Annotated in this window: 46 protein-coding genes (2 of these 46 running past the window's edge); 18 read left to right on the forward strand and 28 right to left on the reverse strand. The window is 38.2% G+C overall.

Annotated elements, in window-relative coordinates:
• Positions 1-479, reverse strand: partial view of an efflux RND transporter periplasmic adaptor subunit gene (locus ACSBL2_RS17230; protein WP_442587790.1) — the start only. It extends 508 nt beyond the left edge of the window; the window shows 479 of its 987 coding nt (coding positions 1-479); its start codon is at positions 477-479; its stop codon lies beyond the left edge, outside the window.
• Between the two features lie 445 nt (positions 480-924).
• Here ACSBL2_RS17230 and ACSBL2_RS17235 point away from each other — a divergent pair, with 445 nt between their 5' ends.
• Positions 925-1,419 (forward strand): helix-turn-helix domain-containing protein, encoded by a 495-nt coding sequence (locus ACSBL2_RS17235; RefSeq protein WP_442587791.1) that lies wholly within the window; start codon positions 925-927, stop codon positions 1,417-1,419.
• 208 nt (positions 1,420-1,627) lie between these two features.
• On the opposite strand, the gene ACSBL2_RS17240 is transcribed toward ACSBL2_RS17235, so the two are convergent.
• Positions 1,628-2,107 carry a tetratricopeptide repeat protein gene (locus tag ACSBL2_RS17240; RefSeq protein ID WP_442587792.1) on the reverse strand — a complete coding sequence of 160 codons (480 nt, stop codon included), beginning with the start codon at positions 2,105-2,107 and terminating at the stop codon, positions 1,628-1,630.
• Positions 2,108-2,147: 40 nt separating this feature from the next.
• Between ACSBL2_RS17240 and ACSBL2_RS17245 the strand changes: the two genes are divergently transcribed.
• Positions 2,148-2,705, forward strand: coding sequence for a hypothetical protein (locus ACSBL2_RS17245; RefSeq protein ID WP_442587793.1), 558 nt, complete (start codon positions 2,148-2,150; stop codon positions 2,703-2,705).
• A gap of 204 nt (positions 2,706-2,909) precedes the next feature.
• On the opposite strand, the gene ACSBL2_RS17250 is transcribed toward ACSBL2_RS17245, so the two are convergent.
• From ACSBL2_RS17250 to ACSBL2_RS17265, 4 genes are all read right to left on the reverse strand, one after another.
• Positions 2,910-5,636 (reverse strand): TonB-dependent siderophore receptor, encoded by a 2,727-nt coding sequence (locus ACSBL2_RS17250; RefSeq protein ID WP_442587794.1) that lies wholly within the window; start codon positions 5,634-5,636, stop codon positions 2,910-2,912.
• Positions 5,637-5,848: 212 nt separating this feature from the next.
• Positions 5,849-6,757 (reverse strand): FecR family protein, encoded by a 909-nt coding sequence (locus ACSBL2_RS17255; protein ID WP_442587795.1) that lies wholly within the window; start codon positions 6,755-6,757, stop codon positions 5,849-5,851.
• A 94-nt stretch (positions 6,758-6,851) separates the two neighbouring features.
• Positions 6,852-7,388, reverse strand: coding sequence for a sigma-70 family RNA polymerase sigma factor (locus tag ACSBL2_RS17260; protein ID WP_442587796.1), 537 nt, complete (start codon positions 7,386-7,388; stop codon positions 6,852-6,854).
• A 116-nt stretch (positions 7,389-7,504) separates the two neighbouring features.
• Entirely contained in the window at positions 7,505-7,738 is a 234-nt protein-coding gene (locus ACSBL2_RS17265) for a helix-turn-helix domain-containing protein (protein ID WP_442587797.1), read from the reverse strand.
• 200 nt (positions 7,739-7,938) lie between these two features.
• Here ACSBL2_RS17265 and ACSBL2_RS17270 point away from each other — a divergent pair, with 200 nt between their 5' ends.
• Positions 7,939-10,083, forward strand: coding sequence for a hypothetical protein (locus ACSBL2_RS17270; protein ID WP_442587798.1), 2,145 nt, complete (start codon positions 7,939-7,941; stop codon positions 10,081-10,083).
• Positions 10,084-10,303: 220 nt separating this feature from the next.
• Here the strand turns inward: ACSBL2_RS17270 and ACSBL2_RS17275 are convergent, their stop codons facing one another.
• The 3 genes from ACSBL2_RS17275 to ACSBL2_RS17285 form a co-directional block, all read right to left on the reverse strand.
• Complete coding sequence (locus ACSBL2_RS17275; protein WP_442587799.1) at positions 10,304-10,984, reverse strand: ABC transporter ATP-binding protein; 681 nt, start codon at positions 10,982-10,984, stop codon at positions 10,304-10,306.
• Complete coding sequence (locus ACSBL2_RS17280) at positions 10,981-11,898, reverse strand: hypothetical protein (RefSeq protein WP_442587800.1); 918 nt, start codon at positions 11,896-11,898, stop codon at positions 10,981-10,983. Before ACSBL2_RS17280 ends, ACSBL2_RS17275 begins: the two co-directional genes overlap by 4 nt.
• 366 nt (positions 11,899-12,264) lie before the next feature.
• Positions 12,265-14,706 carry a M1 family metallopeptidase gene (locus ACSBL2_RS17285; RefSeq protein ID WP_442587801.1) on the reverse strand — a complete coding sequence of 814 codons (2,442 nt, stop codon included), beginning with the start codon at positions 14,704-14,706 and terminating at the stop codon, positions 12,265-12,267.
• Positions 14,707-15,125: 419 nt separating this feature from the next.
• Here ACSBL2_RS17285 and ACSBL2_RS17290 point away from each other — a divergent pair, with 419 nt between their 5' ends.
• Positions 15,126-17,543: an alpha-L-rhamnosidase-related protein gene (locus ACSBL2_RS17290; RefSeq protein WP_442587802.1), complete on the forward strand. Its 2,418-nt coding sequence runs from the start codon at positions 15,126-15,128 to the stop codon at positions 17,541-17,543.
• 20 nt (positions 17,544-17,563) lie between these two features.
• On the opposite strand, the gene ACSBL2_RS17295 is transcribed toward ACSBL2_RS17290, so the two are convergent.
• Positions 17,564-18,322, reverse strand: coding sequence for a hypothetical protein (locus tag ACSBL2_RS17295; RefSeq protein WP_442587803.1), 759 nt, complete (start codon positions 18,320-18,322; stop codon positions 17,564-17,566).
• A gap of 2,063 nt (positions 18,323-20,385) precedes the next feature.
• Complete coding sequence (locus tag ACSBL2_RS17300) at positions 20,386-20,859, reverse strand: hypothetical protein (RefSeq protein ID WP_442587804.1); 474 nt, start codon at positions 20,857-20,859, stop codon at positions 20,386-20,388.
• Between the two features lie 1,245 nt (positions 20,860-22,104).
• Here ACSBL2_RS17300 and ACSBL2_RS17305 point away from each other — a divergent pair.
• Positions 22,105-22,773, forward strand: a complete 669-nt coding sequence (locus tag ACSBL2_RS17305) for a glycosyltransferase family A protein (protein WP_442587805.1) — start codon at positions 22,105-22,107, stop codon at positions 22,771-22,773.
• Between the two features lie 14 nt (positions 22,774-22,787).
• On the opposite strand, the gene ACSBL2_RS17310 is transcribed toward ACSBL2_RS17305, so the two are convergent.
• Positions 22,788-23,498 (reverse strand): hypothetical protein, encoded by a 711-nt coding sequence (locus ACSBL2_RS17310; RefSeq protein ID WP_442587806.1) that lies wholly within the window; start codon positions 23,496-23,498, stop codon positions 22,788-22,790.
• Between the two features lie 302 nt (positions 23,499-23,800).
• Between ACSBL2_RS17310 and ACSBL2_RS17315 the strand changes: the two genes are divergently transcribed.
• A complete protein-coding gene (locus tag ACSBL2_RS17315) occupies positions 23,801-24,457 on the forward strand; it encodes a glycosyltransferase family 2 protein (RefSeq protein WP_442587807.1) in 657 nt (218 codons plus the stop codon).
• A 308-nt stretch (positions 24,458-24,765) separates the two neighbouring features.
• Here ACSBL2_RS17315 and ACSBL2_RS17320 read toward each other — a convergent pair whose 3' ends face one another.
• The 4 genes from ACSBL2_RS17320 to ACSBL2_RS17335 form a co-directional block, all read right to left on the reverse strand.
• Entirely contained in the window at positions 24,766-25,809 is a 1,044-nt protein-coding gene (locus ACSBL2_RS17320) for a family 43 glycosylhydrolase (protein ID WP_442587808.1), read from the reverse strand.
• 75 nt (positions 25,810-25,884) lie between these two features.
• On the reverse strand, positions 25,885-26,691 hold the full coding sequence (locus ACSBL2_RS17325; protein WP_442587809.1) for an alpha-1,2-fucosyltransferase: 807 nt from the start codon (positions 26,689-26,691) through the stop codon (positions 25,885-25,887).
• Positions 26,692-26,694: 3 nt separating this feature from the next.
• Complete coding sequence (locus ACSBL2_RS17330) at positions 26,695-27,780, reverse strand: DegT/DnrJ/EryC1/StrS family aminotransferase (protein ID WP_442587810.1); 1,086 nt, start codon at positions 27,778-27,780, stop codon at positions 26,695-26,697.
• An 86-nt stretch (positions 27,781-27,866) separates the two neighbouring features.
• The gene (locus ACSBL2_RS17335; RefSeq protein WP_442587811.1) at positions 27,867-28,808 is read right to left on the reverse strand and encodes a GDP-L-fucose synthase family protein; all 942 of its coding nucleotides are present in this window, start codon (positions 28,806-28,808) and stop codon (positions 27,867-27,869) included.
• Positions 28,809-29,070: 262 nt separating this feature from the next.
• On the opposite strand from ACSBL2_RS17335, the gene ACSBL2_RS17340 reads away from it, so the two are divergent.
• The 4 genes from ACSBL2_RS17340 to ACSBL2_RS17355 all read left to right on the forward strand — a co-directional run bounded on the left by ACSBL2_RS17340 (position 29,071) and on the right by ACSBL2_RS17355 (position 34,638).
• On the forward strand, positions 29,071-31,296 hold the full coding sequence (locus ACSBL2_RS17340; RefSeq protein ID WP_442587812.1) for a glycosyl hydrolase family 95 catalytic domain-containing protein: 2,226 nt from the start codon (positions 29,071-29,073) through the stop codon (positions 31,294-31,296).
• Positions 31,297-31,438: 142 nt separating this feature from the next.
• The gene (locus tag ACSBL2_RS17345) at positions 31,439-32,119 is read left to right on the forward strand and encodes a glycosyltransferase domain-containing protein (protein ID WP_442587813.1); all 681 of its coding nucleotides are present in this window, start codon (positions 31,439-31,441) and stop codon (positions 32,117-32,119) included.
• A gap of 105 nt (positions 32,120-32,224) precedes the next feature.
• Positions 32,225-32,947, forward strand: a complete 723-nt coding sequence (locus ACSBL2_RS17350) for a glycosyltransferase family 2 protein (RefSeq protein ID WP_442587814.1) — start codon at positions 32,225-32,227, stop codon at positions 32,945-32,947.
• 131 nt (positions 32,948-33,078) lie between these two features.
• Positions 33,079-34,638 (forward strand): MGH1-like glycoside hydrolase domain-containing protein, encoded by a 1,560-nt coding sequence (locus ACSBL2_RS17355; RefSeq protein WP_442587815.1) that lies wholly within the window; start codon positions 33,079-33,081, stop codon positions 34,636-34,638.
• A 3-nt stretch (positions 34,639-34,641) separates the two neighbouring features.
• On the opposite strand, the gene ACSBL2_RS17360 is transcribed toward ACSBL2_RS17355, so the two are convergent.
• Both ACSBL2_RS17360 and ACSBL2_RS17365 read right to left on the reverse strand, forming a co-directional pair.
• Complete coding sequence (locus ACSBL2_RS17360) at positions 34,642-35,865, reverse strand: glycosyltransferase family 4 protein (protein WP_442587816.1); 1,224 nt, start codon at positions 35,863-35,865, stop codon at positions 34,642-34,644.
• A gap of 139 nt (positions 35,866-36,004) precedes the next feature.
• Entirely contained in the window at positions 36,005-39,154 is a 3,150-nt protein-coding gene (locus ACSBL2_RS17365) for a glycoside hydrolase family 2 TIM barrel-domain containing protein (RefSeq protein ID WP_442587817.1), read from the reverse strand.
• A gap of 103 nt (positions 39,155-39,257) precedes the next feature.
• Here ACSBL2_RS17365 and ACSBL2_RS17370 point away from each other — a divergent pair, with 103 nt between their 5' ends.
• Entirely contained in the window at positions 39,258-39,989 is a 732-nt protein-coding gene (locus ACSBL2_RS17370) for a family 6 glucosyltransferase (protein WP_442587818.1), read from the forward strand.
• On the opposite strand, the gene ACSBL2_RS17375 is transcribed toward ACSBL2_RS17370, so the two are convergent.
• The 3 genes from ACSBL2_RS17375 to ACSBL2_RS17385 form a co-directional block, all read right to left on the reverse strand.
• Positions 39,984-41,855 (reverse strand): right-handed parallel beta-helix repeat-containing protein, encoded by a 1,872-nt coding sequence (locus ACSBL2_RS17375; protein ID WP_442587819.1) that lies wholly within the window; start codon positions 41,853-41,855, stop codon positions 39,984-39,986. The genes ACSBL2_RS17370 and ACSBL2_RS17375 overlap by 6 nt on opposite strands.
• 84 nt (positions 41,856-41,939) lie before the next feature.
• Positions 41,940-42,812 carry an alpha-1,2-fucosyltransferase gene (locus tag ACSBL2_RS17380; protein WP_442587820.1) on the reverse strand — a complete coding sequence of 291 codons (873 nt, stop codon included), beginning with the start codon at positions 42,810-42,812 and terminating at the stop codon, positions 41,940-41,942.
• 6 nt (positions 42,813-42,818) lie between these two features.
• Positions 42,819-43,496 (reverse strand): glycosyltransferase family 2 protein, encoded by a 678-nt coding sequence (locus ACSBL2_RS17385; protein WP_442587821.1) that lies wholly within the window; start codon positions 43,494-43,496, stop codon positions 42,819-42,821.
• 185 nt (positions 43,497-43,681) lie between these two features.
• Between ACSBL2_RS17385 and ACSBL2_RS17390 the strand changes: the two genes are divergently transcribed.
• From ACSBL2_RS17390 to ACSBL2_RS17400, 3 genes are all read left to right on the forward strand, one after another.
• Positions 43,682-44,305 (forward strand): glycosyltransferase family 2 protein, encoded by a 624-nt coding sequence (locus ACSBL2_RS17390; protein ID WP_442587822.1) that lies wholly within the window; start codon positions 43,682-43,684, stop codon positions 44,303-44,305.
• 101 nt (positions 44,306-44,406) lie between these two features.
• Positions 44,407-45,126, forward strand: coding sequence for a glycosyltransferase family 2 protein (locus tag ACSBL2_RS17395; protein WP_442587823.1), 720 nt, complete (start codon positions 44,407-44,409; stop codon positions 45,124-45,126).
• Positions 45,127-45,138: 12 nt separating this feature from the next.
• Positions 45,139-46,068, forward strand: coding sequence for an SDR family oxidoreductase (locus tag ACSBL2_RS17400; RefSeq protein ID WP_442587824.1), 930 nt, complete (start codon positions 45,139-45,141; stop codon positions 46,066-46,068).
• Positions 46,069-46,073: 5 nt separating this feature from the next.
• Here the strand turns inward: ACSBL2_RS17400 and ACSBL2_RS17405 are convergent, their stop codons facing one another.
• Both ACSBL2_RS17405 and ACSBL2_RS17410 read right to left on the reverse strand, forming a co-directional pair.
• Complete coding sequence (locus ACSBL2_RS17405; protein ID WP_442587825.1) at positions 46,074-48,266, reverse strand: alpha-galactosidase; 2,193 nt, start codon at positions 48,264-48,266, stop codon at positions 46,074-46,076.
• Between the two features lie 93 nt (positions 48,267-48,359).
• Positions 48,360-49,100, reverse strand: coding sequence for a glycosyltransferase family 2 protein (locus ACSBL2_RS17410; RefSeq protein ID WP_442587826.1), 741 nt, complete (start codon positions 49,098-49,100; stop codon positions 48,360-48,362).
• Between the two features lie 195 nt (positions 49,101-49,295).
• Here ACSBL2_RS17410 and ACSBL2_RS17415 point away from each other — a divergent pair, with 195 nt between their 5' ends.
• Positions 49,296-49,943 carry a glycosyltransferase family 2 protein gene (locus tag ACSBL2_RS17415; protein ID WP_442587827.1) on the forward strand — a complete coding sequence of 216 codons (648 nt, stop codon included), beginning with the start codon at positions 49,296-49,298 and terminating at the stop codon, positions 49,941-49,943.
• A gap of 7 nt (positions 49,944-49,950) precedes the next feature.
• Here the strand turns inward: ACSBL2_RS17415 and ACSBL2_RS17420 are convergent, their stop codons facing one another.
• Positions 49,951-50,817, reverse strand: a complete 867-nt coding sequence (locus ACSBL2_RS17420; RefSeq protein WP_442587828.1) for a glycosyltransferase family 10 domain-containing protein — start codon at positions 50,815-50,817, stop codon at positions 49,951-49,953.
• 125 nt (positions 50,818-50,942) lie between these two features.
• On the opposite strand from ACSBL2_RS17420, the gene ACSBL2_RS17425 reads away from it, so the two are divergent.
• On the forward strand, positions 50,943-51,662 hold the full coding sequence (locus ACSBL2_RS17425; protein WP_442587829.1) for a glycosyltransferase family 2 protein: 720 nt from the start codon (positions 50,943-50,945) through the stop codon (positions 51,660-51,662).
• Here the strand turns inward: ACSBL2_RS17425 and ACSBL2_RS17430 are convergent.
• On the reverse strand, positions 51,651-52,364 hold the full coding sequence (locus ACSBL2_RS17430; protein ID WP_442587830.1) for a hypothetical protein: 714 nt from the start codon (positions 52,362-52,364) through the stop codon (positions 51,651-51,653). The genes ACSBL2_RS17425 and ACSBL2_RS17430 overlap by 12 nt on opposite strands.
• 134 nt (positions 52,365-52,498) lie before the next feature.
• Between ACSBL2_RS17430 and ACSBL2_RS17435 the strand changes: the two genes are divergently transcribed.
• A complete protein-coding gene (locus ACSBL2_RS17435) occupies positions 52,499-53,134 on the forward strand; it encodes a glycosyltransferase family 2 protein (RefSeq protein WP_442587831.1) in 636 nt (211 codons plus the stop codon).
• Positions 53,135-53,136: 2 nt separating this feature from the next.
• On the forward strand, positions 53,137-53,784 hold the full coding sequence (locus ACSBL2_RS17440) for a glycosyltransferase family 2 protein (RefSeq protein WP_442587832.1): 648 nt from the start codon (positions 53,137-53,139) through the stop codon (positions 53,782-53,784).
• Between the two features lie 8 nt (positions 53,785-53,792).
• On the opposite strand, the gene ACSBL2_RS17445 is transcribed toward ACSBL2_RS17440, so the two are convergent.
• From ACSBL2_RS17445 to ACSBL2_RS17455, 3 genes are all read right to left on the reverse strand, one after another.
• Positions 53,793-56,186 (reverse strand): glycoside hydrolase family 95 protein, encoded by a 2,394-nt coding sequence (locus tag ACSBL2_RS17445; protein ID WP_442587833.1) that lies wholly within the window; start codon positions 56,184-56,186, stop codon positions 53,793-53,795.
• A gap of 232 nt (positions 56,187-56,418) precedes the next feature.
• A complete protein-coding gene (locus tag ACSBL2_RS17450; protein ID WP_442587834.1) occupies positions 56,419-57,114 on the reverse strand; it encodes a glycosyltransferase family 2 protein in 696 nt (231 codons plus the stop codon).
• On the reverse strand, positions 57,111-57,671 hold the 3' end of the coding sequence (locus ACSBL2_RS17455; protein WP_442587835.1) for a serine/threonine protein kinase. 771 nt of this gene lie beyond the right edge of the window; only the last 561 of its 1,332 coding nucleotides appear in the window; its start codon lies off the right edge, out of view; the stop codon is at positions 57,111-57,113. The genes ACSBL2_RS17450 and ACSBL2_RS17455 overlap by 4 nt, the downstream gene beginning before the upstream one ends.

Consider the following 57,671-nt stretch of genomic DNA (forward strand, 5'->3'; position numbering starts at 1 on the left):
GATAAGTATAATTTGCCTTTTAAACTTGCAATTTTACCCGAAAATGGAGCTTTTAAAACTGTACTATTATAGTCAATATCTGCCTGTTCAAGTTCAATCTGCGTAGTGTTTAAGTTGCTGCGAAGTTTTGCTATATCTTTTATTTCCTTTTTAAGATTAGAAGTATCAGAGAGCTGATATCCCGCTCTCAATAATAAATCTTCATAATCAAGCGTTGCTTGTTGGAGCTTTAATTTTAGCTTCTTAAGCGACCTTAAATGCGAAGAATTCTCAAGAGCGGCTATACTTTGCCCAGCATGTACATAATCTCCCTCATTAAAATATATAGCTGAAATTAAACCATCTCCAGAAAACTTCAGGTTTACTTTTTTAATAGCTTCCAATTTTCCATTAGCTATTAATTCGTTACTAAAGGTGCTTTTTACAAGAGTTACAGCTTTAACATGATTCACATCGGTATCCCTCTTAATATCTAACATTGAATCTTTTAGGTCTGAATCTGTACTAGATTTTTTTGATGTACAGGATGACAGCATAACATTACAACAAAGAGGAAAAAACACGTAGTATAATAAAACATTACTTATTGGAATCATAGATAGTGATTTCATATATAACTACTAAGGGTCGTTAACGAAAAAATAATAATCAATTTATTACAAAATGGATTTAAAAAAAAGCCTTATGAACAATCTACTCCCTTTCATATCATAATTAAACTTTCTTTACTCAAACAGAGATATAAGCACAAAATATATCTTAAAATTTAAAATTAAAAGTATAAAAATACCCTATTATAGCATTATATTATCAAATAAAGAATTTTAATTAAAAACTACCTTCAAAGCAAATAATCGGTCCAAAACGTATTTGATCTTTGCATATAAAATTTAAGCGTATTTTTCCTTTAATGCAGTTTTTTATTTGCTAATCATCACCACTCCCGTACTTGTCTCGCTCAGCAATGGTTCATTTTGTCACAGCTATAACTGCACAGCCAACACTTTCAAATATTCCATATTTACTTATTCATGTATTATTAGCTTCCAAGTTTCGTTTGAAAATAAAGATTCCGTTCTAAACAGCATAATTGAAAAGATTACTCCGGCTGAACTAAAAAAGACAAGAGATCGCCTGCGTCTTGCCGGAACGATTGCCGAACTGCTGGCGGAACGTAATATGTCAAAATCACAGTTCGCAAAATTCATGGGTAAAGAACCTTCTGTTGTTAGCAAGTGGTTGAGCGGAACACATCACTTTACGATGGATACACTTTCGGAAATCAGTAATTACCTGGGATTTCCTCTGGTTAGGTTTTTCGAAGAGAAAGAACCGGAAATTATTTTCAAAAGTCATTTTGCCATTACAGGCTCCAAAACTGAACTTTATAATAGATTACCCGAGCCATTCACTATTTAAGAAGTTTTTCCGGATAATTTTTTCTCACACCACACTACAGATTTTCAAAGTCAAATAGTCATAGTACAGTGCGATGACGACAAAAATGGAAATGAAGCATCCTTTTTCGATTTTAAAGGTGACAAGCTGTACCGGCAGAGCACTCCCAACCAATGCTCCTCGCAAAGGAGGTTACATCATTTAGGATAATTATGCTTAAATGATCGTTCTAACCTGTATGCTTTATTTCCCTGGTTAAAGAACGACGCATTGATTTGTAATTATTTTTCCCATGATCTGAGCCCAGGTCTGCTGATTTCTTATACAGCTTCAATGCCAGATCGACATCTTTCTTCCCATAGCCCTCTGAATCATAAATATACGCCAGGTTATTACAGGCTTCTGCATGACCTTTATCGCAGGCCTTAGCATACCAATATATACACTTTTTAGGATTGTACATTGGATTATTCATCCCTAAAAAACTAATATCTTCAAACTGTTGTGCATAATCATATTGTGCATCCGTATGCTCCAAATAAGCAGCTCTTTTAATCAAAAACAGGTATCTATAATACAATTGCATCTTTTCCTCATGATTAAGATCACTAGGATACTTGTATATTTCTTCATCTATTGAACAGGCTAATTTGTATATTTTTTGTCCAACTACAAAACTCGATTTAAAAATTAATAGTCCAAAACTCATATAAACGAACTGAATTAAAAAAAATTAAATAAATTAGAAAATGAAACAATCGTTATTTCTTGTCTTAATGATTATTGCCTTTCATTTGGACTGCTTTTCGCAAAAAAACAATCAGATTGAACTCATAAAAAAGTCAGTCACGAGCTTTTTGCACTGGTACAAGGTTGACCAAGCAAATCCTGTTGACAGAGATTACAAGATTACAAAAGGGGGCTATCCTGATACAACAACCAAACGAAGGATTGATAAAGACGGAGTAGAGAGGTATCTAAATAACCTCAGGAACAGCAAACTGGTATCTGAAACTTTTATAAATAATTTAAGACAGCATTTTTATCAGGTTGATGTTCATCTGGAGGAAAACCCGATAATCAAGGACCTCATTCCAATTATCGGATTGGATTATGATATTGTCCTTTCCAATCAGGAACCAGAGCTTGTACTGGACTACATTGATCAGGGTATCTTCAAAAAGATCAGCATTATCCATCACAAATCGATTGTCGAATTTTATGTCCCACCCTATCGTATTACGGTTGTTTTTGCACTGACCAAGGTTGGAAATAAATGGAAGTTAGATGACATCAGTTATGATTAAAGCGATCTAAACAATATCAAATTGGCATATCAATCAAGTTTCTATTTTATGTTTACAGATCTTGTTATTATTGGAATTGTACTCAATAACCAGGACAGGCCAACCCAGAAAGCTAATGTCTCTACTTTATTTCCACCGGCAGGGTAACTCAGGGTTATTCTTAAATAAACAGCCGTCCCTCCGCCTTAAATTGATTATAACAACCTAAAATAGGTACCCCAAACTCACCAGGAAATTACTTGGTGTTCCGGGGAACAATCTCGTGAAATTTTCTCCTGCTACCCAATACACCTCATTTAGCATATTGTTAAACGTACAGGTCAGCTTAAATTTATCCACCTGGTAATACACCGCTGAGTTCAGCACCACATAAGAAGGTAGCTTAATCACGCCCATATTGGTCATATTCCGTTGAGTAGCATAATTTGCGCCCAATCCAAATCCTACCCCCTGCAAAACACCCCTGTTCATTGTATATTTCGCCCAGATATTTCCCTGGCCTTTAGGGGCATTTGGCATGTATGCACCAACTTCTGCAGCAATATCACTTTCCACAATCTTTGCGATATTGTAAGAAAACGCGGCTGTCAGGGTCAGGTTCGGCAGGATATTTCCATAAATATCCATTTCGAAACCACGTGCCCGTTGCTGACCGATCTGTCTGCGTCTGTCCACATTCACCTCATCAAAAGCACTGACCAAAATATTATTCTGCGTGATCTCATACAAGGCAGTACCAATAGATAGTTTCCTGTAGAAAAGATCAAACTTCGCTCCCACCTCATAAATCCTGCTGGTCAGCGGATCAAAAGGTCCCCCATACAATTCCTCATCACCGACTATCGCGGCGCTTTGTGGCTGATACCCTTCCGCAAAGTTCCCATAGAAACTTACCGTCTCATTTGGCGTATACGTAATCCCGACCCTTGGAATAAAAGCACTTTGGGTAAGCTTCTCCGGAGCATCCGTCCCATAATCTACGATATCCGTGTAATACTCTTTCCTGATGGCCAGGAGCACCTGAAATTTGCCCCATTTGATCTGATCCTGCACATAAAAACCATTCAGGTAATACTTCCGCGGATCAGGCGCCACCGCCTCAACGATATAATTGTTCATAGAGGTGATCCCATAATCCGGATTCTTCAAATCAAAATGCGGGACATTCGGGACAGGCATATGGTTAATGATCAGGTACCGGTCGCTTTTGGAAGGATCGTAGCTATTGTAAACCCGGCTCCTGTCTTTACTCAAATATCCTCTTGCCCTGGTGGCAGAATTGTACACAGGAAAAATCTCCTGGATATAATCGTAGCCCAATAAAACCGTATGCTGCAGCGGCCCGGAAGTCAACTTGATATTAAAATATGCACTCAGGTTATCCATATTGTTCTTCGCCTGGCGCTGGTAGGCCTGCATGGCGATCATATCGGGCAGTTCATTCCCTGCGGAATCTACCCCATACCCATTCGCCGTGCGGTGTTCTATTAAATCTTCATCATACATAGACCGCGTAAACGCAGTATTGAACGTCACCTGCTCACTGAATTTATGCTGCAGGGAGATATTCGCATTCATGAACAGCTCCTTCGCAAAGTCATTTCTTTTACCGATGGCAAATGAAGTTGGTGTGGTATACAGGTCTTCCTGCGTATTGGCCCCAAAAATCGGCTGGCCACGGTCAAATTTGGTATTGTTCATCTGGTAAAGGAACTCCACATTCACCCTTGTTCTTTCACTTGGCAGAAAAGAAAAAGAAGGAGCGATCACCGTATACTTTCCACCCTGCAGGGCGCGAAAAGATTCTGAATCCTGGTAAGCCAGGTTCAGCCGGTACAATAAAGTTTTATCGGCATTCATTGGCCCGGTGAAATCTGCCGATAGCCGATTGGTATTGTAACTGCCGGTCGCAAACTGTACCGACTTGCGTGCTTCTGCCAAAGGTTTTTTGGTCACCAGGTTAATGGTTCCTCCCGGATCAGCATTCGCATATAAGGCTGAAGTGGGTCCCTTGAGGACTTCCACCCGTTCAATATTGGGCAGCATGGTCTGGGAGCGGATCTCCGTCACCACCCGCTGTCCGTTGATCAGTTTACTGGTCGCTTCGAAACCGCGGATAACATAACTCCGGTTATTGCTGGTCGACTGGCTCACGCCACTGACATTTTTGATGGCTTCATTGACCTTAAACACCAGCTGGTCATCAATGGTTTCTTTGGTCACATAACTGATCGCCTGGGGTACTTCCTTCCAGGACATATCTGTTTTCGTTCCGCTGAAGGTATTCGAATTCCGGTAACTGGTCTCCTTGCGGCCGACCACTTCAATCGTCTGCAAATGATTGTTATCTGTCAGCATGTTGAAAGTAAAGACCTTACTTCCCCCCTCCTGCAAATGGACTTCCCTGGTCTGCTGCTGAAAACCGAGGGACGACACGGTCACCTTATGTTTGCCAATGGACATTTTATGCCGCAGCAAACCTCCTTTATCCGATTGGGCGACAGACACACCGTCAACTGCAATCGTCGCGAAAGGAAGCGGTTCTCCGGTATCCTGCAACACCCTGAACTGTGTATATTCCTGTGGAGCTTTTGTGCGGAGGGTAACCTGGGTTCCTTTCACTTGTACTTTCTCCAGCTGACCAGGAAAAAGCAGGTTCAGCGTTTCTTCGATCGTTTTCTGCTGGATGGAAAGGGTAACTATTCTGCGGCTATCGATCTGGTCGTTGCCATAGGAAAAATGAACCCCAGCGGCATCGGCAATCTGCAGGAGTGCATCGCCAATGGCCACCTGTTTGAATTCGAGGGTAATCCGGCGTTTAAGGATATTTTCCTGGGCATAAAGTCCTGTATGGGAAAGAAGCAGCGCGCAAATCAGGAGTAATAGGGCTTTCTTATTTCGAAGGTGATCGAAATGCAAAAATTGATTCATACTTTTGTAGAAGTTACTTAATTTGATTGATTGAGATTATTTAACATCTCGGTATTTATCCCGCCAAGGAATACCGAGTTTTTTTTATTTAGGGTAATACGGTTATTGTGATATTTGAAGCTTACTACTGAGGTAATTGATTTTTATTTTTAGTGCATTTGATATTTATTTTCAGGGTATTTGATATTGATCGTTACACCATTGGATACTGATCATTCAGGGGAAATGACAATACTGCCTTCCTGTTGCTTATAGTTGAACTTCAATGCAAATCCGATGGCTCGTAACACCTCTCCCAGCTGAGGTTTATCGAACTGACCAGTAAAAGATCTGCCAGCCAGTTTTTTATCTGTGATCATGATCTTCACTCCATACCAGTTCTCCAGTGTAGCCGTGATTGCCTGTAAGGAATGGTTATCGAACAGCAGTTTACCTTCCTGCCAGGCCGTATATTTTTTCGCATAAACCTTTCTTTTTTCAAAGTGCCCTTCTGCTGTGATTTCCACCTGTTCATTGGGGATAACGGTCATCATTTGCTTCGTCCGGGTATCCTGATAAGCCACCTTTCCGGTCAGCACCGTCAGATTTCTGTGAGCCTCCCGCTCTACAAGATTAAAAGATGTTCCGAGCACCCGGGTCTCCGTAGTTTTGCCAGCAATAATGAAAGGCTTCTCCGGATTTTTCACTACGTCGAAAAATGCTTCCCCGGCTAATTCCACCCTCCTTGTATCGCCGAATTTATCCGGATACCTTAAAGATGAATTTGCATTTAAATGTACAATGGTTCCATCCGGCAAAGTGACTTTGGCACGCTCTGCTTTTTTGGTTTCAATTGTCGCAAAATGCAATGCTGCTGAGGGTTCCTGCTGGAAGCGGAGTACTGAAAACACCGTGCAGACCAGCGCGATACACGCGGCAGCCGACCAATAATATAAACGGTAGGACTTGGGGCTGATCCTACGGCTGATTTTATTCCAGAGTTCAGGTTCCAGCTGCGCTGCCGGTTCCAGCTGGTACTGATCGTAATCTTCCAGCTGCAACCATTCTTCTACAGCTTTACGCTCTTCCGCTGTACAATGCCCCTGGTAATAGGCATCCAATAACTTTTCGTCTATTTTCATTGATATCTTGTTCTTCCAATTCACCGGACTTTATCCATCCAGTTAAAAGTATACGGTTTGGGAATCCTTTTTTCCTAAACGGAACTGAAAAAAACTAAAATATTTTTGATTTGATAAAACGGATCGCTTTGTAGAGGTGGTATTCGACATTTTTACGGCCCATATCCAATTCATTGGCAATGGCCTCATTGTCCAGGCCATCATATAAACTCATTTTGAATACCGCCTGGGATTTTAGGGGTAATTTCGACAGTTGTTGCTGTAAATGGCGACCGGCCTCCCGTTGTAAGACATCCTGTTCGGTGGTATTGCTGCCAGAGGATGGATCTGAAAGCGCATGAAACTGAACCATTTGATGCGCCCTTGTTTGCTGCTGCCTGCTGAAGTTCAGTGCTTCTAACTTGGCTGCACGCAGGAGATAATGTTTCATCATCCCCTCATCTTTCAGAAAATTTCGTTTTTGCCAAACCATGATGAACACATTCTGTGTCAGGTCAGCCGCGGCATCATCATCACGGGTATAGTAATGACAAATCTTAAAAACATCTTTCCAGTAAGCTGCAAAAATATGCTCATATTCTTGAACAGTTAATCCGCTTTGTGTAAATGGAACAGTTGTTTCGGACGACATAGTGACCGCAAACTTAAATATTATCTAGACTAATTCAAAGCAGCAGGCCTAAATTGGAGGTTACTTGTCTTCTGACAATTTTTGCGAAAAACGTGAATATGCAATGAATTAAAAAATTATTTCAATTTTACTGCATTGTTTGTTTCTTTCCTTCTCCTACCTGAAAAAAGAGAAGAAGTATTCCTGCTATCCACACCTATAACTGTTTTCTTAATGAAGAACTTCGCATTCAATGCCTCCATAAAATCTAAAATTCTATCAAACGATACTCCAGCAAAATCATTGGCCTCATGCCATTGAATCTGTTGTTCTTTTAACCCAACCTTATCTGCGAATTCTTTTTGTGACAAGCCCAATGCTATTCGGGTTTGAATAATAGCTCTTGGGAGGTCCTCCAATTCTTTTGGGTTTTAATTATTCAATCAGTTATTCATGCCGAAATGGGATGCAAAATTTTTGATGATAATTTTTTGGGAGCCGGGGCACTTTATCTCCACCTTGTATAATAACATGAGTTCATCTCCTCAACGCTCAAATTAACGCTCCCACGATGAAAAACCTCCCCCACTTTAAAGCAGTGGTCATATTCCTGCTTCTGGTACCCACCTGCTCCTACTCCCAACAAAATGTTGAAACACATTTTTTCAGTTCATTCGTGATCAACAATGAAACCTTTAACTACGAATACAAGCTTACGGCCAATCAGATCAGTTCCCTAAAAATTGATAAAATAACAAGCGCCAGCAGCATTGACACCACTAAGATTAAAGACAATTTACTGACCATCAATAAAAAAATAGAGGACAACCATACTGACTGGCTCATTGACAAAGACACGCTACTCCGCATACAGTCCGGAATAAGTGGGATCATCAGGGACATACCGATGGGAATAAACCATCTAAAAATGTCCAACTCCCAGATTGATCAGATCTGTACGCAACTCAATGCCAGTATAAGTGCCTTGAAACCGGACAGCCTAAATCAGCCCAGGATAGCGGAAATTGAAAGTCTGACCGCAAATCTTCAGCAGCTTAAAAACGTTAATCTAGAGGCCATTGGGCAGGATAAAGAGGCAAAATTTGCAACCTTCAGCCCTGAAACCATAAAAAGTATTGTAGATGCGAAACTCAGGAATAAATTCTCCATCAAGCTACAGGAAATTCAGCTGAACGACCTTTCACAACAAATATTCTATGAAATCTCAGCAAGAAGAAATTTCGCGAACGACCAGCCTTCCACTGCCTTCATGCGACTTCATTCAGATCAGCTCAATGGGTATTTCGATGGGGTAAAAATCATCAGGAAACCAGAGTCTGAGAGTTACAATTTATTCAAGAAAAAGATCCTGCCTGTATTTAATAGCCATGGAGAGCCCAAAGATGGTCCATTGGACGGTGTAAAGATGGATAAGCTCATGGGGCAGTTACAAGATGCGATCAGGGATACAGATTCCAGAGGGAAGAAAAAGAAAGGGCCTACAGCGGACATTGCTTTGCCAATGAAATTCAAAGAGGCAGACTTTGAATTTGAGGCAGGAACCATTAAAAATATCGAAGCCATTTTTGTGGTCATGATCAACGGTCGGGAGCAGCCCCTGAAATTCAGGAACAACATGCCGATAAGTATCACCAATAAATTTACGCCTGAAAAGTTATGGAACCAGAAAATATATGCTGCCAATCCTGAAATGCTTCCCCAGAATGTGCTGATCAAACATCGCCTGCCAGCAGGAGTTGAAGTGGATACTTCAAAAGCCAAAAATTATGACCTGTATTTCAGGCTGGGGGATTTAATCCGGTACGACATCATCCTGGCCAACTACAGGGAAGATTATAGCCCGAAAGATGTGGTAGTCAAGCTATCTGAACAGCAAAGCGTGGTTGAACTTAAAAAACAGGACCGTTCTAAAATTCTCACCGTTAAAACTTATACCGATTTCAGCGGCATCAATAGTGAGCAACCGAATGGCTTGATTCAGCTTGAAGCAAGTATTGGCGTCAACTTAAGAACACAAAGACACCAGTCCATCCTCCTGTTCAAAACAAAAAAAGTATATGAAGGCATTTTCACCAAAGCAGATTTGACTGGTCATCTCTCTAAAATTGAAGAGAACAATAAATATCTTCCCCTCTCTGAAAAAGATACGGTTGCGCTGTCGACGAGCAATGGAAAAAAACAGTTTGCCCTCAATGCCCTGGAATTGTACCGGTATAAAAATACGGGTATTGATTTTAACCTTAATTTGTACAAGGTAAACCTGGCCAGTATCATGTCAAATGTACAGATCAACGGGACAGTAGGGATCTGGAGAACCGGGATAGTTGATTCCCTTTCCATCGTCAATAATGCGTATACAAAGATGAGTACCAGAAACGAGAGAATGATCACCAGCACTGCCCTAAACTTTAATGCTTCCTATGAATTCATGCCAGAGGACCGTTATAGTTTTAAGGTATGCCTGAGTCAGACCTGGTTAAATGCCCAAAGTCCGGAGATTGTTCTGAACCGGAATTTCAGGCGACAGATCAGGACATTATCCTTTGAAGGGTTTCTAAATTTAAATAGTGAAAATACCTCCCGGTTATTTTTCCGGTGGAAGTTAAACACCCTGGCTTCTGATACGAAGATCAATTTTAATCAGGTTCAACTGGGATATCTGGTGGATGTTTTTAAAACGAATGCAAACCATTAAGCCATGTGCGCATAAGTGTCCTAAAATCAGGTGAAAATAGCAAATTTATTTTCACCAATTTTAGATAATTCGTTTTCAACAGTTTCTAGCAATTGAATTTCAGGAAAGAAATGGAGACACATAAGAGGATAATCGTCAGTAGGATGGGTTCATTACGGTTTTTCAATTACATCTAATTTTTAGTACCGCAGCGGCTGTGTATTTCAATATGGCAAGTGCATTAGCCCAGTTTAAGTTTCTCTATTCTATCTCCAATCGTTATCAGCTTCATTTCTGCTTCCAGTTCCATAAAATCATCCTTTTCAATGGTTTTGCTCAACTCCCCATCGGTTATTAAATGGATCCTGTCGCATACTTCATTTAGCGTTGAAAAGATATGGGAAGAGATGATCACCACCTTATCCAATGACCGGAGTTTTCTGATAATCTCAGTTACAATGATATTGCTTTGGATATCCAGTCCGTTAAAAGGCTCATCCAGGATAAAGAAATCATTCTCCTGCAGGAGAACTGCCGTAATGGCCAGTTTTTTCTTCATTCCTGTTGAGTAATTCACCGCATATTCCTGTAAAGGGAGATCAAAGATATTCTTTGTCGTTAAATCCTCCAGTTTTACTTTGCGGCTATTGCACAACAGGCGGATATATTCCTCTCCGGTAATCCAGGGAAAGAAAAACGGTTCTGTCTGAAGAAAACCCAGGTGGTCTTTAAGGGGTTCCAGGTCACTGCTTATCTTTCCTTCATAGCTGCACATCTTAGCCAGGCACCTGAAAAAAGTCGTCTTTCCGGCACCATTATTCCCTACAATCCCATAGACCTTCCCCCTTTCAAAACTTAAGCTGATATTTTTCAATACCTGCTTTCGCCCATATGATTTTGATAGTTTTTCAATAGTGATCATGCTAAAATCTCTTTAAGTTTTCTTTGGGACCTGACATAGAAATAGGGTATGGTAATGAGCAGCAAGGGAGGTAAAATCATAGAAATCATCAAACCGAGCATTTCCGGAAATATAATTTCCTTCGGATAATTGGCATACTTGCTCAACAGCGCCAAGATCACATACACATATCCCAGCAACTGCAGTCCCGCGATAAACATCATCTGATCAGGGAATCCAGCAGCAAGCAGGGCTGCCAGGGGCAGGCAAAGGACAGTGGTATAAGTTATAGCAACTTTGGCTTTGCCCCATATAAAAGACCGGTGCATCAAGCAGGAGACCCATACATAAAACTCCCTTTCCGGGGTCGTGTAGTAAAAGAAACAATTCAGGATGACCAACAGCAACGAAAATAGTCCCAGGTAGACATTGCCGACCAGCATGGCTATGATTCCCAGGATATAGGCCATTAAGAGAACCCAGAATGTCCTTCTGAACCCCACAAGAAATTCAAAAGGAAATTTACTAAAGGGAGTTGGGATAACAAAAGAACTTCTGCTGCTGAAGTTCAGCAGCGATAATCCCACCGACAACAGTAAAAGTATTCCGGCTACCAGAAATTTACCGGCATACAGCAGGTATAGGATAAATGGCAATGCTAAAATGACGTTCTCCACCACACGTATACCCAAATATTCAGCTGGAGAAAAACATAAACGGAGGAATTCATTTTTACTTCTTTCAGCGGTGCCTGTGATTAGGAAAACTGGAATCAGCATATACATATATTCAACGTAACCTGATTTCAAAAACAAATATTTTGAAATCAGGATAAAGGAAGACAGCATTAATGGATAGGCAAGAAACACATGGAGTCCCCAGTTCTTCAACAGGCGGTTCAACATTCTCCACTGCAGGATAAAATAATATACCATTAATCTCTATTTAGCTGTTGCATTATTTCTATCCTGAGTTCAATTGTTCTTTTGATGAAAGATTTAAAATTCAAGTCTTCCATAAAAGCTACAATTCGATCAAATTTAACGAAATCAATCTTATTTAAGAAGAAAGTATTTTTTATCTTTAAATAGTGTAATTCTGAAACGTTAAAGCATCATTTGCCAGCACCATTGTGATAACGGCTGTCATTAATGGATACTATTATTAACTTTTTAAGTTATGTTAAATGTTATAAAGAATAAACCTATTATCAATGCGGTAGTCATTGGTATATTCATTCTTGGAGGTGTCATTGAAATTGCTCAACTTGGTTATGCTGCCGGTATTTGGCTCAGGAGTTTTTAATTGTTGATTTGTTCAATAGCCTCATCAACCAGTACCTTAGAAACCTGGTCATTCCTTTGCTCACGTAACTGCTTAATCTGCTGAAGTGCTTCAATCAGTGGTGGTGCCATGCCGCGTGTCTTAAATTCCAATGCGAAATCCTTCAGCATGGTAATCCCTTCCCGGACATACACTGCCGTCTGCATTTTCGATATCATCAGCACCACATCATTCAGCATTGGAAACTTCACATGCGGATCTGCCGCCACAAATTTCTTAAACACAAAAGGCCACTCTGCATCTCCCCCACTCTTCGCATACACTGCAATGACCGCAGCCGTTAAATCACCTCCGGCATCCTTCTCCATCGACTTTGCCATAGCAAATGCTTCTGCGGGCTTCCACACCGAAAATGCTTTCAAAGAAGCTGCAGCGATGGCATAGGAATCACTCTTCAGCCCTTGCTGATATAGGGATAAATAATGTTTTGACACCGGAGCATCACTCAGTACGCGAATTGCCGTTGCCCTTACCAAATTATTGCTATCCGTCTTGGCCAACTTGACCACAAGGGGAAGCACTGCCGGATTTGAGGCCATCAGTCCCGTATCCAGTCCTTCCAAAGTCTTTATTCTCAAACCATAGTACTTATCCTGTAAGGCATCAATCATGATCCGCTGTGCCAGCACCTCCTTTCGCTTTTTTATGGCAGCTTCAATAGCCTCAAACCTGTCCATATATAAGGGTGCCCTCCTGAACTGCTGGTAAAACTCCTGTAAACTTTTACGGTCTGACTTTTCTGCGAGTAAAACCTTATCGGCATCCACGTTCACCAAAAATGGTCTCTTGTCCATTTTAATCCTGAGCGTATCCAGTTTGTTTCTCATCACTAACTGGCGACGTTCCTTTTTATTTTCTCCATACACCTCTATGGCTATCGGTAAGATAAAAGCTTTGCCCGCCTGCTTCTGTTGCAGGAATACGCGCTGTGTCTTTGACTTCTCCTCCCATTGGTAGCTGATATCCAGCAAAGGGTGACCAGCACCGTAATACCACTGGTCGAAAAACCAATCCAGTTTTTTTCCACTTGCCTGTTCCATCGCCGACTGTAAAGCATGCACATCTGCATTTTTAAAGGCATTGGTTTTCAGGTAGCTGTTCAAGCCCTTAAAAAATACCTGTGCCCCCAGGTCATTCCGTAACATATTCAGGACCCGTCCGCCTTTCTGATAAGAAACCACATCGAAAACTTCCTGTGCATCCTCATAGTTCACGCGCACCAGATCTTTCTTTGCACTTTCAGGGTCAGTCAGGTATTCCTGCATTCCCTCACGGTTATGCGCATCGCCCTCATCCTTTCCATATTTGTATTCCGCCCATAGGGTCTCTCCAAAATCGGCAAAACTCTCATTCAGCGTAATGTTACTCCAGTCCTTCGCTGTTACATAATCGCCAAACCACTGATGGAACAGTTCATGCGCGATTAAACTTCTGCCTGCATCATAATAATGGTCTTTCAGTTCTCTCGCTGTCGCCTGGACATGGTTGATCAGCAAGGTTGCCGTCGTATTTTCCATTCCGCCACTGACAAAATCACGTACCACCACCTGCGCATATTTGTTCCAGGGATAGTCAACTCCCAGCGTCCTTGAAAAAAAATCCATCATCTCTGGTGTATCCCCGAAAATAGCTTTGGCATATGGGGCATAGGCAGGTTCCAGGTAATAGTTCACTTCTTTGCCACGCCAATGGTCGCGGTAGACTTTAAAATCACCCACAGCCATCATAAACAGATAAGGAGCATGCGGTAATTCCATCTTCCAGGTATCGGTTCTGGTACCATCCGGATTGTTTAGCTGTGCGGCTAAGCGACCATTGGATAAAGTCACATATTTGGCAGGGACAGTCATGCTGATCTCCTGTGTAGTCTTCTGGTTCGGATGGTCTATCGTTGGGAACCATACCGATGCATTTTCCAAGGCACTCTGCGTCCAGATTTGTACCGGCTTGCTTATCAATGTACTATCAGGATTGATGAAGAAGAGCCCTTTATCATCGGTGATGATTGTGCCTGGTTTTAGTTTCAATTGATCCGGTTTTGAGGTATAGTCGATGTAAATCGTGTAGTTTTCCGCTGGTTGATATACTTTATCCAGTTTGACAGTCAGTGTACGTTGGTCGTAGCGGTACTTCAATGGAATGTCTTTCCCATTTTTAAACAGGCTGACCGAATGGATGTCCATGCCTTTTGCATCCAGTTTTACACTGTCGGAAGGGTGTAAATAAGGTTTGATGGTGACCCATTCCTTTCCATACAGGTATCTGTTTTTATAATCGAAACGGACGTCCAGTTTTGTATGGATCAGTTCGTTTGTTTTTTCGGTTTTTGATTGCGCTTTAGCGGAAAAGCTGAAGCTTATACTGATGAGAAAAATTATTCTGATTGCACTTATTTTCATGAACTTAGCCAAATTAAGCGCTAAATATATAAGGCAAGGATTACAAGTACAAGGGGTGTTTTTGCAGAATCGTTTTAGTGGTGTCCAGAACTAGAAAATATTTTTAAGGTGTTTTTTTGCGCGGGGTATAGAGTGTATGATCTTCGCTAAAGAAGTTCTCCGGAAGTCCAGTTCCTCCAGCCAAAAACTGGATGCGGTAAAACGATCCGGGTTTACAGAAAACAGATCACCTGCTTTTGCTTATTTTTTGCTAAAAGCTTTTAACCGCCTATCCAGACAAGATTGATAAAAAAAAACAAATCTTGTCTTCATTCAAAAGACATAAATAGCTAATTTACAATCGATTTCAGATAAGGCTAACTGCATTTTTTAAAAAAAATCAGTATACAGGTCTGCTATCCACCAAATATAAATCGCGAATGAATTCAACCTTATTGAATTGTAAGTATAAACAGAAATTATCCCTGGTCATTCTCAGCCTTCTCCTGACCTTTAATTCCGGCAAGGTGATGGGACAAAGTCTGCAAATCGAGGCAAGGCTATCAAAACAATTCTGGTCAGCCTACTGGATAACCGCACCGGATGTATCCCAAAGAGACTATGGGGTCTACCATTTCAGGAAAGCGGTCAGTTTATCTTCCATACCTAAATCCTTTATCATCCATATTTCTGCGGACAACCGCTACCGGTTGTTTGTCAATGGAACACCTGTTTGCTCCGGCCCGGCCTATGGCGATTTGTTCAATTGGTATTACGAAACCATAGATATCGCTCCCTATTTAAAAGAAGGAAGTAATACTTTAGCTGCAATGGTATGGAATATGGGCACATACTCTGCTGTGGGACAAATTTCAAACCAGACCGCCTTTGTCGTGCAAGGGAATACGGAAACGGAAGACGTAGTGAATACGAACAGCAGCTGGAAGGTGATACAAAATACGGCATATACCCCCTTTTCAACTGACAATCAGGAAAAATTGCAGGCTTACCTGGCCATCGGTCCGGGCGACCGTGTAGAGGGCAGCAAATATCCCTGGGGATGGCAAACACAGGGGTATCGGGATGACAACTGGAAAAATGCCAGCGAGATTGTTCATCCCGAACCTACAGGATATGGTACGGATAACCGCTGGACTTTAGTGCCAAGACCAATTCCTCTATTTAAAGAACAAGACAAAGTACGGTTCAGCACCTTACGCCGGGCCAGGGGCATCACAGTAAATGAAGACTTTGTAAGCGGCCAAATGAAATTGCGCGTTCCTTCGCATCAGAAAGTCAGCTTGCTGTTTGATCAGGGAGAAAATATTGCAGCTTATCCGGAGCTTATCGTCTCAGCTGGGAAGGGGTCAACGATCAAACAGACTTATGCGGAATCTTTATTTGACAGTAAGGGCATGAAGGGAAATCGTAACGAGATTGATGGCAAAGAGATCAAAGGAAATGAAGACCTTTTCCTGCCTGACGGCGGAAATCAGCGTACTTTCCGACCGATGTGGTTTCGCGCTTACCGGTATCTTCAGCTCGATATAGAAACTGGTGATGAAGACCTCGTGTTAAACGACCTGTACAGTACGCGGACGGGTTATCCTTTCTCATTAAAAGCTACCTTTAGCAGTAATGATGCATCATTGAAAGATATCTGGGAGGTGAGCTGGAGAACGGCAAGACTGTGTGCAGGTGAAGCTTATTATGACACGCCTTACTATGAACAATTACAATATACGGGCGACTCAAGAATCCAGGCATTGATTTCTTTGTATTGTGCGGGAGACGACAGACTGGTCAAAAAATCAATACTGGACTTTTATCGTTCCAGAACACCTGAAGGTTTGACACAAGGCCGATATCCCAGTAACCGCCTGCAAATTATTCCAACGTTTTCCTTGTTCTGGGTCAGCATGGTTCATGACTACTGGATGCACCGGCAGGATGATCAGTTTGTGAAACAGTTCCTCCCGGCAATCCATGAAATCATGGAATGGTTCCATAACCGTGTAGATAAGGAAAAACATATGCTTGGTCCGCTCAGCTGGTGGAATTTTGTAGACTGGACCAGTTTCAATGGCTGGGGTACGGCACCTGGTGCTGAGACAGGGGGCTCATCTATACTGACCTTACAATATGCATATACATTAAAACAGGCGGCTGAACTGTTTAGTTCTTTTGGTCAACCTGCCATTGCTCAGGAACAGATGGATCTTGCTCATGAGCTGATCGGTAATACTTATTCCCGTTGTTACAATCAAGAAAAAGGTTTACTGGCAGACACGCCGGAACAACTCAGCTATAGTCAGCATGCCGGAATCTGGGGAGTGTTAACTGATGCTATTCCTACTCCCCTTGTCAAACCAACAATGCAATCTTTATTGCGGGACACATCAATCGCACAGGTGACCTATTACTATCGTTTTTACCTTGTTCAGGCCTTGAAAAAAGTCGGAATGGGTGATTTATATGGTACAGAATTAAAGCCCTGGAGAGAGATGCTGAAACTTGGCCTGACCACTTTTTCGGAGAAGCCGGAACCTACCCGCTCTGATTGCCATGCCTGGAGTGCCAGTCCCAATTATGATTTCCTGGCAACGATATGCGGCATCATGCCGGAAACACCTGGTTTCAAAAAGATATTAATTAAGCCTTGTTTGGGAGAATTGAAAGAGGTAGCAGGTAAGATGCCACATCCCAATGGAACGATCAGCGTGAAATTCAAGCGTATGGGTATTAGCGGAGTTCTTGCGGAATTCCTGCTTCCGGCAAATGCCTCAGGAACTTTTGTGTGGAATGGAAAATCATATCCGCTGAATAGTGGTAAGCAGAAATTGGTAATTAAATCGTAATTGACTTTAGGAAAATCTTATCAGCGATGGGTAAGCTCCATTACAATCATGTACGGAAAGTTTTTTTGCCAGCGCTCTTCTTCCGTTAATACCCTGCCTTTTAATCCTACCAATCCGGCTAAAAAAAGAATGAGCTCTGTACTGTGGATGTGGTCGATAGAATAAAAGTCAATGGATTGCTCATCACTCATGATCCTGACAGGTACCTGGGCCGTAAAACTGTAGGAACTCCATGTAATGGTATCTGATGGCCAGGCATATTTCAATGAGGTTCCGTTCTTATCAGTTACTTCCGTATAATTTATTCTGGGGTCTTCCAGATATTTCATGATGTAAAAAATGTCATGATATTCCAGAAAAACTTTCCCATAATTATTCAGCAGAATTTTCAGGAGGGCAAGCAAGTCATACAGTGCTTTTGTATCTAAGTTACAGACTCCGTTGAAGAGAGCCAAGATGCAATCAAAATTGATTTTATGTTTCAGACTGAGGAGCGATTCCGGAAGATTACCAACGATATACTGATCAGGATTTTTAAAGCCATTTTGTATGGCCAAATTTTTCATTTCTGCACTGGAATCCACTGCCCAGGTGTTTATTTCTTTGAATTGGTAAGAGGAAATACTGTGTAAGGACTGACCGGCAAATAATTCGAGCATATTGCGGCAAGGATGGGTAAGATTATATTCAGCAAGTATCTGGCCCATTTGTTCTTTAAAATCCCGGTCAACTACTGCAGCGTAATAGCTTGCAAATTCTTTGTAAAGTTTATTTCCCATCCCGCTTAATTTAATATGAAATTATATGAATCCAGGCGATTATAAAATTGGAAAATCACCTGAATCCATAAGGTTTTAACCTACAAAACAAAATATATACTTGAAAGGTCATGTGATACATTTATCTTGCACACATACTGGATGAAAATTATGACTTGCTCTGATATCCTTCTTAAGGAAAAGGAGCGCTTTTCATATAAACATACCTCTTTGCACCCATTCCACTTGGCTGTGCAATACCTGTAGCCTTTGCTTGAACCAAATAAGTTCTGATGTTGGTAGAGAGTGGACTATATGGTGTTGGAAGTCCAGTTGTAGGACTAAGTGGACTACTGCATCCTTCTGGTCCTTCTTTTGCATTTATCAAACATACATATAGACCAGAATTACAAAGACCTGCAATATACGATGGTACAAGAGCAGTAGGAATCAACCCGTAATAATTCGCATTTTGAATTGTTGTCAACGTCTCCCCACTAATAGGGGGGGGCAAAAAAATACCATTGTTTAGCCATCATTTCTCACACTTTTATAAATCAAAAAGCATTAAAACTTTAGAATTATACTTACTCTTTTCAGGATTTTCAGTTTCTTCCTTCTAATAAATTTACAATTATTTAAATCAGAAACTTGACCGTCTAGACCCAAAATGCTTCAACGATTGCCTAATATTTAACACCTGCCTTTTAATCCTACCAATCCGGTTAAAAAAAGGATTAACTCTGTATTGTGAATGTGGTCGATAGAATAAAAGTCAATGGATTGCTCATCACTGATGATCTTGACAGGTACCTGGGCTGTAAAACTGCAGGAACTCCAGGTAATGGTATCTGATGGCTATGTGTATTGATAATGCAAAAAAAATATCCTGAGAACCAAGAAATACGTTATCATAATTTCACCAAAATTTTCAGGAAGATTACTAAATTATGCGATATTTGTACATCCGATTAACACAACTCATTGGACTCGATACATATGTATTGAATCGTATGTTTCAAGAATAACAATACCTGTAGCAGATATCAGACCAAGATCTTTTCCCATCAGAGTATACTGACCAGAGTAAAAGCCAATAAACTATAAATAAGCCAATCATTAAAGAGTAGAATTCGCAATCAAAGTAATATTATTATTGTCTAGTGTACACATATTTCTTAACTGTTAAACCGGTAGGTTGAGGATTATAAGGGGAGATACCGGCCGCAATCAAATACGATTGAAGTCTAGCAGTAAGGATTGGTTGAGTCGCAGATATAGTTGCATAAACTGCACAAATATTGTTTGGATTACAGCTTTGTCCAGGAATAGGATTTGCCGTACAACAATAATTTGGTTTTCCTGGAGTAGCAACATAATTTGAAGCGACCAAACGGTCAATTGGGGTAGTTTTAATATACATAAACCATGATCTAGCCATAACATTTATATCTTTATCAACTAAAAGATATTAGAAAAATTTAATGTGTGCCTACTCTAATCAAGGTTTTCAGCCTCCCCTTTCAATAATTACCTTTAGGTTTTTATCTAACTAATATACAGACAAATCACTTCTCCTAAACTGTACCTTAGTCACAATTCAAAAGAAATCTAGAGTATAATTCTCCACCCAAATAGGAATAATCAGTGTATAATCAAAATGCATAGACCATGGTTGTTTTTTGCCAAATTGATTATTGTGCCATATCTGAGGAACTCTCTATTGAAAAACTTTATACGTTGTATATTAATAAACAGAAATCGCTGATTAAATCGTAATTGACATAGTGAATGATGTTATCATAGATGAGTAAATTCCATCACAATCATGTACGGAAAGTTTTTTTGCCAGCGCTCTTCTTCAGTTAATACCCTGCCTTTTAATCCCACTATCCGGCTAAAAAAAGGATTAGCTCTGTACTGTGGATGTGGTCAATAGAGTAAAAGTCAATGGATTGCTCATCACTCATGATCCTGACAGGTACCTGGGCCGTAAAACTGTAGGAACTCCATGTAATGGTATCTGATGGGCAGGCATATTTCAATGAGGTTCCGTTTTTATCAGTTACTTCCGTATAATTTATTCAGGGGTCTTCCAGATATTTCATGATGTAAAAAATGTCATGATATTCCAGAAAAACTTTCCCATAATTATTCAGCAGAATTTTCAGGAGGGCAAGCAAGTCATACAGTGCTTTTGTATCTAAGTTACAGACTCCGTTGAAGAGAGCCAGGATGCAATCAAAATTGATTTTATGTTTCAGACTGAGGAGCGCTTCCGGAAGATTACCAACGATATACTGATCAGGATTTTTAAAGCCATTTTGTATGGCCAAAGTTTTCATTTCTGCACTGGAATCCACTGCCCAGGTGTCTATTTTTTTGAATTGGTAAGAGGAAATACTGTGTAAGGACTGACCGGCAAATAATTCGAGCATATTGCGGCAAGGATGGGTAAGATTATATTCAACAAGTATCTGGCCCATTTGTTCTTTAAAATCCCGGTCAACTACCGCAGCGTAATAGCTTGCAAATTCTTTGTAAAGTTTATTCTGCATTCCGCTCCATTTATTAGAAAATTATATGGATTCAAGCAATTTTACAGTGAGATAATCACCTGAATCCATAAAGAACAATTTACGGAACAAAGCTTAGTATGGAAAGGTCACGTGCTATATATGAAGATCAATCTTTAAACCAAGCGTTGTAGAAGTATTGTGCAGATAAAGTTTAGTACAAACAGATCTTTATACAAGTTCATAACCCACTGTAGTTATCAGATAAAGGTGTAAACAACTATTTCAATTTTGATAACACCCCTTTATTTAAAATATAGTAACAATTTCTCCTAAATGATGGAGCAAAACAAGATAATTTAATCATCGTTGTAAACAAGTTACACAAACTGAATCTTAAATTATTAGGCTCTTGTAAGTACAACCTTTGGAAAGCCTGGATTCGGCTGAGGTAAGAAAGGAGGTAATCCTGCTGCATTAATAAGTGCGGCAAGAGGAGCTGTTATTACTGGCTGGTTATTATCTATATCCGCACAGATAGCGCAAATATTTGTTGGAATACCCGGACAATCCGGATTTCCAACGATTGGCACATAATTAGCAGGATTTAACCTGCCAACAGGGGTAGCCTGAGTATAAATGAACCAGGTACATGGCATAATTTTAAATGTCTTTATATATCAAAAGACATCAGAAAACTTTAATCAATGCCTACTCTTACAGGGTTTCGGCATCCCCTTTGGTCATAAAACTATTTTGGACCTTTGCTGACTACTGCTATATATTTTTATCTAACTGTTAGTGTGAAAAATAGGAAAGAATTATTCCTTTCGATATGTAAACAATAATCTCGACTCCAACCTTACTTGAATTTTCGCCTCCTAAACCGGTTTAAAAAAGGGAAGGTTACAGTTACATTCAAACATCTAAAAATAAAACCATTAGACAATGATAAATAGAAAACCGTTGTAACTAAAGGCCTTATTTCTCAAAGTAGCAAAATGTAATAATGAGAGAAATACTTTCAACTAATCTTAGTAAGAAAAGCTCGACACATAATAATATATTATTGCAGAATTATTCGAGGCCAAAATGACCGGCCAAAAAATGTTTTTTATATTATTAATTAGATGAGTATAACTTTTATTAAAATATGTCAAAAGCCCCTTTTTTCAGAAAGACATCTTAAGTAAATTACTCATAATCAATAGATATTTACGAATGATACTTAAACACCATTATCCACTGATATCCTGTATCTGTATAACCGATAACAGACCAACATTTTTGCTTAAAGCAATCATACATTTTGATGAGCAAAATTATCCAAACAAAGAACTCATTATTTCTGTCCCAAAGAGGGATATCATCAGTAAAAATCTAATCGAAACAGTCACACGTCTTTCCGATTTGAATATTATTCAAATAGAAAGAGAAAACGATATTTCGCTGGGCAATGCAAGAAATGAAGCTATTTATAAATGTAGTGGTGAATATATTTGTACATGGGATGACGATGATTGGTTTAGAGAGGTTCGTCTAATGTATCAATATACTAGCCTTGGTACGGTAAAACAAAAACGTGAAGCTTGTATCATTACTCGCATCGTATTGTATGATGGCATCAAAAATCAGGCATATTACTCAGGAAAATACAATTTTTCACCTTACAATTGGGCAGGTACTCTTCTATGTAAAAAAGAAATTATTAAAAATCATCCGTATAGCAATAAAAATATTGCAGAAGATACAAACCTGATCCAATACCTCACTTCTAGTAAATACCTGTATCGGCTTGAAAATTATAATCTCTACACTTTCGTCTATCATGGAGCAAATTCACTTAATAAATATCAATTCAATTATTTTATCAGAAATATGAGAAGGTTAAGTGGGGAATTAGAAGGATGGATGAATAATCAAATCAATAAGACTATTGAATTAATCCCATACTAACATGTTTTATATCCCTACCTTAGGTGAGTTGACCAAAAAGGATAAGCCTGTCCCTGCCTAATAAAGTCGAGGAAGTATGTTTCATCTGAAATAACTTCAGATCCGTAAGTTTTACGGATAACACTGAACAAACTTTGGTCATGACGATGCTCTTTGTAGCGAATGTGCTGGTTCTCTTCTATTTGATCATCAGTAAATAAAGCTGGTCTGTGGAATAGAATGTTATACCATTCATCTATTAATTTTATAGCGTGTTTGCATTTTTTCAATAAAAACACAGTTGCTATCAGTTGATTTGAATTGATTATAGCTGGTGAGGATCTAAAATAATCAAAAACTTCTTGTTTAGTAAATTCAATCTCCTGATGTGGAAGTTCGAAAGCAAGACTACCAGTCTTGGATCCCATTAATAACTGGATATACTCACCAAACCGTTCTTTACCTTCCAGATTAATCATACATCCGACATCACAATACACAAGTATATCATTATCATTAAGAGTATTCATTATCATTTTTAACAGGTAAGGTTTCCAAATCCAATAACCGCCGCCCTTTTTCTGATTTAAGATAAATTCGAACTTTGCGTAAAAATCATTATCAAGATTTTCAGGGCCGCAAATTATAATTTTGTCAAAAAAAGACGATGACAATGCTGTTTCTTCGAAAAACTTCTTTTGAGAAGCATAATTTTCATCACCATAACTAATTAAGTAGATATTCATTCTGCAAGTTCATTTATACTTACCAAGTTAACTAGAAATAAAACCTAAATATTCTTTAATTATTTTATGAGCCATTTGTACCCTGGCAATACGACAAAGAACTTCATTCATCTCAGATTGATTCACAAGATCAAGGATGGGCTTTACGCAATTTATTATCTATTTATATTCCTGTAATCGCAAGAAAGTTTTGAGCCATCCGACCCTGCGAACTACTCACTGAAAAAATTAATTTTAGCTTCTCTTAAAGCGAAAGATAATTAAAAAATCAAGTTAGATAATAAAGGATAAATAACATTCAAATGGAACAACCTCTTATATCATGTATAATGCCTACGGCTAACAGATCAAAATTTATTCCTCAAGCCATTGAATATTTTTTGAATCAGGATTACAAAAATGCTGAATTAATTATTATAGATGACGGACGTGTATCCGTGAAGAATCTGGTACCTGATCATCCCAGAATTCACTATTTTTATTCTGCCCCACTTGGCACTATCGGAATAAAACGGAATGTGGCCTGCGAGAAAGCAAACGGGGAACTTATAATGCATTGGGATGATGATGACTATTATGCCCCAAATTGGATCAGCAGTATGACTACAGCATTTTTAACCTCCGGCGCAGATATAGCTGGCCTGAATAGAGTATTATTTTTTTCTCCTATAACTAATCAAACGTTTATGTATGAAGATACCGACGAAGACAAACCCTGGTTATGCGGAGCAACGATGACCTTCCGAAGATCCTTTTGGGAAAAACATCCTTTTGCAGATCTTCAGGTGGGAGAAGATTACGACTTTGTGTGGAATACTGGAGCTAAGGTCTTTGCACTTGATTATTTAGAAGGATTTGTTGCAATTCTCCATCCTCATAACACAAGTATTAAACCTGTTGAAAATACCAGGCATAAAAAGAATCCGACAGTTTGGCAAGCGCCAATAGATGAAAAATAAAGTATCATATTACAAATTTTAAAAGCGTGTGCCCTCATAAAAAGATAATTAATATTTCAGTCTTTATCAGAAATAAACAAATCTTCCCAAATCTCAACTAAGTTTGTAAAAGAATCTGAAGTAACTCACGAAAATGCAAATTTAATGAGCTCATGACATCTTACCTGAATAGAAACTATACCAGGAAAGTTTTTAGATTAAAAAATCACAGAGATTTAATTACTTTTACATCATCAATTCAAAGTTGGCCGCAAAGTTTTTACAGTCAACTTTGAGTTGATAAACAGATGTATTGAAGTGATACATTATCATTTCTTTACTATATCCTTCTTAAGAAATTTAACATCTCCGGTCCTTACATTTATTGACCATGGTCGAGGCTCAGGAAGCCATAACCTCCCATCGCCTATATGAACAGGCATCCACAAATAACGTGAATCCCCTACAGCTTCCTTTTTCCATTGATCAGCGAGAAAAACCACAGTTGTTTGTTTATCACCAATAACTTTTAATAAAAGCGTAGACTGTGAATTATAAGTATTTGTTTCAGGAGGAGCAATATCTTTAAATTCCGTCCAGGGTCCTTTAAGTGATGTAGCAGTTGCATATTTATTTGGATTAGGTACCCAGCCGGTTAAAGCAGATCCAATTGCATAATAAAGCCCTTGATAATTTACTATAGCTCCTCCTTCTAAAGGCGATTTAATCAAACACACATCTTCCTCGACATTCATATAATCTCCTGATAACCTTGCAATATGAAATCCCTTAGAAGGACGATCTTCAAAAATAAGATATGCAGTTCCATCATCATCAATGAACTGTCCGATATCCCGGCTTATATGACCAAAAGGACGGAAACACTTTATGAAAGTAAAAGGACCGGTGGCATGATCACTTACAGCTATGCCTACCTGGGCATATAAATAATCTCCTCCCTGTCCGACTATTTCACCATCCACGTGCATGTACATGACAAACTTATTAGTTTTCTTATTGTAAAAGACTTTTGGCCTTTCCAGCACCCAATTTCTTAAAATAGTATCCGGCTCTTTCATGCTCAGGACAGTCCCTTGCGAAGTCCAGTTCATTAAATCTTTTGATGTGTAACAACTCACATAACGATAATGCGGGTCTTTTAACTTTCTATGTTCCTCACCATACCAATAATAAGTATCCTTTAGTTTTATGATCCCTCCTCCATGAGCATTAATATGGTTCCCATTATTATCTGGCCATAACTCTCCCGGTTTAATAGATGTTTTTTTTTGTGCGTAACCAGAAAGTCCTATCAAACTCAGTAAAATTAACACCTTGGCAATATGACTAATAGAAAAAGTAAATTTTATCATGTTCATCATTTACCTATATAGTGGCCTTTATTCACGAAGTATCCCAAATAATAACGGATCAGGAAGATATATTCATTAAAACATCAACCACTTACTGGGAATCAGATCCTTTGTATTAAGATCAGCCTCTTTGAACCAGTTTTTTGGTGCTAAAACTATTTTCCTTTCATTGGTATTCAACCATGCACCCCACCAGCTAAAAGTACTATTGGCAATAATATTATGCTTACACAAACTCATTAACCTTAGATCTTCAAAGTTATTATCCGCGTTATTATGATTGATAAACGTAGTGAAATAACCGGTTTTCAAGTTATCGATTGCCCATTCAGGATCGTCAGAAAAGACAAAAAAATGAGGATCACCAACTTGTTTAACAATCTCTTCTATACATTTTTCATAATAATCAAGGCCACAAATCCCGTGGTAACTGAAGGTATTCGGATCATTTACATAATCACATCTTCTGATATGCAGGCTTATTGAATTACAAGATTTTATTGCCTGAGCAAGCTTTCTATTCGGCAATGAGGGAGCTGACGTGATACGTAAATCATGTCTTATAATATCTTCAATATCTTTAAAATATTTTTCTGATTGCCAATGCCCTCTGATTATTACATTATCCGGAATACTTTTAAAAAATGGATCATAATGAAATGACGGTTCCACATATAAAAAACTGGTCCTACCCATGTCGTTACCTGTGGCAATTGTAGCCTTGATGTTAAAGTGCTGCAGGGAATATTTATGCAACTTATAAGTTTCAAAAATTGCGATATTCATTTTAAGCTCAGTGTGATGCAAGTGAGATAAGTATCTTGCTGCAGAATACTGAAACAACTGGTTTCCAAGCCCCTCTCCTAAACTCGTAATAATCATAAATCAATATTTATATAAGCAACCACTAATAATCTCCAGGTCAGCATTTGATAGTTCCGGATAATTGCCACAATAGAATCCGCATTGATGAAGAAAATCTGTACCTGGCATATCATATATTTTTTTTACGTATTTCCTGTAAAAAGGCTGATTCTGCATATTTCCAGCTATCATAGGACGTATTTCAATACCTGCTCCTGAAAAACGCGATAGGTAAATATCTCGCAATTTAGATGTCCTGCAGAGCAGAGGAAAGGCAAAAGTTGATAAAACGTCTATATGATCATGTTTCAATAGAATCAGGTTATCATTTGTCCTGATAATTTCCTCCAATTTTTTATAATTAGATTCACGCTGTAAAATATTAGAGGCCAGAAATTGTAACTGGTAGAGGCCCAGGAAGCCAGTAATTTCAGTCGGCCTGAAATTAAATCCCAGATCGTAAAAAGTATATTTGGCCTGAAATTCAGAATGTATGTTGAATTTCTTCCTCCAGTTAAACTGCTGTTCAGAATTTAAATTCCTATCCCACCCATTTGCCCTCACAATTCTCAGCATTTCTGCTAGTTCATCATCATCTGTACACACCATACCACCTTCAATTGTCGACATATGGTGGGCTACAAAAAAGGAGAAAGTAGAAGCTAGTCCAAAATTACCCGACCTGGTTCCCGAGACAATAGTACCCAGTGATTCACAGTTATCCTCTAACAAAATGATATTCCTTATCTCACATATTTTCTTGATCTCTTCCAGATCACCAGTAAATCCTAAAACATTTGTCAGAAATAAAGCTTTTAATTCAACTTGTTTAAGACGCTCTATCAAATTATCTGACATTACATTTAATCTTTCAGGATCGCAATCCAAAGGCACAGGGATCATGCCCAACTGTATTATCGGCATGGTGTTGGTAGACCAGGTAAGTGCGGAGAATCCAATGTGGTCTCCCTCTTTCAACTTCCCTATATTTTTCAGTGCCTGTAAAAGCGCAAGATTGGCACTACCACCGCTATTGCATAAAATCGAATACTTTCGTTCCTGAAATGACGAAAATTCATTTTCAAATTCTGCGCATTTAGTATCCATACTCAGACGAGTTGTGCGGAGAATAAATTCCGATAAAGCTACCTTCGTTTTATATTCATTTAAAAAAGTATTTTTCATCAATGGTATCATAGCATTCTGGTTAAGTTTTCATACTCCGAAATGGTTCTTCTGATTCCATCCTTCAATACGATTTCAGGCTTGAATCCTGCGTTACGCATTTTGGAAACATCCATACATTTTCTCAGCATTCCATCCGGTTTGGAACTGTTCCAAATGATCTCACCTTCAAAACTCACCTCAGTCTGTATTAGATTTACAAGTTGCTTAATTGACACCTCCTCCCCCCAACCAATGTTAATTAAAGGGGAATGATTGTAGTTCTCCATAAAATATAAAGCAGCAGCAGCCAAATCATCCACATGCATAAATTCCCTCTTGGCAACACCAGTTCCCCAAATTTCGACTTGTCCTAACTTGTCACATTTTGCATCAACGAACTTTTTAACCAATGAAGATAAGACATGTGCATGTTCAGGATTAAAACTATCATTTGTTCCGTACAGATTACAGGGAATTAAACTGATACTATTGAATCCATATTGTTTATGGTAATATTCCAGAAGTTTTAATCCGGAAATTTTGGCTAAAGCATATCCTTCGTTTGTAGGCTCAAGTTCTCCATGAAGCAAGTGCTCTTCTTTCATCGGCTGAGAGCAATTTTTAGGATAAATACAGGAACTTCCAAAGAAGAGTAACTCGCGAACACCATGCAGATAAGAATGGCTGATTACATTATTTTGAATAGTGAGATTATTCAATAAGAATTCCACTGGTGACGAAATATTAGCCTGAATACCACCAACCTTTGCTGCTGCAAGAATGACTATATCTGGCCTGCAGGCGAAGAAAAATTGTTTTACTGCATTACTATCCAATAAATCCAATTCTTCCCTATCAGTTAGGATTAAGTTTCGAAAACCCTTCATTTGAAGCATCCTCACAATTGCTGAGCCCACCATTCCCGTATGTCCTGAAACATAAATTCTATCTTTCTTGTGTAAACTCATTCCTTTGATCAATTATAAATATTAGCACTTCATTCCTGACTGATTTAACCTATCTCTTTGTAAGAACCTTTGATGAATTTACCTATTCTTTATATCAATTAAATGGATACATGTCCCAAAATCCTATTTGATACTAAAATATATTTTCATCAGGAAATGGGCATTTACAAACCTTAACTACACTACTATACAAACGGCTTTTCATCGGCTGAAACCTGATGCCTGTGATCTGCAAAATATTGCCTCACCCACATAAAATAATATGAAACCTTTTTTTATTTGCTTACTATTTATTTGTCAAGTTTCCTATGCACAATCATCACGTTATGGACTAAAATTCAACACAATACCTCAACGATGGGATGAAGCCATCCCTTTAGGAAATGGTTGGCTCGGAGTTCTGGTATGGCAGAAAAACGATAAATTAAGAATGGCCCTTGACCGGGTTGATCTCTGGGACGACAGGGACATGCCAGAGATTGATCAACTTAAATTCAACTGGGTGATGAGCCAGGTGGATAAAAAAGATTACGCTCCAGTACAAAAGTTAGGAGATGATCCCTATGGAAAGTATCACGCACCAACAAAACTTCCGGGAGCAGCAATTGAATTTGATATTCAGCAACTTGGAAGTGTAGTAACAGATACCTTGGATATTCAGAAAGCTACCAACACAATCATTTTTGATTCAGGTGTAAAATTCAGCACTTACGTCGATGCGACAAAACCGATGGGATATTTCTCCTTTGACGGGCTTAAGCACCAGGATATAACCCCTCAACTCGTAGAACCAGAATACCATAAGGTTAAATTAGAAAAGGATCAGGATGTTCTTGAAATTTCCCTCAGCCGGCTTGGTTATGTAAAGGGAATTATTAGACGCAGTCCCGGAGAGATTGTTTTTCACCAGCCCACATATGACCAAAACTATTACGAAGTACTTGTGCGATGGAGCAGAAAAGGAGATAAAGTTGAAGGTTCGTGGACCATAACTAATGGTCAGTCCGCAAAAAATTCAGCAATCAAGAATACCGGCAACGTAGCCCATATAAATTGGTGGAAAAATTATTGGAGAAAATCGTCTCTTAATATACCAGACAAGCTACTTGAGCGCCAATATGTAATGGACATGTACAAATTTGGCTCCGTCACGAGGGCAGATACACCACCGATTAGTCTACAGGCCATTTGGACAGCCGATAATGGAAGTTTACCTCCATGGAAAGGTGACTTTCATTACGATCTTAATGTGCTGATGAGCTATTGGCCAGGATATACAGCTAATCATCTCGATTTGACGGCTTCGTTGCCAAACTGGCTATGGAAAGTAAAAGAAGAAAATAGAAAATGGACCAGAAACTACTTTGGTGTGGAAGGCATAAATGTCCCCGGTGTAACTACACTAAGCGGCAAGCCTATGGGTGGTTGGATACAGTACTCTCTCGGACCATCAACCTCAGCCTGGATTGCGCATCATTTTTATCTTCAGTGGAAGTATAGTATGGATGAAACCTTTCTAAAGGAAAAATGCTATCCTTATCTGGCTGAAGTTGAGAAATACTTCCGGCAAATGCTGATCAAAGATCAGCAGACAGGAAAATATCAGCTTCCTTTAAGTTCCTCACCTGAGTATCATGACAATTCACTGCGTGCATGGTTCAAAATGAATACAAACTTTGATCTTACGCTTATCCATAATCTATATTTAAGATTTGCGGAAGTCGCTAAAGCTTCAGGTAAAGCTTCCGAAGAGATATTGCACATGGAAAAACAAATTGCCGGATTAGATGTCAATGAAACTGGTTTAACGATAGCACCGGGAACGGATCTTTCTTTTTCACACCGGCATTTATCACATTTAATGGCTATCTATCCACTAAGCTTAATGAAAAAGGAAGATTCCCCATCAGCCGTCATTATGAAAAACTCAATGAACAGATTGGAAAAATTAGGTACGAGGAATTGGTATGGCTTCTCTTTTCCATGGACGGCAGCCCTTTATGCACAGATGGGAGAAAGTGATAGTGCCGTCGTAAATCTTAGAAAATTTGCAACCAACTTCGTTTCCAAAAATTCTTTTAATCTCAACGGAGATCAGAAAGGTGGACAATATTGCAATTATACAGATCGTCCATTTACATTAGAAACGAATTTCGGATTTGCCGAAGGTATACATCAACTGCTGCTTCAAAGTGAACATGGCTATGTCGAAATATTTCCTGCGGTTCCAAAGTCTTGGAGAAATATCTCCTTTCAAAATCTCCGTAGTCAGGGTGCTTTTCTAATTTCTGCTAAGAAAGAAAATGGTATAACAAGGATGGTGTCCATAAATGCTGAAAAAGGAGGTTTATGCAGAATTAAACTACCATTTAAAGCAATTATATGGTCTGGTATCAACAAAAATCATGTAACACAAAAAGAAAACAATGTATTTGAATTTGAGATGCATAAAGGGCAAATCGTTACCCTGAAGAATTTGGATCGCTGATTTTTATTAACTTTTACAGTGGCCTTTTAAATGTCTTGTAACAGATTGTTATGAGACATTTGTTCTGGATAGCCAAAATTCGATTTTCTATTTTTATGTCGGTTTGAGCAGTCACTGCTCTACATTTAGCTTTACTTAAGATATGAAAAGAATCAGACTGATATCTGCAGCTTTCGGGAGTACGAAGAAAGAGCTATCTATAAAATTTCCATTAATCCATAAAGACTATATTATTGATCAGGCTTTTTATAATGATCAAAACTACCAGTCAAGAAAACACAGCTTAAATCCAAGATTAAAAGGAAAAATTCCAAAAATGATGGAATGGCTGTCGCACCCAAATTATGACTATTATATATGGGTTGATTCTAAATTTACATTATTGGAGGGTTTTATAGAAAAGATGATAGGACAAATAGAAGACCAGGATGCTAACCTGTTATTATTTAGTCATATCGAGCGCTCGTCTATCAAAGAAGAAATGGATTTTATGATGGAAAAAATGAGAAGCGGTAGCGAGTATATATTAAGTAGGTACGATGGCGAAATTTTAGAAGATCAGGTCAATAGATACATTGGAAATGAAAATTTCAAAGACTGCAGGCTTTTTAATTGCGGACTTTTTTTGTATAAAAAAAAACTGGTTATAAATAGAGATTATAATTTAATGACCGACTGGTTAATGCACTGTGTTTTATACAATATTCAGGATCAACTATGGCTACCTTATTTGTTGTATAAACATCAGGTAAATTATAAGATACACAATGATCATATGATTGTTAATGACTTTGTGAGGCATGCGGACTATAAATTATTGTAGTCAACATCTTCGTTCAGCAGTCATGTAACATTTACTCAAAGCCCTATTATTCAATGGCATTTTTATGGTCTATAAATATCTCATCATCAACAAACCACACTTCACATGAATGAACCGGAAAAATATCCATTAATTTCCTGCATATGCGTCACCAACAACCGTGTGAATCTTCTGAAGAGATCGATAGCGTGTTTTGTAACGCAGGAATATATCAATAAAGAAATTGTGGTCTCATATCCTGAAACTGACAATGATACAAGATCTTTTATTGACATTTTATTGGAATTTTACCCAACAATATCTCTAATCAGAATAGAACGCCCTGGAAATCTTTCAGTAGGCAATGCCCATAATATGGCTATAAGGATATGTAAGGGAGAATACATATGTCATTGGGATGATGATGACTGGTACCATCCGGGAAGATTAATTGTACAATATACAGATATGGTAAACAAAGGCTTCAAAGCGTGTGTACTCAGACACATATTACTTTATGACTCGACCACAGAAAATGCTTATGCTTCTTTTACATATTCCTGGGATAATACTATTTTATGTAAAAAGGAGATCTTATTAGCAAATCCCTATGCGGACAGAAATAAAGGAGAAGATACACACATCATGAGATTCCTTGATACAAAACAATATCTATTCCGGTTAGAGAATTCTCATCACCTATATATCTATATTTATCATGGTGGCAATATCTGGAATTATGAACACTATAAATATTTTATCGATAAGAGTGAACTCTTAAATAAAGAAACTACATCAACTATCATTAAATTACTCAATGATGGCTTGGATAGTTTTCCAGGTATCTAATATAATACACCCTGGATTTTTATAAATATAATCAATGGATCTATAAAAATAGTTGACATCTCCATGGTATATAGCCTTGTTTTTCTCTACTCATTGATAACAATCATGAGATTTAATAATTATTTAAAAGAATGCAATTCATCAATTATACTATACTTACCTGTGTTTTGTTACCTATTAGCAACACTACCTATGCCCAACATTATTTTGATACCAGCATCCCCAACATATTGGTGAAAGAAAATGCTTTTATCAAAAAACATCCAAATGCCGCTCGTCCACCTATTTTCGAAGAAATAAAATCAAGACTTCCTGAACCTGTATGGCCGAAGAGGAATGATGTAGTGAAATGTTATTGGAAAGCATGGCAGATTGCATTCTCAAACGTACACGGAGTGACAAAAGAAAACCAATTTATTCAACCTTATATAGATGCAGCATTTAATAACCATATATTCATTTGGGATTCTACATTTATGTTGCTATTTGGCCGTTATGGCAGAAAAGCATTTAATTTTCAGGCTTCTTTGGATAATTTCTACCACAAACAACATAACGATGGCTACATATGCCGCGAAATAGCAGAAACGAATGGGAATGAAATTTTTGAGAAATTTGATCCATCCAGTACAGGTCCTAATATAATCCCCTGGGCTGAATGGGAATATTATCTCAGTTCTGATGATCATGAAAGATTGAAACAGGTATTTTCTCCGCTTATGGCCTACTACCAATGGTTCAGGATTTACCGTTCCTGGCCAGACGGCTCTTATTATTCCAGTGGATGGGGATGTGGGATGGATAATCAACCCCGGGTTCCGCCGGAGTATGATCAACGTTTCAGTCATGCTTTCATGTCATGGATTGATACCACACTACAACAAATATTCGCTGGTAAAATCCTGATCTGTATGGCAGAAAAAATAAACAGGTTAAATGATGTGAAAGAAGTTCAGGAAGATGTCAGTCAACTTACCACGTATGTAAATCAGCATATGTGGGATATGAAGACAGCTTTCTACTACGATCGTTTCCATGATGGTAGGCTATCTAATGTCAAAAGTATCGCTGCCTTTTGGGCATTACTTGCGGAAACAGTTCCGCAAAAAGACATGAGTAGCTTTATAGCCCATCTTCAGAATCCAGAAGAATTTGACCGGTTACATCGAGTACCGACACTTTCTGCGGATACTAAAGGATATAATCAGGATGGAGGATACTGGTGTGGTGGAGTCTGGGCACCAACCTCGTATATGGTTCTTTCCGGACTTACAAAATACAGGCAGGATTCCCTTGCACATGCAATCGCAGTTAACCATTTGAACAATGTTGTAGAAGTATTCAATGAAACTGGGACACTATGGGAGAATTATGCACCGGACAAGGTTAAGGGCAATGACAAAAAAGATATGGTGGGTTGGACTGGCTTAGTACCTATATCTGTTTTATTTGAATATATTTTCGGCATCCGGCCTACTATTGACAATACGATTATCTGGGATATTCGCATGACAGATGAGTTTGGTGTTAAAAAATACCCTTATAAACAGCAGGGGTTGATTAATTTTTGGTGTGCTAGGAGAGCGAAAGATACTGATGAGCCACAAGTTAAAATCCGCTCCAATATTGCATTTACTTTAAAGTTGGCCTGGAATAAAGGCAGTAAAATTATCCATGTTAAAGCAAATTAATCCCTATTCATTTGTCCACAAATTTTGACATCTGTGAATATAATCTGTTATCATATTTATGGAATAATCCTCAATTAAGTAATCTGTAGGATTTAATGATAAAGCATTATTATATCCTGCAGGTAATGGAAAACCAAAATGATTCAATATCAATACTTCAAGGGAGCGAACAATCCTGTCTGCCTTATATTCTAAAACGACTTTTTCCCGGGAACGAACAGCCATTCTTTTTCTCATATCAGGATCGTTATACAAATCTGAAATTGCTCCTGCAATTTTTTTAATACTTCTTTCTACAACACAACCAGTAATATTATTGTCCACCAGTTCAACCTGCGCATTATCTCTGTCATCTGTGCAGATGGTAATTACCGGCACACCAATTGTCATCGCTTCAGCAATAACCAACCCAAAACTCTCCCCTATTTTACTAGCAGCTAAAAAAATATCCATGACGCTATAGTACATCACGATTTCCTTAAGATCAGTCGTCATCTCCAAAACAACTATCTTGTCAGTTATACCTAAAGAAGACGCATAAGCCAGGATCTCATCTGTAGCACCTACCAGCAGAAAAATGGCTTTATCATTCTCATGTGCAAATTCTGCGAATGCATCGAGCGTGATTAAGTCGAACTTTCGGTTGTCCGCCCTCCCGATTCGTCCAACAATAAACTGATCTTCAAGATGGTTAATCTTCCTGAAAATACATACTTCTTCATCAGTAGGCAATAGTTCAAGGATATGATCTACATCAACAGGATTTGATAACACTTTTCTTTTTGAAAGAAATAGGTGCTCTGGTATCAGGTGATCTAAGTACACTCTACGTATTAAGATCATTTTTGATACATATAAATCATAATCAATCAGGTTATATAGCGGTGAATAATCATATAATCCAAATATATTTGTCTGGATAACTAGTTTTGGCCTGTAAGCTTTTACTACATTAAATACGGCTTTGTCTATCAATCCACTCCCATGCCAATGGAATACGTCAGTCTTAATCAGGATCTGTGCCAGACTATTCATATCACCATTTAAAATAAATACAGGAATTCCTAAATCTCTAATCAATTTCTCCCTTTGTCCACCACTATACACACCAACAACGATTACCTCGAAATAATCTTTATTAAAAAATTTGCTGAATAACTGGATGACATATTCTGTTCCTCCTAAATCCAACTCATTCCCTGCTTCAACTACTCTGATCTTGTCCATAAAGCTTACGTACTATGAATTCAACTCAATATCGAAATCTTTAACGGGAGCTCAATTGCCAAAAGTCGCTAAAACTCTGTTAACGTACTTTCTTTGCTGAAAAACAATAACTATCATTCTTAATATCCAGCATGCGCGACTATCTTAGCGGAATAATCCAATATGCATATTCGTGGTTAGTAAAGGGTACACGGTATTTTTTCAGTGGCCAATTCCCCCAGCTATCAATCCCTTGCAATCCTGTTTGTTTTAGATCTAAGTGCATAAAAATTTCATCTCTTTTTATCAATTCCCCAGAATGATACTGTTTTTTTTCCTTTTCAGGATCAAGGTCGTCAAGGGCATAAGGCAATGCTGAAAAACTTAATAAACTATCTGCTATTTCAAAGCGCAACCCCTTTCCCTTCCGATCAGTTATATTCAGCCATCTTACTTCTGTTTTATTACCGCTTTCCTGAGGACGTGCATAAGGAAAATATTGTTCATCGACTTGCTGCTGATAAAGACCGATAAATGATGCGGATTTTCTATCCCAATAATTCTCGCCAGGTCCACGTCCATAATAAAAAAGCTGATTTAAATTCTTATCTATTTGTAGGTCGGTTCCCAGGCGTAAAAGCAAGGGATACTCTTTTTTAGAAGCAATGAAGCAAGTGTTAATTTTTACTGCGCCATCTGACATCACCTGATAAGTTTGTTCAATAGAAGCATCCCCATTCAATATTTCTGTTCTGAACTTAACAATACATCTATCATTTTGCTTCATCACTTCAGCTTCTTTCACCGTTGCATCCTTATAAACGTTACGCCACATGCGTAATGATTCATTAAATCCTGCTCCAATATCATTATCTGTCGGTGCGCGCCAAAAGGCAGGGACAGGTCCCTGTGTAATCAGTTTTTTTCCTTTGAGCACATAACTGCTCATTAATCCATGCAGCATATCAAAGCTTATTGAAAAGTCTTTTCCATTGATGGTGCTTCGTTGTGCTTTCTTATCAATTGATAGCACATCTGGTAATTCCTTATGTTGATAAACCCGATGATGACCATGCCAAATAAATTGCTCTTTAGCAATTACAAAACCCGCTTCGATTAAAGGTTCTTGCTTTACCAGCTTATAGTATACATTTATAAAATATTCGGTATTACTTTTGACTTTCGTTTGAATTGGCAATTTGAATTCTCTGGAATGGCGGGGTTCGATATTAAGATTGGCAATGTTTCCCTTTTCGACCACTCTACCTTCCTCTAGCAATTCCCATTGAAGAGATATATTATCCAGATTTTTAAAGAAATAGGTATTGCTTACGGTAAGGGTATTATTCCTAAAAGTTGTTTTGATATATTGATAAACCTTTTGTATTTCAATTGCCATAGGTGTCATCTCTCTATATGCAGTTACAACCCCTTTGACACAAAAATTATTATCGCTGAAATTCTCATCGACCGGTCCACTTAAAGGAAAATCACCGCCGTAGGCCATAATTCGTTTTCCATTTTTTATCGTATCCAATGATTGGTCTATCCATTCCCATATAAATCCACCCTGCAGATTTGGTTTACTTTCAATAATATCCCAATAGTCTTTAAAATTACCAAGACTATTTCCCATGATATGCGCATATTCACTCATGATTAACGGTTTTAAAGGATGGCTTGCAGAGTATTTCTCCAGACTCTCTGGATCAGTATATTGTGGAACAAACATATCTGTATTAAAATCTTCTTCCGCACGTTCATACTGAACAGGCCTGATATCTGTATTTTTTAACCACTCATATCCTTCATAAAAGTTCGCTCCATTTCCTGCTTCATTACCTAAAGACCAGATGATCACAGCAGCATGATTTTTATCACGCTCATACATGCGTTGAATTCTTTCCAAATGAGGTATACGCCATTGCTTGTCATTTCCTAAAGTATAAGCCAGATTATAATACCGGCCATGTGATTCAATATTTGCTTCATCAATAACATACAATCCGTATTGATCACATAACTCCATCCAGTAAGGATCTGGTGGATAATGAGAATGCCTTACCGCGTTTATATTTAACTTTTTCATCATTTCTATATCTTTACGCATATCTTCGTGGGTAAGTGTATGTCCCCGAACAGGATTATGCTCATGGCGGTTAACTCCTTTCAGAAATACCCGTTTCCCATTAATTAATAAGTTATGGTCACGCAATTCCACCGTCCGAAATCCTACGCGTTGCGGAATGACTTCTATAACCCTTCCTTTACTATCAAAGAGCCTGATCAATAACGTATATAGATTGGGGGTTTCAGCAGTCCAGGATGCTATATTAGGAATTTCCGTGTTGAAGGTAAGTTGTGTTCTAAAATTTCCAAGTACAGTTTGTACTCTTACACTTTCATCCTGGTAAACAGTTTTTCCCTTCGGATCTTTTAATTCCAGTGAAACAACAAATGTATCAGGTATACTATGTTTGGTCTGGTCTATTTTATAGTTATCAATTTCAGCGGTCACACCTAAAACACCATTTTTGTATGATTTGTCAAGCGTCGCCACAATTTTAAAATCCCTGACATCAAGCCTTGGTGTTGCATACAGATAAACGTCACGCTCTATTCCGGAAATCCGCCACATGTCCTGACATTCCAGATAGCTTCCATCACTCCAACGATACACCTGAAGGGCAATTAGATTTTCTCCGGGTTTCAAATATCTGGTAATATCAAATTCTGCCGCAAGCTTGCTATCTTCACTATACCCTACTTTTATGCCGTTTACCCAAATGAAAAAAGCGGATTTAACAGCACCAAGGTGGATAAAAACCTGACGATCCTTCCAGTTTTGCGGCAAAATAAATTTCTTTCGGTAAGAACCCACAGGATTATTATGCTCGGGAATATCAAAGGGAGGATTGAGATCGGAACCACGCCGTTCTCTTCCTGTAAATTCATAAAGCTGGTTCACATAGATCGGTATCCCATAACCGTTTATTTCCCAGTTTGCAGGAACGGTGAAATTGTCCCATGTGCGGTCATTATAATCAAGGCGATAAAAATCCTGAGGACGCATCCAGGGATCCTGTACCCAATTAAATTTCCATATTCCATTTAAGGAATAGAAAAAGGAAGATTTTTCCTTATCCATTTTCTCTGCCAGATTTACACTCTCATAAGCAAAGCTTGTGGAACGCATGGACAATCGGTTGATAGATACGACTTCCGGGGATTGCAATTCAGAAGGTAGTTGCTGGGCTTTGGTTATCTCTGTTATAGCAAGAAAAAAAAGCACCTGTAAGATTGATTTCATTGATAGTGGTAATTTGGTATGACATCGAGGTGGTAGATTGAGACAGTTGGACTTCACTCCCACACCCTTAAATATTATTTTTAGTCCTAACAAACAAAAAAGCATGATTGGAATATTGTATATATGCACGGGAAAATATGACCTCTTTTGGAAAGACTTCTATGAGTCCTCGCAGAAATTCTTCTTACCCTCACAGGAAAAAAAGTATTTTGTATTTACAGACGCATCGCATCTTTATGGAGAGGACAAAACATTTGTAAAAAAAATCCATCAGGAATCTCTAGGCTGGCCATACAATACATTGATGCGTTTTGATATATTTTTGAAAGTGCATGCCGAACTACGGAATTGTGAATATTTATTTTTCTTTAATGCAAACATTATATTTATTGATTTTGTGAACAACGATATTTTACCTAATAAAAATAATGACGGTTTAGTCGCCGCCAATCACCCCGGATTCTGGAATAAAACATCCAATCACTTTACATACGAAAGAAATATAGTTTCAACAGCATATATTCCATATGGGGCAGGGAAATATTATTATTTCGGAGCCTTGAATGGTGGTGAATCCAATGCTTATTTGGAAATGATACAGGAATTGAATACCAATATTCATAAAGACCTGAAAAAGGGCGTAATCGCATTATGGCATGACGAATCCCATCTGAACCATTACCTCCTAAATAAAAGTCCAAAAGTTTTAAGTCCATCCTATTGTTATCCTCAGGAAAGTCAACTTCCATTCAAACCCAAAATATTAGTACTTGATAAATCCAGATACGGAGGCCATGCTTTCCTGCGTGGAATAACTGAAACGCCTACATCATAATTGAACCCCCTCCACAACTTTATTGTTATTTATACTTACAGGCTTACATTTTTTTATTTTAATCAAATCTTTAATTTGCTTCACAGGCACTGATGTTTTAACTATATTTTTCTCGATGATGAGATTGGCAGTATTTTTTGCATGAAGCAGTTTTAATCCGCCCAAATCGAATGTATTCGCTGAAACCAAGATGTTAGAATGTACCCGAATTCTCTTGCTTCTTCGATTTTCAGGAAGAATAGTTATAACAGGTTCACCGCATTTGGAAAAATTGTTATTTCTAATCGTTAAATTTCTTACCATACCAGATTCAAACCAGGATGATGCATCATCACTGATGAGTATAGCGCTCATGTAGGTATGTACAAATTGATTATGTTCGATGATTATCCTTCGTCTGGACGTCACTAAAATGCCCCTTGTAGGAATCTTCTCTATTGTATTATGGTGTATCCAAACTTGTGGTGTAGCACTGGTATTTTCCACAGCATCATTTATTTTTAAATTTACCGGGAGTGGATTTTTAAGCGTTAATAAGAATTCTTTATCATTTAATCTTTGGCAGTGCAGTACGACATTATCTCCGATAACCAATAAAGTTTTTGGCCGGATAAAATCCAGGCTATCCCCGGCTGCAAAAGGATCAAATCCATACGTCTGGTCATGCATAAATTTAATCTGAACCTGACGGCTATCGCTGACCTTTTTTTTGATAAGTAAATGCGTGCCATGAATATTAATTGCATCATCATTAGCAGCCGACAGATAAGAATTACCAATATCTATAAGTCCCCTGCATCCGGAAAAGTGTAATATGTCTGCCCATGCAGCACAAGTTCTCCCAGAAGCCGGATCTGGACTGACGATCAAACGATTTATTTTAATATTCTCACAATATTGTGAAACTATCCCCATGCCATGCATAAAATAAATGCGGACATTATTTAATTCAATATTCTTACTTTTTTGTATAAAAATACCAGTGCAATCTCTCTCTACATCACGTGTCTGGTAGATACTCCCTTTTTCAAAAAGAATTCTTTTAACTGGCAATGGATAATATACCCTGATTTTATTCTCACCTGTCTGAACAAACCGCATTCCTTTTACCGGGATATGAATCCGGAACAAGTAATTACTTTCGGAATGGAATCTCTGCCAGTAAGATGAACAAGGGTAATTCCAGCCTTCTCCCTCCCAATACAGCAGACTATCTTTAATACTAAATTTTGAATCCGGATGAATTTGTAAATCTGCATAATTGGCTCCTGTATTTTCAACAGTTAACTCTGATACAGTAGGTCGTTCATAGTCGAAACTCAATCCATCTAATTTTATATTTGATGAATTACAGATAAATGTTTCGATCATCTTACCCCTCAATACAAATTTTGCGCCGCCCCCCTCAACATTGATAAACTGACAACTATCAAACATGAGAGCAATCGCTTTTGGCTCATAAGGATCGTCGTTGGTATTTGAAATATGAAGTGTTTTTCTTTTAGCATATGTGCGAAAAATATCGTATCGCCCGGAAGCGAATTTAACAATGACCGGGTTAGCCAGATTCCCTCTGGCAACAAGAACAAGTGACTCGCTGAATGTTCCTGCAGCAAGAATTTCCACCCTATCTCCCGGAGAAAGAATAAGCTGATTAATTCCATTAAAAGTTCGCCATGGCTTTTTTTTATCGTTGCCGCTATACCGGTCATCACCTCTTTGCGGATCAATATAATAAGTGGTTTTTCCAGGTGACACCTTACGATCTTTATATTCAGTATATAAAGGAAGAAAGGATTGAGCCAATAAATGAGAAGTAACAAAGAGAACAAGTAATGAAAACAGCAGGATTCTTTTAAAATTCATGTGAGATAGAACAGGGATCTTATTTATATAGAGTGATATTTTCTAACCCTATGTCCCAAAAAAATATAATAATTTCAGCAAACGTCAAATCCTGATCCAGGAGGGTAGAGCAATATCTTCTGATTGCCGGGTAAATCCAATATGTGTATACCATTGCTTTGGTGCAACAATCAATTTATCGGGAGAATCGGACAAATAAGATCCCCACCAACTGTAACTGCTATTTGCAATTACAAAATGACGGCATTTAGCCATCAATGCTAATTCCACCAGGTCTTTATCCAGCATTGGAATATGAGCTAACATAGATGAAATATTCGTTTTATTCCTCACCAAACAAAACATCTCATCAGCTAATATATTGTCATCACTGAATAAATACAGATGGGCTTGTGTTGTTCTATCTTCGATTATCTGAAGTGCTTTTTGATAATAATCTACTTCACAGATGCCATGAAAACAAAGTGCAGAAGGATTGAGATAATCTGTACGACGCAAATGAATTGCTATCGATTCCTGATGAACGACGATGTTCTGAGCCTGAAGCCCAGATAACTGATAAGTACATTCCAGCAAGTCCCTGAGTTCAGTTCTAATTTCATCTGCGTAGGGTGAAAAATAAAATTCGTTTTGAAAATATCCATCCAGATAGAGCGCAACTATATTTTTGTCCGCAGCCACTCGCATAATATCTTTTTTTGGAAAATCATCAGAAATTAATAGTGCACTCTTTTCATCAAACAGCTGTTTTAACCTATCAGAATTTTGCATATCCAAAATTTTGTAATGATGCAGCTTTCCCAATTTAAACACCCTGAAGGTAATATTCGGATTTGCTGCTTGTAAAAAGGAAAGATCGAAATAGAGTTCTTCTCCCCTAAAGACTGCTAGAGCTCTTCCGAAAGCAAACTGAAAGAATTGATTCCCTATACCACCTTGTAATTTTACAATAATCATAATTACTCACTCTACATGCGTTAATAAATACTCAAAGATTTCCGTTTGTATCTTATAAGTTTGCTGAATCATTTCCTTTTTATGTTGACTCGTCACCTGATCTTTAGAAATCCTATAGTATAGATAAGGTTCTGGATCTATGTAAAAAATCCCTCCTACTTTTGCTGCTTCAAACCAAAGCTTGTAATCTTCTGCACAAGGGTAATCCTCATTATATTTCAATTCCTTTTCAATTAAGAAGGTTTTCCTTATCATCGTCGCCGGATGCGAAATAAAATTCTTATACAAGAACCAGCTTAGTGGCTTAACGATTAAACCGCTGAGGTTCTCCATTAGGAAGGGTTCAAAATCCTCGCCGAAAATGGTCATCCAGCTACTGCACACATCAACCTGCATTGTTTCCATAATCCTCAGCTGACATTCCAGCCTTTTCGGATACATGATATCATCGGCATCCATTCGTGCTATATATCCCCCCTTAGAAACCGATATCCCATAATTTAAATTTGCTATAAAGCCGTTGCAACTTTTAAATACTTTAATTCGGAGATCATTATAGCCATTAATAATATCCCAAGTGCAGTCGTCAGACAGGTCATCAATAATAATGAGCTCAAAATCGGTATAAGTTTGTTGAAGCACACTTTCAATAGATCTGCCGATATACTTTTCTCCGTTTTTCACTGGTAATATTACAGAAACACCACACATAAAAATTACATACCAATTTAAGCTACGAAACGAATTTCGATGTAATCCATGAGCATACCAACTTCTGAAAAATTCGGGGTAATCTGCCCCGAATGGGACTTAAAATAATACATAATTTTCCATGAATAACTTGTATCACAATTTTAAGATTTCATTCAATGACTTCACCTCTTGTAACTTGTATTATGCCAACAGCAGACCGCCCAAAATTCATGGTACAGGCAATTAGTAACTTTTTCGCACAAGATTACCCCCGTACAGAGCTTATCATAATAGATGATAGTAGCAGATCATATGCGCAGCTGATTCCTCCTACCCCTCAAATAAGATATTATTATCTAAGACCACTGGGTACAATTGGTTGCAAACGAAATTTTGCATGTAAACAGGCAAAAGGGGAAATTATTGCCCATTGGGATGACGACGATACCTATGCTTATGACTGGATCAGTAGATCGGTGAACCAATTGATAATTTGTGGCGCAGATATCATAGGATTGAGAAATATCGTATTTCATTCTGTCACTTCTAACAGCCATTTTCTGTATCGGAACAATCATCAGGATCCGAGGTGGTTGTGCGGAGCAACTCTTATTTATAAAAAATCCATTTGGTCTGCATTTCCCTTCAGCAATCTTCAAATCGGTGAGGATACCGATTTTTTATTCAATTGTGGTGGAAAAATAGCAATAAGCAACTATACAGATGGATTCGTTGCCAACATACACAACAACAATACCAGCATTAAATTTCTGAGGTCAGAATTAATAGAAGGAAAATAATCCGGTCATAAATCCCAAACTTTCACAAAGTTTCGCCAGCCTGAAATCTTGATGTAAATTATATTAAACTAAATGAAAATGCAACCCTAAAAAAATCTGATATGTGTAAAATTACAGTTGTCATGCCCGTAAAAAACGGCGGAAAATATCTTACTGAAAGTATAGAAAGTGTACTGGAACAAACTTTTACCGATTTTGAATTCTTAATTTTTGATGATAGTTCTAGTGATAATAGCGTCAATGTTATTCATCGGTACGAGGACAGCAGAATCAATCTTATCACCGAGACAAGCAATTATATTGATAATTTAAACAGGGGTATAGAACTCTCAAAAGGTAAGTATATCGCCAGAATGGATCAAGATGATATCATGTATCCAGAAAAACTACAAACACAATTTGAACTCATGGAAAATAACGACATCGATGTTTGTGGTACTGCCGTTCGGCTTTTTGGAGAAACATTTGATGAACCTTATCTGGAAGTTCTGGAAAAGGGAGTTATAGAAGATCCCCTTCTTGCTTTTAGCAGGGACAACTTTATACACAACTCCACAGCCATGATCAGGAAAGCATTTTTGATCAGGAACAAATTAAGATATGAGCCTTACTTTCCAGCCGAAGACTATAAATTCTGGATCGAAATTGCAAAAAGAAATGGAAAATTCTATATGATTCATGAACCCTTTCTGAATTATCGCATTTCAGCCGGGCAGGCAGGAACAGTCAATTCTGCTGAGTCCAAACGACAAACCATAGTCTTAAAAAGCGAAATTCAGCAATATTTAAAGCAGGAACTTCACCAAAAAACTGTAGAATAAACAAATCAGGATATGGAAAAAAGAATTTATATCGCAGGATGCGGAGGAATGCTGGGCGAAGGTTTTTACAGGGTATTTAAACAGGATTATCAACTTAAATGTACAGATAAAGATGTAAATGAAAAATGGCTCAGTTATCTTGATTTTAGAAATTTTGAGAAATACAGAAATGATGTTCTCAACTTCTCGCCACACTATCTATTTCATCTGGGGGCACATACAGATCTTGAATTCTGCGAGTTAAATATAGATGACACCTATGCCACCAATACATTAGCTGTTGAAAATGCAGTATATATTGCAAATGAACTCAATATTCCTTTGCTTTACATTAGTTCTGCAGGAATTTTCTCCGGAAATAAAAAATTTTATGACGACTGGGATACTCCGGATCCGCTGGGGCATTACGCGCGTTCAAAATACATGGGTGAAAAATTCGTTTTACAAAATGCGAAAAGATACCTTATTTGCAGGGCTGGATGGATGATGGGAGGAGGTCCTAAAAAAGATAAGAAATTCATTAATAAACTCATCATGCAATTAGATGAAGGTAAGCAGGAATTGTTTATCGTAAATGACAAAAGTGGAACTCCTACATTCACCCTCGACTTTGCAGAAAATGTAAAGTTACTCATTGAGAAAGAATTCTGGGGGGTATATAATCTGGTGTGCAATGGTTTAACCGACAGGCTTGAGGTTGCCAGAGAACTCATTAATCTTTTAGGATTTAATAATAAGATAAAACTCACAGAAGTAAACTCCGACTACTATAAACAAAGTTATTTTGCATTAAGACCAGCAGGAGAATGTCTGATCAATAAAAAACTCAACTTAAGGAATCTCAACATCATGAGGGACTGGCGAATTGCATTGCGCGATTACTTAGACCTTTATTATTTGGGGTATACGACCAAAAAACAAACTGGTAAACTACAAGATTAGAAATTTTATTCGAAGACGAACCATGTATAACTTTCTGACGGAATAGTGAAGGAAATATCAGTAGTAAAATCCCTATTTAAACGATTTATAACCGACTTTCCTTCCTTCTCCCTCACCTTCACTACGTCAGTTAAACCTGTATAATACAAAGGAACCCTAATGGTTCTTTTGATGGTTTCTTTTAATGGATTATATAAAATCATAAGCCCCTTTGAATTTAATTTTGGATTCACATGTAATATTCCGTCCCAATCTCTGCCATCAGCCCTTCTCAAATGGATGATATCAGCATTCAAAATATCCCGATATTTTTTATACCATTTTACTGTATTTATCACCAGCTGTTTCGTCTGGTTGGTATCAAACAATCTGGGACCACGGTAACATGCCTGTATTCCTGCACCATAATACTGCATCATCAGCTGTTCATAATCCCTCAGATGATCAACCAGGGGTTCTATGGTGGCGTCCGCATCAGCATTTCCGTATGCAGTAAGCGGTACAAATCCCCAACTCATTGAAGGCATTTTTTCCCAGGTACCATCATATATATTCTGGCGGTTCAAAATTTTTTGTTGTTCCCGGGACATATTGAAATTCACCTCCCGGTAACCCAGTCCGGTTTTGTGGGCACCATCCAGAAAATACCAATCAGGGGAATTGATATAAATTCCATGTTCATTTAGCCAGTGATATAATTCCTTTTGTATCTCCATTTGCATCCACTGCGAGTCCCCTAGTCCCCTATGTCCCGGGTGATTGCCGGAGGCACAAAGATCCCCAGCATATGGGCCATCATTCTCCCAAATATCAAAGCCTGTCCGTACAAAAAAGTTCTTCACCTCATCCCTGTACTTTAATCCCCATTTACTTCCAAAACAGGGCGCATTACCGAATAATGCCCCACCGGGCTTATTCGTTTTAGGATCAATCACATCATCTTCGTCGCTTATTTTTCGAGAACTAAATAAAGAATAAGCACCGATTTTGACATTTTTACGATGTGCATAGTCAGCCATCCTCTTCCATTTAGTCAGATTCTCCTCAGATTGTTCATGCATTTGTAAATGGCTTCTGAAGCTGACAATCAATGCTTCATAACCTGTTTCAGCGCACTGGTCTATTGCGGTGTATACATCCTGATCATTACGGCTAACCACATGCATAAAAATAGGGTTGGCAGTTGTCCATGGAGCCACAACGGCATACATCTTTCTTATTGCAAGACCTCTGCTTTCTCTATCATAACTATCCATTAATAGTTCATGGCTACGGACAGAATTAAATACCTCTTTTGGTCTCAATTGAATATCAGTCACCTGAGCTGGATATACTTCCAAGAGTGCAGGAGTTAAATAACGGTAATGAACCTGTGAGGTATAGCCGGAATCAGGCTTCCAATGTGTTGTCTGATCACTCTGTGCATAACGCATAGAATTGTTAAATGCATAATTTGTTTCCACATACATTCCCTGAGGGGTTTTCATCTGAGCAAACTCTCCTTCAACAGCACTTTCTTCCTCAACCATCGCCAACACCTCATTTACCACACGATTGATAGTAAAAATTTTGTCTCCTGTATTATTAATGCTCAATGACTTAACTATTAGTGGTACTCCATCATACAGCTCATAATTGATATTTACTTCAAGACCAGCCAACTCAGGCAAGTCTGATCTGAATAAAAAGGAAATCCTCTTTCCCGTACCACCAGTCCGTTGGGAAGCCCAGAAGACATTTTTCCAGTTTATCCTGGTCTGAATAGGCTGGGTACGAAAAGAAATATACCGGAAATCTTCAGGACTGGTTGTCATATGCTCTACCCACTCCTTTAGCAAATATGCTTTTTCTTTTAATCCTCCCAGCCCCCCCACATGATACACCTTCCCATTAATAGTTAATCTGGCTTCCTCTTTCACAGTCCTTAACAATTGTCTTCCTGTTCTCAAATTACTAAAATCAGTACAGGCCAGGTTCGGTAAAAGTCTGAACACCCGTTTTAGCAAACCATTGTATAATATAAGATCCTTACCATCTTTACTTTGTAAAATGGCAGCTTTCGTTCTTATTGACTTCACCAGCCAGTCATCTCCAACAGATGGATATAGTGAAGAATTCCATATGGGCAATACCTGTGCCTGCGTATGAAAATAAAAGAGGAATAAAAAAAATAATGCTATAGTAATTTTAAATTTCATTTGTTGCATAGAGAACCATTGCCCTATTCATGATAGTAGTGGTTTAACTGCCCACCTCCTAAATAAAAAAGAATATATTTCTTTTCATAATCATCATCGATCTGCTTCACTGAGGTTTTCAGGAAACTGTGCCTGAATAGGTAGTATCCGGTGACCCCATTTCTGATAATGGTAATTCACCAGATTGAGGTAATCCTGTCTTTCTTTGGGCTGGGTATGCAATGTAGTACTATCGAAATGATCTACTACAGCAGATGTTACCAAAGCATGCTTTAAACCTAGAACGGCCAATACATTAGCATAATCATGATCTGCACCAGTAAATATATAATTTTCGTCCAATTGTCCTATAATTGAAAAAAGTGTCCGTTTCATAAACAAACACCAACCCGTTAGCTCCACACCTATGCGATAGCCTTTTTTAATCCCACTATTCAATGGAACACCAATCGCAGGATGCAAAATAGATGAAACCGGTGAAAGACTAATTAGCTCAGGAAAGGTCTCCATACACTTTAACATGGCCGAAGCCCATTCTTTATGAAAAATCAGGTCATTATTACATAAACAAACATATGGGGAGTCCGTCAGATTAATCCCAATATTCATATATCGGTGATAACCAAAGGGCTGTTCGGGATAAATTGTTCTGGAATTTGGATACTGGTAGTCACCCATTCCTTTATAGGACTCAATAACAAGCACCTTGAATTTTATGTGTGTCTCATCTTCTGAAGCGATGAGAGAACTCACACAATTGGTCGTCACCTGTTTCAGCTTCTCATTGAAGGCATAGCTTAAAATGATAATATCAATCATTGTAGGATTCTCCATAACAGTCTCTGTTTTAGTAAATAATTTAAATATAAACACAATCAGCAGGTCTAAAAGCCATCTGTTCAAAATCATTAATTTGGTCCCATTTGTCTTTCTCTTGCGAGGATTCCAATGTTTAAAATGTGTCAGGTGACCATAACCAATCGCTCCAAATAATTTTATTTTAGCATTGACACTAAAACAAGTCTTTATATGTCTATTGAGCCACCTTTAGTATCCTGTATCATGATCACTGCAAACCGACCAGCGTTTGTGGCTTCCTCAATTGAAGATTTTCTTACACAGAATTATAAAAAATCTGAACTGATCATTATAGACGATGGATCACCTTCCTGTGCTGAAATCATTCCTGTTCATCCGCGAATACATTATTATTACAATGACTCTAAAGTTACCATAGGGAGTAAACGTAATTATGCGTGCAGAAAATCAACAGGTCAGATCCTCGTACACTGGGACGATGATGATTGGTACGCACCCGACTGGATAAGCCGTCAGGTAAATACTTTAATTCATACAGGTGCGGACATAACAGGCTTAGGACTGGTTAGGTTCTTTTCCGAAGCTTTGAAAAGCAGTTTTGTTTATGAAGGAAGCGATGAGGATTCACCCTGGGTTTGCGGTGCAACAATGGCCTATAAGAAATACCTATGGGAAAATTATAAATTTGTTAACCAACAGATAGGAGAAGATGCAGATTTTATAAAAAATAGTGGTGGCAAGATAGCAGAAATGACTTATATGGAGGGATTCACGGCAAAACTACATGCAAATAATACCAGCATTAAATATATACCGGAAATTATTCCGGTATTTGATCAGGGAAAATTAATCGGTTAATTTAGAATTACAAATCACTGTAAATAATATCTTTCAACTTTGTGTACAAATTGAATGTATTAAAATAGATATCCTTATTTACGCCGGCACCCGGAGCAGGTGCAGCAATAATCGCTTTGATATCCTCAATAATACTGGGGCTTTCCAAATCGATTGTTCTGAAATAGCGTTCATCATAAACCTTTTTAATATTTGGTGCACCATGGTAAATAGGCGTGGTATTACAAATTATGCAATCAAAAAACTTCTCCGAGATATAATTTTTTTCATCTGAATTCTCAATCGCTATAGAATACTCGTAAGGAAACAATCCCTTATGTTTAAAATCCAGCTCACCTTTGAATCTTGGATCATCCACTGTAAACTGTCGGCCATAAATATCAATATCCAGATCTGATTCCAGTATCTTAACCAGAAGATCTATTCTTTTACTATAATTTCTGAATTTATAATTCTTACCTGAAAGGATGATAGACAGCTTTTTCTCCTTAGGTGTCTGCTCAGCAAATCTGAACATTTTATAATCCACCCGGTCATGATAAAACATAAAAGATGGAGATTCAATTACCTTCCCTCCAAGTTTGATCTGATAAACTTCTTCAAATAATGCGGGATCATGAATAATGAGATAATCACTATTCGTTAAAAAAGTCTGAATTTGATGTGCCGGACTCCAAGAAGGTTCCTGTATGACTGTTATTATTTTCGCCCATGGCTTTATTTGTTCTTTCGCCCTGTTAAAAACAACAGCATAATGATAATCATCATTAAGTGTATAACCGATCTGCTGATCATACACATCATAATTTGCTTTAAATCTTGACAACAGGTCTGCTGAGCCCGCATAATCGGAGAAGAATTTAATTTTTACCATATTTTTAAATATTCAACTAAATTAAAAATTAGCCACCTGAAAAATGCGTCAGAAAAACTTATGTACCATTTGCCCCTGTCAGCAAAAAATTTGACTATGTAAATTGTGCTCAAAATAAAACTACTATGATTATCAGAGTTACACATCCCCTCGTATCATGTATTTGTGTTACCGCTTATCGCCCAGCATATTTACTTAAAGCGATTATTGGCTTCGACACCCAGAAATATCCCAATAAAGAATTGGTCATATCCTATCCAAAAGATGATCATGAAAGTAAAGACCTGGTAAAGAATATAGCTGAGCTATCAGATTTAGAGATTGTTGTGGTGGAACGTGACAATCACCTTTCTTTAGGCATGGCAAGAAATGAAGCCATTTCTAAAAGCAATGGAGCCTATATCTGTACCTGGGATGATGACGACTGGTACAGTGAACGAAGAGTTCATCATCAGTACAATGATATGCTCATGGTCAGACAAAAAAGAGAGGCCTCTATCCTCACCAATGTCATGTTATATAATAGCTTAACTGATGAAGCCCATGTTTCCTCTACCTACAAAATAGCGGGGAGTTTACTTTGTAAAAAAGATATAGTACTTCAACACCCTTACGAAGATGCAGATATTATTGAAGATGCCTCGCTCATCCGTTATTTAGAGCGAAGCAAATATTTACATATTATTGCAGACCGACCAGACCTCTATATCTACAACTATCATGGAGCAAACAAACTGGACAAATATTATTTTATATTTTTACAAAGGAGTGCGAAACTTTTGGATCAGGCAACCGGAGACTGGGTACGGTATAATCTCAACAGACAGGTGGGATTAACCCCTTAATCTTGTAGCCCAAATTGGGGAGTGTTGCCCCTCCCTTAAAAAATCCAAAAAATAACTTTCATCCGGGATAATTTCAGTACCCATGGTTTTCCTGATAATACTGAATATACTTTGATCGCTTTGGTGCTTTACGAAGTCCGGATGTTGTTGCTGTATATTTCTGTCTTCCGTAAATAACCGTGGATTCTTTTGGAGGGTATGATACCACTCATCCACCAATGAAGTAGTATGGACACATTTCTTCAATAAAAAAATACCACCCACCAGTTGGTCTGAGAACTTCATGGCTGAAGTTGATTCAAAATAATCAAATACTTCCTGTTTGGTATATTCAAATTCTTTAAACCCCAGATCAAAGGCTACGCTTCCGGTATCAGACTGCATCAGTACATCAATATACTCTTGAAAACGTTTTCCTGCGCGTCCATTAATCATACATCCGGCATCGCAATAGACCAATACATCCTCCTTTGGTATAGTAGCCAGGAATTTATTCACTATATACGGTTTCCAGATCCAGTATCCCCCTCCCCGGTAATTCATTAAAATCGATTGGTACTGGGCGACAAAGCTTCTATCTAGATCCTGATTACCATATATAACAATATTATCAAAAAAAGAAGAAGCTAATGCTGTATCTCTCAAAAAATCTTTTTGAGTGGTATACTTTGCATCACCATAACTGATCAAATGTATTTTCATCGGTATAAATATTAAATCGATTCAAGTTAATTAATAAATCCATTGAAGTTCGTTCAGATATTTTTTTGGGGCGATTGCCCGTATCAATAACATGCCTCGCCACTTAAATTAGTGCAAAAATAATCCCTATGAAAATGAATCAGCCTCTAGTATCCTGTATTATGCCTACAGCTAACAGACAGAAATATATACCTTTAGCGGTAGACTATTTTCTTAAACAGGATTATCCAAATACAGAACTTATCATTGTAGACGATGGGGAGGTATCCATTTCAGCTTTATTACCTAATAATCCAAAGATCAAATACTACTTCTCAGCTCCCATAGGCACCATAGGATTAAAAAGAAATTACGCCTGTGAGCGGGCAAGTGGTGAAATCATTATGCACTGGGACGATGACGACTGGCATGCGGAGGATTGGATCAGCCGGCAGGTAGATTTCCTGATCCAATCTGACTCAGATATTTGCGGCATTGAACATGTACACTTTTACTCCACTGAAAAAGATACCCTCTGGTTAGGTACAGCAAAGAACAGAAATAATCCAGCAAGATCAACTCAATGGTTAAACGGCGCAACTATTGCCTATTGGAAGACCTATTGGGAACAGCATCACTTTTTAGACCTACAAGAGTCAGAAGACGACGACTTCATTAAAAGTTATGGAGCAAAAGTCTTTGCACACGACTATATAGACGGTTTCGTCGCTATTCTGCATCCTAAAAATACGACTGTTAAATATTTTGAAGGCCCAATAAGTAAAATGTAAAAATGGTGAAAGAGTTACTGGTATCCTGCATCATGCCTACTGCCAACAGGCAAAAATACATTCCGTATGCATTAAATCACTTCTTAAAACAGGATTATGCAAATGTCGAACTGGTAATTATTGATGATGGCGAAACCTCCATTTTACCATTATTGCCCGATGATTCCCGTATCAACTATTTTTACACAAAACCATTGGGCTCCATTGGTATGAAAAGAAACTATGCCTGTGAGAAAGCAAAAGGGGAAATCATAGCACATTGGGATGACGATGAGTGGTATGCAACTGACTGGATCAGCAAACAAGTACATCACCTACTCACCTCTGGGGCAGACATCTGCGGAATTGAGTTTGTCCATTATTTTTCACCCGTAACGGACACATTTCTGATTGGTTCTGCACTGAACCGTAACAATCCCTCTAAAGGTCGCCAGTGGCTAAACGGTCCGACAATTGCATATTGGAAATCCTTTTGGAAGGATCATCCCTTCCAGGATATCCATAAAGGAGAAGACGATGAATTTGTAAATCAGCCGGCAGCCAAAACTTTTGCACATGACTACATCGACGGATTTGTCAAAATCTTACATCCAGAAAACACTACTATCAAATACTTCGAAGACCCAAAACATAAAACCCTAAAAAAATAGCATGCCTACTATCTGACTATTTTATAGGTTTTTCCCTTTTGTGTCTGGAAAGATAGCCGATATCCCTGGTCAAATTTAGTTGAGGTTATGTTCAGCTCAGGAATTCTTACTGGCACAGTGGTATACACCATACATCGATTCCCTGATAGAGAGTACAATTTTGAACTCACAAGTTCTCCATTTTTCCATAAGATATCAATTTCAAAACCACCCCTTGCTTTCAGACCACTAATATTTCCATCAGCCCATGCTTTGGGAAGTGCGGGCAAAATATCAATATATCCCAAATGACTTTGCATCAGCATTTCTGCCATGCCTGCAGTTCCTGCAAAATTACCATCTATCTGGAAAGGAGGATGCGCATCGAAAAGATTCGGATAAGTCCCCCCCCCCACTGCTGATCCCGGAGTGTTTACTTCAACATAAGTCAGTAAATCCCGAATCAGCCTGTAAGCATGATCACCATCCCTCAATCTGGCCCACCAGTTAATTTTCCACGCCTTGCTCCAGCCTGTACCGTCATCTCCTCTACGTTCCAGAGTTCTTTTGGCTGCTTTAAAATAAAATGGTGTTAAAGGACTAATTTCTTTGCCAGGGAAAAGACCAAAAAGATGTGATACATGCCGGTGGTGAACATCAACCTCCGGGAAATCCTTATACCATTCAAGCAATTGCCCCTCCTTTCCAACCTGCAAGGGGTACAACTTTGCATAAGCAACCAATAAACTATCTTTAAATGTCTGATCAATCTCCAATTTACGGGATGCATCTATCACATTATTAAATAAATCCCTTATCACTGACATATCCATAGTTGTCGCTACCGAAACTGACTGTTCTTTCCCATTCTTATCTACAAATGTATTCTCAGGAGTGGTAGAAGGTGCAGTAACCAAATAACCATTTTTATCTTCCACCAACCAGTCAAGTGTAAACCTCGCCGCTTCCTTCATAATCGGGTAAGCTTTTTTTCTCAAAAACTCCTTATCACCTGTAAACAAATAATGCTCATACAAATGACTGGAAAGCCAGTTTCCTCCCATAGGCCAGTTGGCCCAACTGGGATCACCTTTGCCTTTATCACCTACTGCATTGCTTAGGGCCCACAAGTCAGAATTATGGTGTGCAACCCATCCTCTCGTTCCATAAAATTCCTTAGCGGTATCTTTACCTGTTTTAGAAAGGTCACTAATAAAGTCCAACAATGGTTGATGCATTTCCGAAAGATTAGTTACTTCTGCCGGCCAATAATTCATTTGCGTATTGATATTTATAGTATAATTAGAACTCCAGGGGGCACGCAATTCTTTATTCCAGATTCCCTGCAAATTTGCGGGAGGGCCTCCGGGACGGGATGAAGAAATCAGAAGATATCTTCCAAATTGGAAATACAAAGTCTCGAGTTCCGGATCATATGCACCTTTTGAATATGCCCTCAATCGCTTATCTGTAGACAAAGCATTAGTACTGCCATTAATAGAATTTTGAAGCCGAAAGGATACGCGATTAAAAAATCGATGATAATCCAATACATGATTATCATAAAGTTGCCGGTAGTTTTTTTTCACAGCATCATTCATCAGGTTTGTGGCTATTTTGTTTTCGTCCTTACCATCTTTATCCGGGCATTTATCAAAACCATTGAAACTTGTTGCTGCTGTAATATAAATCAATACCTCTGAAGCCTTATTCACAGCCATTTGGTTATCATTTAAAACAGTCAATATACCATCGGTATGACAAACGCGAATGCGATATTGAAAGCGCATACCATTACATCCGGATGTATCTTCATAAGTAACTGCCTCTTTGCCTTTAGGATTATAATATACGGGATAAATATTTGAAGGAGCTTTACCAGCCAATACAATCTCATTGTTCCGATGCAAGGAAACCTTGCTCTTCAATAAACTTCTTGCTCCAATATTCAAATTCAACATTCCCTTCTGAGATGCTGTGACCTTTACCATTAATATCTGATCTGGGGCAGAAATAAACACCTCCCGTTTAAAAATCACTCCATTGACCTTAAAAACTGTAGAAGTAACCGCATTTTCAAGATCCAGCTCGCGATGGTAGCTACTAGGAATCAATCCTCCGAAATCTTGTTGAATAAATACATCTCCCAAAGGTAAATACGATTGAGAATAAAATCCCTGCATATGCCTTGTTAGCACATTTGCCTTCGTGTAATCTTCATCAACCAACAGTGCTTTTCTAATTAATGGGAGCTCCGACTTCGCACCGGAATTCACATTCGCTTTAACCGGACCTCCACTCCATAAAGTACTTTCATTTAATTGCAAAAGCTCATTTTCCACACCGCCAAATACCATCGCCCCCATCTTACCGTTACCTAAGGGTAAGGCCTCTTCCCAGCAGGAAGCAGGTTGATCATACATTAACTTTAAAGGTTGATAATTTTGGGCAGAACAAAAGTTAAAACTGTTCATAAGTACCAGAATAAGAATAACTCTATTTAAAATCAATTGATTACTTGTCAACATATTATTCACTGTTAATGGATAAGAGTCTAAACTTATAGTGAATAATTAAATTCTGCAAATGGTATTTTTGCAGAATCGTTTTAGTTTAACCTGGAACATCAATAAAAAGTGTGTTCGATCAAAGTGATCAGAGTTCTTGCAAATACAATGCTATCTCTTCTCTCATTGCCAGAGCTTGTTGGTTCATCTCCTTCTCACGGGTCGTTGAAACCTGATCGTTGGACATCCGATAAAATAATAGTGGAGTATGATCAATATAGAATACGGCATTTTTCTTTGCCATTTCAAACCAAAGCTTATAATCTTCCACATAAGGATAATGCTGATATCTCAGTCCGTGTTTCCATAAAAATTCCTTTCGCATCATAACAGTGGGGTGCACAACAAAATTAAAATAATACAATAAACGTAATGGATAAGGAATTAAACCATAATAGCTTTGATAAACATAAGGCTCAATTCCCTCCCCAAAAATAATTCTCCATGAGCTACAGAGTTCCACTTTCTCTCTTTCCATTACTCTAAACTGAGCTTCCAGACGTATGGGATGCATAATGTCATCCGCATCCATTCTTGCTATGTACTGACCTTTGGCCATCTCAATACCTTTATTCAAGTTGGCGATAAATCCATCTTTACCCTGGTATATTTTAATTCTGGAATCACTATATTGATTTAGAACATCAATTGTACTGTCAGAGGAATCATCATCAAAAATCAACAATTCAAAATCGTCAAATGTCTGCCTAAGAATACTGTCGACAGCTTCCGCTATATATTTCTCTCCATTTTTAACTGGTAACAAAACACTTATCTCATTCATATGTATTCCTCTCTCCATGAAAGCATCAGCCCCCTGATTTCTTGTAAATCAGGCCTATGCTGAGGTATTATATTTAAACAACTTGTTATAAGTTCAGTTACAACTAGGTTTCTGACTGACGAAAACAGATCCTTTGCAATTATATCGGACTGATGAAAATCATACATAGCAGCAGGTAAATTCCCAAAAAAACCAAGCATTAAAGCACCTAAACCGAAGATATCTTCTTTTACCGTAGGGACATCAAATGCGTATTGTTCCGGAGGCATAAAGCCTTTGGTTCCCATCCCAAAAGGAGGTAGTGGATACCTACTATCTACATGGTATGTCAATTCAAAATCAATAACATATAGCTGTCCTCTCTTATTCCTTAGAAAATTCAAAGGACTTAGATCCCGGTGGACATATCCTTTCTGGTGCAATTTTTCCAAGATATCGATTACGTCGAAAAACAGGTCAAACAACTCTGCCTTTTCATTCAGTGGTAATTCCCACCATCTTCTTTCTTTATACAGCTCATTAATCACAATTGTTAATGGACTCCCTTCAATAAACTC

The sequence above is a fragment of the Pedobacter sp. AW31-3R genome (assembly GCF_052180285.1).
GTDB lineage: Bacteria > Bacteroidota > Bacteroidia > Sphingobacteriales > Sphingobacteriaceae > Pedobacter.

Bases quoted from the DNA above. Each gene is read 5' to 3' on its own strand.
- ACSBL2_RS17240 (WP_442587792.1), bottom strand. From the start codon at position 2,107: ATGAGTTTTGGACTATTAATTTTTAAATCGAGTTTTGTAGTTGGACAA.
- ACSBL2_RS17245 (WP_442587793.1), top strand. From the start codon at position 2,148: ATGAAACAATCGTTATTTCTTGTCTTAATGATTATTGCCTTTCATTTG.
- ACSBL2_RS17250 (WP_442587794.1), bottom strand. From the start codon at position 5,636: ATGAATCAATTTTTGCATTTCGATCACCTTCGAAATAAGAAAGCCCTA.
- ACSBL2_RS17255 (WP_442587795.1), bottom strand. From the start codon at position 6,757: ATGAAAATAGACGAAAAGTTATTGGATGCCTATTACCAGGGGCATTGT.
- ACSBL2_RS17260 (WP_442587796.1), bottom strand. From the start codon at position 7,388: ATGTCGTCCGAAACAACTGTTCCATTTACACAAAGCGGATTAACTGTT.
- ACSBL2_RS17270 (WP_442587798.1), top strand. From the start codon at position 7,939: ATGAAAAACCTCCCCCACTTTAAAGCAGTGGTCATATTCCTGCTTCTG.
- ACSBL2_RS17275 (WP_442587799.1), bottom strand. From the start codon at position 10,984: ATGATCACTATTGAAAAACTATCAAAATCATATGGGCGAAAGCAGGTA.
- ACSBL2_RS17280 (WP_442587800.1), bottom strand. From the start codon at position 11,898: ATGGTATATTATTTTATCCTGCAGTGGAGAATGTTGAACCGCCTGTTG.
- ACSBL2_RS17285 (WP_442587801.1), bottom strand. From the start codon at position 14,706: ATGAAAATAAGTGCAATCAGAATAATTTTTCTCATCAGTATAAGCTTC.
- ACSBL2_RS17290 (WP_442587802.1), top strand. From the start codon at position 15,126: ATGAATTCAACCTTATTGAATTGTAAGTATAAACAGAAATTATCCCTG.
- ACSBL2_RS17295 (WP_442587803.1), bottom strand. From the start codon at position 18,322: ATGGGAAATAAACTTTACAAAGAATTTGCAAGCTATTACGCTGCAGTA.
- ACSBL2_RS17300 (WP_442587804.1), bottom strand. From the start codon at position 20,859: ATGCAGAATAAACTTTACAAAGAATTTGCAAGCTATTACGCTGCGGTA.
- ACSBL2_RS17310 (WP_442587806.1), bottom strand. From the start codon at position 23,498: ATGAATATCTACTTAATTAGTTATGGTGATGAAAATTATGCTTCTCAA.
- ACSBL2_RS17315 (WP_442587807.1), top strand. From the start codon at position 23,801: ATGGAACAACCTCTTATATCATGTATAATGCCTACGGCTAACAGATCA.
- ACSBL2_RS17320 (WP_442587808.1), bottom strand. From the start codon at position 25,809: ATGATAAAATTTACTTTTTCTATTAGTCATATTGCCAAGGTGTTAATT.
- ACSBL2_RS17325 (WP_442587809.1), bottom strand. From the start codon at position 26,691: ATGATTATTACGAGTTTAGGAGAGGGGCTTGGAAACCAGTTGTTTCAG.
- ACSBL2_RS17330 (WP_442587810.1), bottom strand. From the start codon at position 27,780: ATGGATACTAAATGCGCAGAATTTGAAAATGAATTTTCGTCATTTCAG.
- ACSBL2_RS17335 (WP_442587811.1), bottom strand. From the start codon at position 28,808: ATGAGTTTACACAAGAAAGATAGAATTTATGTTTCAGGACATACGGGA.
- ACSBL2_RS17340 (WP_442587812.1), top strand. From the start codon at position 29,071: ATGAAACCTTTTTTTATTTGCTTACTATTTATTTGTCAAGTTTCCTAT.
- ACSBL2_RS17345 (WP_442587813.1), top strand. From the start codon at position 31,439: ATGAAAAGAATCAGACTGATATCTGCAGCTTTCGGGAGTACGAAGAAA.
- ACSBL2_RS17350 (WP_442587814.1), top strand. From the start codon at position 32,225: ATGAATGAACCGGAAAAATATCCATTAATTTCCTGCATATGCGTCACC.
- ACSBL2_RS17355 (WP_442587815.1), top strand. From the start codon at position 33,079: ATGCAATTCATCAATTATACTATACTTACCTGTGTTTTGTTACCTATT.
- ACSBL2_RS17360 (WP_442587816.1), bottom strand. From the start codon at position 35,865: ATGGACAAGATCAGAGTAGTTGAAGCAGGGAATGAGTTGGATTTAGGA.
- ACSBL2_RS17365 (WP_442587817.1), bottom strand. From the start codon at position 39,154: ATGAAATCAATCTTACAGGTGCTTTTTTTTCTTGCTATAACAGAGATA.
- ACSBL2_RS17370 (WP_442587818.1), top strand. From the start codon at position 39,258: ATGATTGGAATATTGTATATATGCACGGGAAAATATGACCTCTTTTGG.
- ACSBL2_RS17375 (WP_442587819.1), bottom strand. From the start codon at position 41,855: ATGAATTTTAAAAGAATCCTGCTGTTTTCATTACTTGTTCTCTTTGTT.
- ACSBL2_RS17380 (WP_442587820.1), bottom strand. From the start codon at position 42,812: ATGATTATTGTAAAATTACAAGGTGGTATAGGGAATCAATTCTTTCAG.
- ACSBL2_RS17390 (WP_442587822.1), top strand. From the start codon at position 43,682: ATGACTTCACCTCTTGTAACTTGTATTATGCCAACAGCAGACCGCCCA.
- ACSBL2_RS17395 (WP_442587823.1), top strand. From the start codon at position 44,407: ATGTGTAAAATTACAGTTGTCATGCCCGTAAAAAACGGCGGAAAATAT.
- ACSBL2_RS17400 (WP_442587824.1), top strand. From the start codon at position 45,139: ATGGAAAAAAGAATTTATATCGCAGGATGCGGAGGAATGCTGGGCGAA.
- ACSBL2_RS17405 (WP_442587825.1), bottom strand. From the start codon at position 48,266: ATGAAATTTAAAATTACTATAGCATTATTTTTTTTATTCCTCTTTTAT.
- ACSBL2_RS17410 (WP_442587826.1), bottom strand. From the start codon at position 49,100: ATGGAGAATCCTACAATGATTGATATTATCATTTTAAGCTATGCCTTC.
- ACSBL2_RS17415 (WP_442587827.1), top strand. From the start codon at position 49,296: ATGTCTATTGAGCCACCTTTAGTATCCTGTATCATGATCACTGCAAAC.
- ACSBL2_RS17420 (WP_442587828.1), bottom strand. From the start codon at position 50,817: ATGGTAAAAATTAAATTCTTCTCCGATTATGCGGGCTCAGCAGACCTG.
- ACSBL2_RS17425 (WP_442587829.1), top strand. From the start codon at position 50,943: ATGATTATCAGAGTTACACATCCCCTCGTATCATGTATTTGTGTTACC.
- ACSBL2_RS17430 (WP_442587830.1), bottom strand. From the start codon at position 52,364: ATGAAAATACATTTGATCAGTTATGGTGATGCAAAGTATACCACTCAA.
- ACSBL2_RS17435 (WP_442587831.1), top strand. From the start codon at position 52,499: ATGAATCAGCCTCTAGTATCCTGTATTATGCCTACAGCTAACAGACAG.
- ACSBL2_RS17440 (WP_442587832.1), top strand. From the start codon at position 53,137: ATGGTGAAAGAGTTACTGGTATCCTGCATCATGCCTACTGCCAACAGG.
- ACSBL2_RS17445 (WP_442587833.1), bottom strand. From the start codon at position 56,186: ATGTATGATCAACCTGCTTCCTGCTGGGAAGAGGCCTTACCCTTAGGT.
- ACSBL2_RS17450 (WP_442587834.1), bottom strand. From the start codon at position 57,114: ATGAATGAGATAAGTGTTTTGTTACCAGTTAAAAATGGAGAGAAATAT.